The sequence below is a fragment of the Chryseobacterium sediminis genome (genome assembly GCF_008386505.1).
In the GTDB taxonomy this organism is placed as follows: Bacteria; Bacteroidota; Bacteroidia; order Flavobacteriales; family Weeksellaceae; genus Chryseobacterium; species Chryseobacterium sediminis.
In genome coordinates, this window is record NZ_VUNZ01000001.1 from 2,511,369 (window position 1) to 2,569,039 (window position 57,671).

The 57,671-nt window shown below is 35.1% G+C and carries 59 protein-coding genes and 1 tRNA gene (2 of these 60 cut by a window edge); 23 read left to right on the forward strand and 37 right to left on the reverse strand.

The window, feature by feature from the left end; translation table 11 throughout:
• From rlmD to lpxB, 8 genes are all read right to left on the reverse strand, one after another.
• Positions 1-237: the start of a 23S rRNA (uracil(1939)-C(5))-methyltransferase RlmD gene (gene rlmD, locus FW780_RS11375; protein WP_149833669.1), read on the reverse strand. It extends 1,176 nt beyond the left edge of the window; the window shows 237 of its 1,413 coding nt (coding positions 1-237); it begins with the start codon at positions 235-237; its stop codon lies beyond the left edge, outside the window.
• A 106-nt stretch (positions 238-343) separates the two neighbouring features.
• Positions 344-1,885 (reverse strand): TlpA family protein disulfide reductase, encoded by a 1,542-nt coding sequence (locus FW780_RS11380; RefSeq protein WP_149833670.1) that lies wholly within the window; start codon positions 1,883-1,885, stop codon positions 344-346.
• A 308-nt stretch (positions 1,886-2,193) separates the two neighbouring features.
• Positions 2,194-2,961 carry a succinate dehydrogenase/fumarate reductase iron-sulfur subunit gene (locus FW780_RS11385; RefSeq protein WP_002976316.1) on the reverse strand — a complete coding sequence of 256 codons (768 nt, stop codon included), beginning with the start codon at positions 2,959-2,961 and terminating at the stop codon, positions 2,194-2,196.
• 23 nt (positions 2,962-2,984) lie between these two features.
• Positions 2,985-4,997: a fumarate reductase/succinate dehydrogenase flavoprotein subunit gene (locus FW780_RS11390; RefSeq protein ID WP_149833671.1), complete on the reverse strand. Its 2,013-nt coding sequence runs from the start codon at positions 4,995-4,997 to the stop codon at positions 2,985-2,987.
• A gap of 15 nt (positions 4,998-5,012) precedes the next feature.
• Positions 5,013-5,675 carry a succinate dehydrogenase cytochrome b subunit gene (locus FW780_RS11395; protein WP_047386045.1) on the reverse strand — a complete coding sequence of 221 codons (663 nt, stop codon included), beginning with the start codon at positions 5,673-5,675 and terminating at the stop codon, positions 5,013-5,015.
• Positions 5,676-5,819: 144 nt separating this feature from the next.
• Positions 5,820-7,562: a ComEC/Rec2 family competence protein gene (locus FW780_RS11400; RefSeq protein ID WP_241676901.1), complete on the reverse strand. Its 1,743-nt coding sequence runs from the start codon at positions 7,560-7,562 to the stop codon at positions 5,820-5,822.
• A gap of 169 nt (positions 7,563-7,731) precedes the next feature.
• Positions 7,732-8,823: a glycoside hydrolase family 99 protein gene (locus tag FW780_RS11405; protein ID WP_149833673.1), complete on the reverse strand. Its 1,092-nt coding sequence runs from the start codon at positions 8,821-8,823 to the stop codon at positions 7,732-7,734.
• Between the two features lie 41 nt (positions 8,824-8,864).
• Positions 8,865-9,968: a lipid-A-disaccharide synthase gene (gene lpxB / locus FW780_RS11410; RefSeq protein ID WP_149833674.1), complete on the reverse strand. Its 1,104-nt coding sequence runs from the start codon at positions 9,966-9,968 to the stop codon at positions 8,865-8,867.
• Between the two features lie 78 nt (positions 9,969-10,046).
• Between lpxB and FW780_RS11415 the strand changes: the two genes are divergently transcribed.
• The 3 genes from FW780_RS11415 to FW780_RS11425 all read left to right on the forward strand — a co-directional run bounded on the left by FW780_RS11415 (position 10,047) and on the right by FW780_RS11425 (position 12,555).
• The gene (locus tag FW780_RS11415; protein WP_149833675.1) at positions 10,047-10,556 is read left to right on the forward strand and encodes a DUF2480 family protein; all 510 of its coding nucleotides are present in this window, start codon (positions 10,047-10,049) and stop codon (positions 10,554-10,556) included.
• A gap of 1 nt (position 10,557) precedes the next feature.
• Complete coding sequence (locus FW780_RS11420) at positions 10,558-11,817, forward strand: protein O-mannosyl-transferase family (RefSeq protein ID WP_149833676.1); 1,260 nt, start codon at positions 10,558-10,560, stop codon at positions 11,815-11,817.
• Positions 11,818-11,898: 81 nt separating this feature from the next.
• Positions 11,899-12,555: a DUF937 domain-containing protein gene (locus tag FW780_RS11425; protein WP_149833677.1), complete on the forward strand. Its 657-nt coding sequence runs from the start codon at positions 11,899-11,901 to the stop codon at positions 12,553-12,555.
• Positions 12,556-12,614: 59 nt separating this feature from the next.
• Here FW780_RS11425 and FW780_RS11430 read toward each other — a convergent pair whose 3' ends face one another.
• Complete coding sequence (locus FW780_RS11430) at positions 12,615-12,734, reverse strand: 30S ribosomal protein THX (RefSeq protein ID WP_076594948.1); 120 nt, start codon at positions 12,732-12,734, stop codon at positions 12,615-12,617.
• 231 nt (positions 12,735-12,965) lie between these two features.
• Positions 12,966-14,360, reverse strand: a complete 1,395-nt coding sequence (locus FW780_RS11435) for an MATE family efflux transporter (protein ID WP_149833678.1) — start codon at positions 14,358-14,360, stop codon at positions 12,966-12,968.
• A 201-nt stretch (positions 14,361-14,561) separates the two neighbouring features.
• On the opposite strand from FW780_RS11435, the gene FW780_RS11440 reads away from it, so the two are divergent.
• The 6 genes from FW780_RS11440 to FW780_RS11465 all read left to right on the forward strand — a co-directional run bounded on the left by FW780_RS11440 (position 14,562) and on the right by FW780_RS11465 (position 20,043).
• Positions 14,562-15,146 carry a DUF2975 domain-containing protein gene (locus FW780_RS11440; protein WP_149833679.1) on the forward strand — a complete coding sequence of 195 codons (585 nt, stop codon included), beginning with the start codon at positions 14,562-14,564 and terminating at the stop codon, positions 15,144-15,146.
• Positions 15,147-15,148: 2 nt separating this feature from the next.
• Positions 15,149-15,352 (forward strand): helix-turn-helix domain-containing protein, encoded by a 204-nt coding sequence (locus tag FW780_RS11445; protein WP_077418859.1) that lies wholly within the window; start codon positions 15,149-15,151, stop codon positions 15,350-15,352.
• Between the two features lie 10 nt (positions 15,353-15,362).
• A complete protein-coding gene (locus FW780_RS11450; protein WP_149833680.1) occupies positions 15,363-15,803 on the forward strand; it encodes an ankyrin repeat domain-containing protein in 441 nt (146 codons plus the stop codon).
• Between the two features lie 150 nt (positions 15,804-15,953).
• Positions 15,954-16,316 carry an ankyrin repeat domain-containing protein gene (locus tag FW780_RS11455; RefSeq protein ID WP_149833681.1) on the forward strand — a complete coding sequence of 121 codons (363 nt, stop codon included), beginning with the start codon at positions 15,954-15,956 and terminating at the stop codon, positions 16,314-16,316.
• A gap of 137 nt (positions 16,317-16,453) precedes the next feature.
• The gene (aspS, locus tag FW780_RS11460; RefSeq protein ID WP_149833682.1) at positions 16,454-18,208 is read left to right on the forward strand and encodes an aspartate--tRNA ligase; all 1,755 of its coding nucleotides are present in this window, start codon (positions 16,454-16,456) and stop codon (positions 18,206-18,208) included.
• A gap of 503 nt (positions 18,209-18,711) precedes the next feature.
• Positions 18,712-20,043 (forward strand): M12 family metallopeptidase, encoded by a 1,332-nt coding sequence (locus FW780_RS11465; RefSeq protein WP_149833683.1) that lies wholly within the window; start codon positions 18,712-18,714, stop codon positions 20,041-20,043.
• Positions 20,044-20,118: 75 nt separating this feature from the next.
• On the opposite strand, the gene FW780_RS11470 is transcribed toward FW780_RS11465, so the two are convergent.
• Complete coding sequence (locus tag FW780_RS11470) at positions 20,119-21,393, reverse strand: adenylosuccinate synthase (RefSeq protein ID WP_149833684.1); 1,275 nt, start codon at positions 21,391-21,393, stop codon at positions 20,119-20,121.
• A gap of 158 nt (positions 21,394-21,551) precedes the next feature.
• Positions 21,552-22,121 (reverse strand): Crp/Fnr family transcriptional regulator, encoded by a 570-nt coding sequence (locus FW780_RS11475; RefSeq protein ID WP_149833685.1) that lies wholly within the window; start codon positions 22,119-22,121, stop codon positions 21,552-21,554.
• 145 nt (positions 22,122-22,266) lie between these two features.
• On the opposite strand from FW780_RS11475, the gene ku reads away from it, so the two are divergent.
• The 4 genes from ku to FW780_RS11495 all read left to right on the forward strand — a co-directional run bounded on the left by ku (position 22,267) and on the right by FW780_RS11495 (position 26,163).
• Positions 22,267-23,052, forward strand: a complete 786-nt coding sequence (gene ku, locus FW780_RS11480; protein ID WP_149833686.1) for a non-homologous end joining protein Ku — start codon at positions 22,267-22,269, stop codon at positions 23,050-23,052.
• The gene (locus FW780_RS11485; RefSeq protein ID WP_149833687.1) at positions 23,052-23,657 is read left to right on the forward strand and encodes a DNA polymerase ligase N-terminal domain-containing protein; all 606 of its coding nucleotides are present in this window, start codon (positions 23,052-23,054) and stop codon (positions 23,655-23,657) included. Before ku ends, FW780_RS11485 begins: the two co-directional genes overlap by 1 nt.
• A gap of 71 nt (positions 23,658-23,728) precedes the next feature.
• Positions 23,729-25,600: a DNA ligase D gene (ligD, locus tag FW780_RS11490; RefSeq protein WP_149833688.1), complete on the forward strand. Its 1,872-nt coding sequence runs from the start codon at positions 23,729-23,731 to the stop codon at positions 25,598-25,600.
• Positions 25,601-25,629: 29 nt separating this feature from the next.
• Positions 25,630-26,163: a hypothetical protein gene (locus FW780_RS11495; RefSeq protein ID WP_149833689.1), complete on the forward strand. Its 534-nt coding sequence runs from the start codon at positions 25,630-25,632 to the stop codon at positions 26,161-26,163.
• A 72-nt stretch (positions 26,164-26,235) separates the two neighbouring features.
• Here FW780_RS11495 and FW780_RS11500 read toward each other — a convergent pair whose 3' ends face one another.
• The 5 genes from FW780_RS11500 to FW780_RS11520 all read right to left on the reverse strand — a co-directional run bounded on the left by FW780_RS11500 (position 26,236) and on the right by FW780_RS11520 (position 30,077).
• Positions 26,236-27,081, reverse strand: coding sequence for a mechanosensitive ion channel family protein (locus FW780_RS11500; RefSeq protein ID WP_149833690.1), 846 nt, complete (start codon positions 27,079-27,081; stop codon positions 26,236-26,238).
• Between the two features lie 320 nt (positions 27,082-27,401).
• Positions 27,402-28,136 carry an SDR family NAD(P)-dependent oxidoreductase gene (locus tag FW780_RS11505; RefSeq protein ID WP_149833691.1) on the reverse strand — a complete coding sequence of 245 codons (735 nt, stop codon included), beginning with the start codon at positions 28,134-28,136 and terminating at the stop codon, positions 27,402-27,404.
• Positions 28,137-28,290: 154 nt separating this feature from the next.
• On the reverse strand, positions 28,291-28,653 hold the full coding sequence (yajC, locus tag FW780_RS11510) for a preprotein translocase subunit YajC (protein WP_149833692.1): 363 nt from the start codon (positions 28,651-28,653) through the stop codon (positions 28,291-28,293).
• A gap of 10 nt (positions 28,654-28,663) precedes the next feature.
• Positions 28,664-29,170 (reverse strand): DUF1573 domain-containing protein, encoded by a 507-nt coding sequence (locus FW780_RS11515; protein WP_149833693.1) that lies wholly within the window; start codon positions 29,168-29,170, stop codon positions 28,664-28,666.
• A 1-nt stretch (position 29,171) separates the two neighbouring features.
• The gene (locus FW780_RS11520) at positions 29,172-30,077 is read right to left on the reverse strand and encodes a transcription antitermination protein NusB (protein ID WP_149833694.1); all 906 of its coding nucleotides are present in this window, start codon (positions 30,075-30,077) and stop codon (positions 29,172-29,174) included.
• A gap of 91 nt (positions 30,078-30,168) precedes the next feature.
• On the opposite strand from FW780_RS11520, the gene FW780_RS11525 reads away from it, so the two are divergent.
• On the forward strand, positions 30,169-31,830 hold the full coding sequence (locus FW780_RS11525; protein WP_149833695.1) for an ABC transporter ATP-binding protein: 1,662 nt from the start codon (positions 30,169-30,171) through the stop codon (positions 31,828-31,830).
• A 99-nt stretch (positions 31,831-31,929) separates the two neighbouring features.
• On the forward strand, positions 31,930-32,265 hold the full coding sequence (locus FW780_RS11530) for a DUF3276 family protein (protein ID WP_034701927.1): 336 nt from the start codon (positions 31,930-31,932) through the stop codon (positions 32,263-32,265).
• A 197-nt stretch (positions 32,266-32,462) separates the two neighbouring features.
• Here the strand turns inward: FW780_RS11530 and FW780_RS11535 are convergent, their stop codons facing one another.
• The 12 genes from FW780_RS11535 to FW780_RS11590 form a co-directional block, all read right to left on the reverse strand.
• Entirely contained in the window at positions 32,463-34,757 is a 2,295-nt protein-coding gene (locus FW780_RS11535) for a VCBS repeat-containing protein (protein ID WP_149833696.1), read from the reverse strand.
• Between the two features lie 245 nt (positions 34,758-35,002).
• Positions 35,003-35,078 (reverse strand) — tRNA-His (locus tag FW780_RS11540).
• Positions 35,079-35,113: 35 nt separating this feature from the next.
• Complete coding sequence (gene bshB1, locus FW780_RS11545) at positions 35,114-35,833, reverse strand: bacillithiol biosynthesis deacetylase BshB1 (protein WP_149833697.1); 720 nt, start codon at positions 35,831-35,833, stop codon at positions 35,114-35,116.
• A gap of 81 nt (positions 35,834-35,914) precedes the next feature.
• Positions 35,915-37,567, reverse strand: a complete 1,653-nt coding sequence (locus FW780_RS11550; protein WP_149833698.1) for a tetratricopeptide repeat protein — start codon at positions 37,565-37,567, stop codon at positions 35,915-35,917.
• 91 nt (positions 37,568-37,658) lie between these two features.
• On the reverse strand, positions 37,659-38,531 hold the full coding sequence (locus FW780_RS11555; protein WP_149833699.1) for a PstS family phosphate ABC transporter substrate-binding protein: 873 nt from the start codon (positions 38,529-38,531) through the stop codon (positions 37,659-37,661).
• Positions 38,521-38,718 (reverse strand): DUF308 domain-containing protein, encoded by a 198-nt coding sequence (locus tag FW780_RS11560; RefSeq protein ID WP_172617109.1) that lies wholly within the window; start codon positions 38,716-38,718, stop codon positions 38,521-38,523. The genes FW780_RS11555 and FW780_RS11560 overlap by 11 nt, the downstream gene beginning before the upstream one ends.
• Positions 38,719-38,793: 75 nt before the next feature.
• On the reverse strand, positions 38,794-39,633 hold the full coding sequence (locus tag FW780_RS11565; RefSeq protein ID WP_149833700.1) for an energy transducer TonB: 840 nt from the start codon (positions 39,631-39,633) through the stop codon (positions 38,794-38,796).
• A 29-nt stretch (positions 39,634-39,662) separates the two neighbouring features.
• Entirely contained in the window at positions 39,663-40,232 is a 570-nt protein-coding gene (locus FW780_RS11570; protein ID WP_149833701.1) for an ExbD/TolR family protein, read from the reverse strand.
• Between the two features lie 11 nt (positions 40,233-40,243).
• Positions 40,244-40,852 carry an ExbD/TolR family protein gene (locus FW780_RS11575; RefSeq protein ID WP_149833702.1) on the reverse strand — a complete coding sequence of 203 codons (609 nt, stop codon included), beginning with the start codon at positions 40,850-40,852 and terminating at the stop codon, positions 40,244-40,246.
• A gap of 61 nt (positions 40,853-40,913) precedes the next feature.
• Positions 40,914-41,777, reverse strand: coding sequence for a MotA/TolQ/ExbB proton channel family protein (locus tag FW780_RS11580; RefSeq protein ID WP_047373530.1), 864 nt, complete (start codon positions 41,775-41,777; stop codon positions 40,914-40,916).
• Between the two features lie 240 nt (positions 41,778-42,017).
• Positions 42,018-44,831 (reverse strand): leucine--tRNA ligase, encoded by a 2,814-nt coding sequence (leuS, locus tag FW780_RS11585; RefSeq protein ID WP_149833703.1) that lies wholly within the window; start codon positions 44,829-44,831, stop codon positions 42,018-42,020.
• A gap of 181 nt (positions 44,832-45,012) precedes the next feature.
• Positions 45,013-45,486 carry a lipocalin-like domain-containing protein gene (locus FW780_RS11590; RefSeq protein ID WP_149833704.1) on the reverse strand — a complete coding sequence of 158 codons (474 nt, stop codon included), beginning with the start codon at positions 45,484-45,486 and terminating at the stop codon, positions 45,013-45,015.
• Between the two features lie 198 nt (positions 45,487-45,684).
• Here FW780_RS11590 and FW780_RS11595 point away from each other — a divergent pair, with 198 nt between their 5' ends.
• Genes FW780_RS11595 through FW780_RS11605 form a run of 3 tightly spaced genes read left to right on the forward strand, consistent with a single transcriptional unit; the run spans position 45,685 to position 48,070 of the window.
• Positions 45,685-46,662 (forward strand): acyltransferase family protein, encoded by a 978-nt coding sequence (locus tag FW780_RS11595; protein WP_149833705.1) that lies wholly within the window; start codon positions 45,685-45,687, stop codon positions 46,660-46,662.
• Between the two features lie 23 nt (positions 46,663-46,685).
• Positions 46,686-47,444 carry a glycosyltransferase family 2 protein gene (locus tag FW780_RS11600; protein ID WP_149833706.1) on the forward strand — a complete coding sequence of 253 codons (759 nt, stop codon included), beginning with the start codon at positions 46,686-46,688 and terminating at the stop codon, positions 47,442-47,444.
• A complete protein-coding gene (locus FW780_RS11605) occupies positions 47,444-48,070 on the forward strand; it encodes a deoxyuridine 5'-triphosphate nucleotidohydrolase (protein ID WP_149833707.1) in 627 nt (208 codons plus the stop codon). Before FW780_RS11600 ends, FW780_RS11605 begins: the two co-directional genes overlap by 1 nt.
• Here the strand turns inward: FW780_RS11605 and FW780_RS11610 are convergent.
• From FW780_RS11610 to FW780_RS22410, 7 genes are all read right to left on the reverse strand, one after another.
• Positions 48,062-49,300: a 3-deoxy-D-manno-octulosonic acid transferase gene (locus FW780_RS11610; protein ID WP_149833708.1), complete on the reverse strand. Its 1,239-nt coding sequence runs from the start codon at positions 49,298-49,300 to the stop codon at positions 48,062-48,064. The two genes, FW780_RS11605 and FW780_RS11610, sit on opposite strands and share 9 nt — an antisense overlap.
• Positions 49,301-49,305: 5 nt before the next feature.
• Positions 49,306-49,650: a cupin domain-containing protein gene (locus FW780_RS11615; protein ID WP_149833709.1), complete on the reverse strand. Its 345-nt coding sequence runs from the start codon at positions 49,648-49,650 to the stop codon at positions 49,306-49,308.
• A complete protein-coding gene (locus FW780_RS11620) occupies positions 49,647-50,114 on the reverse strand; it encodes a DUF1648 domain-containing protein (protein ID WP_149833710.1) in 468 nt (155 codons plus the stop codon). The genes FW780_RS11615 and FW780_RS11620 overlap by 4 nt, the downstream gene beginning before the upstream one ends.
• 21 nt (positions 50,115-50,135) lie before the next feature.
• Complete coding sequence (locus tag FW780_RS11625) at positions 50,136-50,852, reverse strand: C40 family peptidase (RefSeq protein WP_149833711.1); 717 nt, start codon at positions 50,850-50,852, stop codon at positions 50,136-50,138.
• Positions 50,853-50,941: 89 nt separating this feature from the next.
• Positions 50,942-51,589: an O-methyltransferase gene (locus FW780_RS11630; protein WP_149833712.1), complete on the reverse strand. Its 648-nt coding sequence runs from the start codon at positions 51,587-51,589 to the stop codon at positions 50,942-50,944.
• A gap of 130 nt (positions 51,590-51,719) precedes the next feature.
• Positions 51,720-51,875, reverse strand: a complete 156-nt coding sequence (locus FW780_RS22780) for a CCPGW family putative bacteriocin (RefSeq protein WP_407643675.1) — start codon at positions 51,873-51,875, stop codon at positions 51,720-51,722.
• Between the two features lie 297 nt (positions 51,876-52,172).
• Positions 52,173-52,346, reverse strand: coding sequence for a hypothetical protein (locus FW780_RS22410; RefSeq protein WP_167510679.1), 174 nt, complete (start codon positions 52,344-52,346; stop codon positions 52,173-52,175).
• A gap of 369 nt (positions 52,347-52,715) precedes the next feature.
• On the opposite strand from FW780_RS22410, the gene FW780_RS11635 reads away from it, so the two are divergent.
• Genes FW780_RS11635 through FW780_RS11645 form a run of 3 tightly spaced genes read left to right on the forward strand, consistent with a single transcriptional unit; the run spans position 52,716 to position 54,901 of the window.
• The gene (locus FW780_RS11635; protein WP_149833713.1) at positions 52,716-53,309 is read left to right on the forward strand and encodes a hypothetical protein; all 594 of its coding nucleotides are present in this window, start codon (positions 52,716-52,718) and stop codon (positions 53,307-53,309) included.
• A gap of 52 nt (positions 53,310-53,361) precedes the next feature.
• On the forward strand, positions 53,362-53,934 hold the full coding sequence (locus FW780_RS11640) for a hypothetical protein (protein ID WP_149833714.1): 573 nt from the start codon (positions 53,362-53,364) through the stop codon (positions 53,932-53,934).
• A complete protein-coding gene (locus FW780_RS11645; RefSeq protein WP_241676892.1) occupies positions 53,918-54,901 on the forward strand; it encodes an HTTM domain-containing protein in 984 nt (327 codons plus the stop codon). Before FW780_RS11640 ends, FW780_RS11645 begins: the two co-directional genes overlap by 17 nt.
• A 52-nt stretch (positions 54,902-54,953) precedes the next feature.
• Here the strand turns inward: FW780_RS11645 and FW780_RS11650 are convergent, their stop codons facing one another.
• Positions 54,954-55,787, reverse strand: coding sequence for an OmpA family protein (locus tag FW780_RS11650; RefSeq protein WP_149833715.1), 834 nt, complete (start codon positions 55,785-55,787; stop codon positions 54,954-54,956).
• An 87-nt stretch (positions 55,788-55,874) separates the two neighbouring features.
• Here FW780_RS11650 and tilS point away from each other — a divergent pair, with 87 nt between their 5' ends.
• Together tilS and FW780_RS11660 are read left to right on the forward strand one after the other, a co-directional pair.
• On the forward strand, positions 55,875-57,224 hold the full coding sequence (tilS, locus tag FW780_RS11655; RefSeq protein WP_149833716.1) for a tRNA lysidine(34) synthetase TilS: 1,350 nt from the start codon (positions 55,875-55,877) through the stop codon (positions 57,222-57,224).
• Positions 57,214-57,671, forward strand: the 5' end (the start) of a protein-coding gene (locus FW780_RS11660; RefSeq protein ID WP_149833717.1) for a protein-disulfide reductase DsbD family protein. It continues 1,612 nt past the right edge of the window; only the first 458 of its 2,070 coding nucleotides appear in the window; its start codon is at positions 57,214-57,216; the stop codon falls past the right edge of the window. The genes tilS and FW780_RS11660 overlap by 11 nt, the downstream gene beginning before the upstream one ends.

Consider the following 57,671-nt stretch of genomic DNA (forward strand, 5'->3'; position numbering starts at 1 on the left):
GTGAATACATTTAGGATCAACTCTGTAAGGTGATTTTTCAAGAACTTCAACTGCTTCGCCTTCATAATATTTTGACTTTGCTTTCTTCACCCTTACATTCACAATATCTCCCGGAATTGCTCCTGAAACCATCACAGCTTTTCCTTCTTCTGTTCTTCCTATTGCCACGCCTTTTGCTCCGGCAGTCAATAACTTTATATTTTCAAGAATTAAATCTCTTTTTTTCTTCCTACTCATTCTAAAATTTTCTATTTTCTAATTGAAACTTTACGTTCCAGTTTGCAAAAATACAATAAAAAAAACCTTATCCGAAGATAAGGTTTCTATACTGTGTTAAAGTTTATTATTTTGTTGGAGCCGGCTGTGGATTTGCTGGCTGTGGAGCTTGCTGCTGAGCGGCAGAAGGATCAAGCTGTAATTGTGGCTGCATCTGCATTGGTTCTGCTTTTGGAGCTGAAAGACCTGTCTGCTTATCCAGGATAGTTACCAGTTCCTGCTCACCAAGGTTTACAAATGATCTGCTGGCAATTTTACCATCTTTATCGATGATTACAAAACAAGGTAATTTGAATCCGTATACACCATATTTTTTAGCAATATCAGAGTTCAGACCTCCGTCTCCGTAAACATTCACTCCCTGCACTCCTTTTAGAAGAGAATTGCTGGTTTTAATAAACTGGTCTTTTGTATCGTCTACATTTACAAATACAAAATTCATTTTAGATTTATAGAAGTTTACTACTTCTTTTAATACAGGTACTGTAGCTTCGCTGATGTAAGGGTTCCATGAAGCATAGAAGAATAACATATAAGGTTTCCCTTTGTTTTCAAAAAGCTTATAAGCCTTTCCATCTTGTTTTGCTAAAGCTGCGTCAGGAGCAACATCTCCTATTTTAAGACCTGTAATAGCTACCTGCATCTTTAAAAGGTCACTTTTAATGGTAGCATCTTTAATATCTGAATCAATGATCTTTTTGATTTTGTCAATGTTTGCAGCCGGTGTCGTAGGATGAATATCCGCCTGAGCCATTACAAATGCCAAAAGGTAGTCTTTAGCTGTCTGAGATAAATCTTTCTTTGTTTTTAAATACTGAGCAAACATCTCAGAAGTTGTAATTCCTGTTTTTCCTTTGCTGTTTGCTTCTGCATACTTCTGGAAATCCGGAGTCATTTTTACAAGAAGATATTGTCTGTAAAGAGGGATTGTTTTCACCATCGCTTCTTTATCTGTTTCCAACTGAGTTTCGTAATCTTTCAATGCTTTAGAGGCTTTGTAAGATGGGTTTCCAGACATTGGTCCGTGAGACATTTCATAGTTGGCGATCAAATTAAGAATAGTAACTTTTACATCATTTTTCTTCCACTCCAAAAGCGCTTTACTAGGGTTATTTTTCTTTGCAAGATCATCTACATTTTTATTAATATCTGCTTCAATTTTATGCATACCTTTCAAAAACGCAGCTTCATCTCCGCCCATTAAAGCAGCTATATTAACTTTAGTACCATAGTCAGCTAAGAACTTTTGACTTGCTGTAAGAAAATCATTATTCTTCTTAGCATCTCCGGTAATCACAAATTCATTGGGGAAAGTAGTTCCGTTTCCTGAAATATTCACTTTTTGTCCTCCTTCAAGATAGATCAGGTTTTGTCTGCCCGCATAGTTGATTACGTACATACCGTCTTTAGGAGCATCAAAGCTTCCTGAAAAGTTTCCGTCTTTATCTAAACCTATATTAATCAAAGGCAGGGTTCCTACTCCTGAAGCCTCTACAAATTCAATTCTTTCTAATGATGAGCTTCCAGTAATTTTTCCTTTTACTTCTACTTTTTTTGAACAAGACATCACAAAAGCTGTGATGATAAACAATAAAAGATATTTTTTCATTTCAATTTTTAATATTACACAAAAATACGCTTTTTAGGGCTTGTTAATTCACACTAATTATTTTTTTTGAAAATTTTATTACTGCCATTCAAAGGGGACATTTTTATTATTTTATCTATCTGTTTTTGAATAGCAAGCTGTATTTGAAAGTTTAGAAAAAACTATTCAACTACCCTCCAAATATATACTTATTAAATAAAGAATGACTAAAACTCATCAATAAGTTAACAAACTTTAACAGGGTAACGTCATACATAAAAAAATCGCCTCCAAAAATGAAGGCGATTTTTTATGTATTTGAATCAATTCTATCCTTGATCTACAAGAGCAGCCATGTATTCTCTGTTCATTCTTGCAATGTTTTCAAGAGAAATACCTTTTGGACATTCTACTTCACATGCTCCTGTGTTTGAACAGTTCCCGAATCCTTCCTCATCCATAGCTTTCACCATGTTCAGAACTCTTCTCTTAGCTTCTACTCTACCTTGAGGAAGTAATGCATACTGAGATACTTTAGCTCCAACAAATAGCATAGCAGATCCGTTTTTACATGTAGCTACACAAGCTCCACATCCAATACAAGCAGCTGCATCCATTGCTCTGTCTGCATCTTCTTTTGGAACCGGAATCGCGTTAGCATCTAATGTATTACCAGAAGTATTCACAGAGATGAAACCTCCTGCTGCCATTACTCTGTCAAATGCGCTTCTGTCTACCATCAAGTCTTTGATAACAGGGAAAGCGGCACTTCTCCAAGGTTCAATAACAATAGTTTCTCCATCTTTGAACATTCTCATGTGAAGTTGGCAGGTTGTGATACCTGTATCCGGCCCGTGAGCTCTACCATTGATGTAAAGTGAACACATACCGCAGATTCCTTCACGACAGTCGTGGTCAAAAGCGATAGGTTCTTTTCCTTCGTTAATTAAATTTTCGTTCAGGATATCCAGCATCTCCAAAAATGAAGAGTCTGTAGATACATCTGATATTTTGTAGGTCTCAAACTGACCTTTAGTTTTACTATTTTTTTGTCTCCAAATTTTCAGCGTAAGATGTAAGCCTTTTTTTGCACTCATAATGTTATATTTTAGGTTGGAGATTATTTATAACTTCTAGTTTTAACCTCGATGTTGTCATATATCAGTTCTTCTTTATGCAACACTTCCGCGTTGATATCGTTACCCTGATATTCCCAAGCTCCGACGTATTTGTAGTTTACGTCATCTCTTTCCGCTTCCCCATCCGGAGTTGAATGGTCTTCACGGAAATGTCCACCACAAGATTCATTTCTGTGTAGTGCATCGATAGCCATTAATTGTCCAAGTTCAAGGAAGTCTGCTACTCTGAATGCTTTTTCAAGTTCAGTGTTCATTCCTTCTCCTTCACCAGGTACTTTTACATTTTTCCAGAAATCGTTTCTTACTTCTTCAATTTCCTTGATTGCTTCTCTCAATCCTTCAGGAGTTCTTCCCATTCCTACTTTATTCCACATAATGTTCCCTAATTGCTTATGGAAGTGGTCTACAGAATGAGTTCCTTTATTGTTTAAGAAGAAGTCAATTTTTTCTTTAATTCCTTTTTCAGCTTCGTCAAACGCTCCAGAATTGGTAGGAATAGCTCCTGTTCTGATATCTGCAGAAAGGTAATCTGCAATCGTGTAAGGAAGTACGAAATATCCGTCAGCAAGACCCTGCATCAATGCAGAAGCACCCAATCTGTTTGCACCGTGATCTGAGAAGTTAGCTTCTCCAATTACGAAACATCCAGGGATCGTAGACTGAAGGTTATAATCAACCCATACACCACCCATTGTATAGTGAACTGCAGGATAGATCTTCATTGGAGTTTTGTAAGGATCATCAGCAGTAATTTTTTCGTACATTACGAATAAGTTACCGTATTTCTCCTCAACCCAGCTCTTACCTAAGTCATAGATCTGCTGATCTGTTGGATTATGAATATGTTTTTCGATAGCGGATTCTTTACCTTTTTTCATGATCTCTGTAGAGAAATCAAGGTAAACTCCTTCCTGTGTATCATTATTTTCGATTCCGAATCCGGCGTCACATCTTTCCTTAGCTGCTCTTGAAGCAACGTCTCTAGGTACAAGGTTACCGAACGCAGGGTATCTTCTTTCTAAATAATAATCTCTATCTTCTTCTTTAATATTTTCAGGTCTTAATTTACCTTCTCTGATTGCTACTGAATCTTCAATTTTCTTAGGAACCCAGATTCTTCCGGAGTTTCTTAATGATTCAGACATCAAAGTCAGTTTAGACTGCTGTGTTCCGTGAACAGGAATACAAGTTGGGTGAATCTGTACATAGCAAGGGTTTGCGAAGTAAGCTCCTTTCTTGTGAATTTTCCATGCTGCAGAAACGTTTGATCCCATTGCATTGGTTGAAAGGAAATATACGTTTCCATATCCTCCTGAAGCAATTACTACAGCGTGGGCAGAATGTCTTTCGATCTCACCTGTGACAAGGTTTCTTGCGATAATTCCTCTTGCTTTTCCGTCAACAATTACAAGGTCAAGCATTTCATGACGGTTGTACATCTTGATTCTTCCTTTACCGATCTGACGGCTCATTGAAGAGTATGCTCCTAATAATAACTGCTGTCCTGTTTGTCCTTTTGCGTAGAAAGTTCTTTTTACCTGAACCCCACCAAATGAACGGTTATCTAACTGACCGCCGTAATCTCTACCGAAAGGAACCCCTTGGGAAACACACTGGTCAATAATATTTGCAGAAACTTCAGCTAATCTGTAAACGTTGGCCTCTCTTGCTCTATAGTCACCACCTTTAATGGTATCATAGAATAATCTGTAAGTAGAGTCACCGTCTCCCTGATAATTCTTAGCTGCGTTGATTCCCCCTTGAGCAGCAATAGAGTGCGCTCTTCTTGGAGAATCCTGGTAGCAGAACGCTTTCACGTTGTATCCTTGCTCAGCCAATGTAGCAGCAGCAGAACCTCCTGCCAAACCTGTACCTACAACAATAATATCAATCTTATCTCTGTTGTTTGGTGCAACAAGGTTCATATGGTCTTTATGATTTTTCCATTTGTCCTTTAGAGGACCTCCCGGAATTCTTGAATCTAATTTACTCATATTAGTATATTGATATTATTGAGTTATAAAATGAAAAACTGCAACGATGATAAATCCTGCAGGAATAAGGATTGAATACCATTTCCCGAAAGCTTTGATCACCGGCGTATATTTTGGATGTCTTGCTCCGATAGACTGGAAAGAAGACTGAAATCCGTGAGCTAAGTGTAATCCTAATAAAACAAAAGAGATCACATACAAAGCCACTCTCCAAAGATCAGCAAACTTCTCATGAAGTTCCGGCCAGAAACGTTCTGCATCAGGAGTCAATCCTTCTACATACTTGTAATTGATTTCATGCAGCCAGAAATCATATAAGTGAAGCGCTAAGAAAGCTAAAATAACAGCTCCTGAAATAATCATATTTCTGGACATCCATGAAGAATTCACAGATGCATTGTTTGCTGCATACTTTACCGGACGCGCTTTATTATTCTTGATCTCAAGCACAAATCCCATAATGAAATGGAAAATTACTGCAAAACCAAGAATAGGCTGCATTAAGAACTGCACAAAAGGATTATAGCCCATAAAATCAGATGCCGTATTGAATGCATCCTTATTCAGAACTGATAACAAATTGGTCGTCAAATGCAGTATAAGAAAAATCAGCAAAAATAGAGCTGATAATGCCATAGCATATTTTCTACCTATCGTAGAACTCGTTAAACCTGCCATATAAGTTTAAATTTGAATTTCTACAAAATTAAGAAAGTTTAACAATATCGAAAAGTGAGAAATCTCACAAATAGACAGTTTGTAATCTTTCTAAATAAGAATTTCATGTATTATAAATGCAGGAAAACGCATAAATTATAACCATTATTTCAAATCATAAATCCTACTTCTGAAAACTACTTTTTGAACTGAATTTGAAAAGGTTTTAAGCTGAAAATGATCTATTCTTCTTGAAGAGCAGTAAGGCTTCACCACAAACTGTAAAACCTTGGCCTTATTTTCCATATCCGGAATCCAGAAACAGACCTTATCTCCACTTTTTATTGAAATAATATTGTTTTTGCCAAATGTATGAATCAGCACCTCTTCGCTCTGATTTTCAAATATATTACTTCCCGTTCTTATGATCAGAAATACAATAACAGCCATCATCAATCTTCTAGTCTCATCACTAAATTTTAAAATGACTGATCTTAATAAATAAACAATCACAAACATTGAGAACACTTCCAATCCGTTCATTGGAATGTTGTCAAAGAATAATACGTCAACCTCAGCAAACCAATGGATCATTTTTAACAAAATCTGAATAATAAAATCATATATCCCGTTTATAAGTTCAAAGTCAATTCCACAAGAAATAAGAGCCGTCATCAGGAATGAAAAAACAATAATTATTTCTGAAAACGGAACAATAACAAAGTTTGCAATGATTGATATAAATGAAAACTGATGAAAATAGTACAACACCAAAGGAAGTGTTGCCAATTGGGCAGATAATGATATTGTAATGGTATTAAACAGGAGTTTTTTAAGGTAATTATCCTGTTTTGGAAAATATTTCAAAAGAGGCTGATTCAACCAAAAAATCCCCAGGACAGCCAAAAAACTAAGCTGAAATCCTACATCAAAAAACTGCTGTGTATCTCCAATCAAAATAAAAAAAGCAGATAAAGCCAATGAATGAAGCAGGTCAGGTTTCCGCTGAAGCAATACAAAAATAAAATAGACACTCAGCATGATACAGGATCGCAGTACTGAATTTCCAAATCCAATAAAAGCAGCAAACAGCCAAATAAACACCAAACTTAGAATGACTGCATATTTTCTGAATTGTAAAGGAATAAAACGAATCAGCAAAAAGTAAAACATTCCGAAAATAACGACAATATGAGTTCCGGAAATAGCAAGAAAGTGAATCAATCCCGATTTATTAAAATCCTTTACAGTACCTGCATCAATTTCTGTACGGTCTGCCAGAATAATTCCTTTTAAAAACTCTCTGGTCTTTCCTGACATTCCGGTTTCATCAATATTTCTCAGAACCATAAGTCTATATTGATGCAGCTTGTCTGCAGGAGTTAAATCGTCACGTTCTGCAGATTTAATTTCTTTTGAAAGATAAGCCTGATAGTCAATATGTTTTCTCTTCAGATATTTTCTATACTCAAACTGAAAATCATACTGAGAAGCTTTAGGTTGTGTTACATAAGCATCAGCCTTATAATAATGAATAAAATCCAGCTCTTTACTATCCTTGGGAACATAAAACACAGCATTAAAGCTTATATTTTCTATCTGTCCTGTTCCTTCGTATTTCTTATATTTTTCGGTAGTATTTAATTTTTGAGATATTTTAAAAGTAACTGTTTCTTTTTTCTTTACAAATGAGGAAACATCCTCTGAAAAAGTATTATAAAAATAAAGGATTATCCCTGTTCCAAAGAACAAAAGTCCCAGCAAAAAAGTTTTGATCTTATGTAAAAAATAAGAATGAAAGCATATTGCAGCCAGTATTATCAAACAAATTACAATAACCAGATACAATGTAATGCCCGTCAACAACATTTTCTCCTGAAAAAGAATTCCAAGAATAAAACATATCACCAGAATAAGAAGAGGCTGCCTGTTCAATTTCAATTAATTATCCTTGTAAAATAGATAATTAATCCATGAGGTATTATCTCTTGAATAACTAAATAAGTGCTTTGTGACTGATCAAAGAGATCAACAGAACACTTGATTTTTTGCTCTGGAATTAAAGTTTGAAAGTATGTTATTTCTTTTTAAGAAATTTATCCGTTAAACGCTTCGTTTCTTTGATATAAAACAAGGGATCTCTCCCATAATCTTCATATTTGAAATCTCCCACTTTTTTAGGAATTGCAGGTTCTATTTGTGTTCCTTCATGCCATTCATTGAAGGATGTGATTCCTATGAAGTCCGGATTTACTTTGATGGCAGCATCAAACATGTTTTCGTAATACTTTCCATTTTTTCTGCTTTTGAAGTTGACTTCATTCCATGGTCGGATTCTGGTATCTGAATAACCCGGACCAACACAAGGGATGAAGATCATATGATGATCTTTAGCGTATTGGGCCATAAAATCCCAATTAGCCGTTGTACTTCCATATACAAAACCTTCGCTGGCAAAGTAGGTGTAAAAACCATCAAATCCAGATGATTCAAAAAATTTCGCATCATCCTTTTCAACCCATAATCCAATGTAAAGAGCATCTAACTCTGTATTTCTAACCGTTTTTTCTCCATCTTTGGCTAACATTTTAGCCCACTCTTCTTTAGGAATTTTATAACTGTCGTAGACATAAAATAACGGCTTCCCTTCTTTTTTATAGAAAGCGTGATGACGGGAATAGGTTTTTACAAGATAAGAAAGCTGTTCTTTTAATTCTGAAGTATTTTTATAGAAAGGCTCTATGTGAAATGCAATTTTTAAATCAAATCGATCTGCAATATCCAGATATTTAATAAGACTTTTATCTGTGAATGAATCTTTTCCCAACCAGCTGACTACAACCACTCCTACTCCGGATTCTTTAATCATTTTCATATGTTTTTCAATGATCTTTGTGTCATTGGAACTGTAATTTCCAAGTGCGGGATAAAAATTAGCACCAATATCATCTCCACCTTTGTGATGTCCCAGATTGTTCCATTTCGGATTACTCCAGTGAGGGAGGATTTCATGGTTCCAATGCTGATAACTTCCGTCCGTTTCAGGATTTCCATACCAGCCATAGTAGAATATCTGAACTTTGTCTCTTGGGCTGCTCTGCTGAGCTTCACTTTTTGAGAAAAACAATGTAAATACCAACAATATCAGAAAACGTTTACAATAATTCATAGTTAAAAAAGTAGATTAAATTCTCAAAAATTTCGGCAAAACTATACTTTTAATATCACCTCAGCAGCATGGTCACTGGCACCTTTCCCTCCCAATTTTTCTCTCAGAAGGCTATAATCATTCAGAACCTGCGTTCTTTTGTCTCCTTCTATAATTTTACTGAGTTCTTCTACCAAATTTTTGGTATTCAAATCATTCTGTATCAATTCTTTCACAACCTCTCTGTCCATAATCAGGTTTACCAAAGAAATGTAATTGATATTTTTCACTAATCTTTTTGCAATAGCATAGGAAATTTTGCTTCCACGGTAGCAAACCACTTCAGGAATATTTAACAAAGCGGTTTCTAATGTAGCGGTTCCGGAAGTTACAAGAGCTGCTTTGGAACACCTCAGCAAATCATAAGTTTTATTGGATACAAAATGTACATTGTCATCCACATATTTCTGATAAAATTCTTTAGGAAGACTTGGCGCCCCGGCAATTACAAACTGATAGTTTTTAAAATGCGGTCTTACAGAAAGCATTATTTCAAGCATTTTTTCTACTTCCTGTTCTCTGGATCCCGGTAACAGCGCAATAATTTCTTTTTCGTTCAGACCGTTATCCGATTTGAATTTTTCAATGCTGATTTCCTGCAGATCCGAAATAGCATCCAGCAAAGGATGACCTACAAAATGGGAATGAACTCCATGTTTTCTGTAAAAATCTTCTTCAAAAGGGAGAATCACCATCATTTCATCCACATATTTTTTGATAGTTTCTACCCGTCCTTCTTTCCATGCCCAAAGCTGTGGAGAAATATAATACACGACTTTAATACCAAGTTCTTTAGCAAATCTGGCAATCCTCAGGTTAAAGCCTGGATAATCAACCAAAATCAAAACGTCCGGTCTGTTTTTTTGAATATCTTCTTTACAGAATTTTATATTATTCAGGATGGTCCGTAAGTTCATCACTACTTCCAAAAATCCCATAAAAGCAAGGTCACGGTAATGTTTTACCAGTGTTCCGCCCTGAGCTTTCATCAGATCGCCACCCCAAAACCTGAACTCCGCATTCGGATCCTTTTGTTTTAAGGCTTTCATCAAATTACTTCCGTGCAAATCACCGGAAGCTTCTCCTGCAATAATGTAATACTTCATTTCTATAGTAAGGATAGAGAACAAATTAAAATAGATATGATCTTAATTCGTAAATTTGTTCAAAGATAATGATAAAAAATGTCAGAAGAATTTGAAATCCGGAATAAAGTTGCCGAAAGCGGCCTTATCAATTTTGACCTTGCCACTTTGCTTCCGAAAGGAGAAAGAAAGGGAATTGATCTTAAAGATTTTCTTTTTCAGGAAATGATCCTGAAAGAAAAAGATTTTCGTGAAAAGGTGGAAGCTATAGATACTGAGCTATATAAAGACTCATACATATATATTTATAATTCGGTAGATACAATTATCCCGCTTTGGGCTTATTTTGTATTGACGGCAAAACTTACTGATGTTGCAAAAAAAATAGTCTTCGGAAGCCGTGAGGATCTTGATGTTATTTTAATGCACAATGCTATCCAGACTCATGATTTTGAGGAAATGAGAGGCAAAAGAGTTCTGGTAAAAGGCTGTTCGGATAAAGATATTCCTGAAAATGCATATATAGAACTGGTAGAACAGTTAAAACCCATTGTAAAATCTCTGATGTTCGGAGAAGCGTGTTCTAATGTTCCTATCGTAAAGAATTAATATGAACAAATATTTATCAGCAGTATTTTTGTTTATTATTTTCTTTGGTATCTATTATTTCGGAAGTTTTTCAAAAATTCCTTTTGCCGACTGTATAGGGTTTGTGTTCAGTGCAGAAAAGGGTGTATTGGAAACGACTGCTACGGCAATAAATCATTTTATATATATCAACACTGTTATTTTAATCAAAAATCTGGTGGGCATTAATGCCATTGAAGCAAGCAGGTTTGTGGTTATTTCTTCGGGTGCAGCTACGGTTTCTGTTATTTATCTCACTGTAAAAAGTATTTCAAAAACTGAATGGGCATCCCTTACAGCTGCTCTTGTTTTTGGTTTTAGCTTTACCTTTTGGAGAAATGCGGAGATCATAGAAGTATATACTTATAATTCTCTTTGGGTAAGTCTTTTCTTCTTTTCAATGATCAAAAGCTTTACTGAAAAGAAAAAAATCTACATTCTTTTGAGCAGCTTATTTTTAGGAATCAGTTTATGGCTGCATATTCAGAATATTCTCCTAATCCCTGCTTTGGCTGTCTTCTTATTTTATTTCAGAAATGAAAAAAAATATGCAGTGGTTTCACTATTAATTTTTATTGTATTATTCAGTTCTTTATTCATTCTGAATATTTCCCAGGGACTTCCTTTTAAATCGGCTTATAGTTCTGAACGGGGAACCTGGGTAGAAGATTCTTTTAAAAAAGATACCCTTCAATATGTAAAAGATTTTTTTCAATCTTTGGGATATCTTTTATATAATTTCAATCTGTTTACTTATTTTGGAATAGCCGGAATCCTCATGTTGTACAAGAAAAATAGAGAAATGTTTTTTGTTTTTACGGCAGGAGCAGTATGTGTATATGGGTTTTCAACCTTTTATGCTGTATCAGATAATTACGTATTTTTTCTACCATTCAATATAATTTTTGCGTTGTCAATCGGTTACGGTCTTTCCTCAACAAAATATGCCGGTCTAAGAAAATTTTCATGGGTATGTTTATTGATTCCTGTGGGATATCTTCTTGTCTATAAAGTCCTGTTATTAACCGAAAAAGGAAAAGAATTTCATGCATTTAAAGCGTATAAAGGTGGCCTAAATTATTATGTACTTCCATGGATGAATGACAATATCGGCATTCTGGAGTTCACCATTGATAAGAAGCAGGCTCCTGAAACCATTGAATGGATGACCAGCAGTTCAATAGAATATATAGAGCTGTTAAAAAGCAAAGGTTATACAGAGGAGCAGATCAAAAAACTTTAACAATAATTATGAAAGGTGGTCATTTTATGAGGCATATTTTTTGATAACTTTGGTTTACTTAATACTAAATAAACACAAAAAATGAGTTTAATTGACCTACTTACAGGGAACACAGGCAACCAGGTTGCTGAACAGGCTGAAAACAAATTCGGAATCGGCAAAAATCAGGTTATTGCCCTATTAGCAGTGGCTACACCTCTTATTATTTCTTACCTTAGAAATAAATCTCAGGACGCTAAAGAAGCAGAAGCTTTAAATAATGCTTTAGATAAAGACCATAATGGAAGTATCTTAAATGACGCTTCCCAGATTGAAGCAAGACAGGCTGAAGGCGGATCTATTCTGGATCATATCTTTGGTGGGCAAAAAAGTACTGTTGAAAACCAGTTGTCTCAAAACACAGGAATTTCTATAGACAAAATAGGTCCTATCCTGGCGATGCTGGCACCTGTAATAATGGGATACATCGGACAGCAGAAACAGCAGAGTAATGTAGGGGCAGGTGGTCTCGGAGATCTTTTGGGAGGAATTCTCGGGAATGCTTCCAACCAGGCTCAGGCTCAGCAGTCTAATCCTTTAAATGACATTCTTGGAAGTGTTTTAGGAGGAGGTACACAGTCTCAGTCATCGGGAAATCCTTTGAACGATATACTGGGAAGTGTATTGGGAGGCGGAAACCAACAACAAGGCGGCGGCGGTCTAGGCAGCATCCTTGGCAATATTCTTGGAGGTAAATAATTAATTTAATTTTCATAAAAAAAGACCGGAGAAATAATCTTCGGTCTTTTTTATTTTAATTATTTTTTAGATTTTTCTTCTGAAGCTGTAAAAGATTTTGAGGCTTTTCTAGGTCTTCTTTTACCATAACTTCCGGAATTGATTTTTCCTCTTCTTGATTTTTTGTCTCCTTTTCCCATAGTAATTATGTATTTGTTAATCACGAATTTAGAAAATACTGTTCTAAAATCCAATTAATAAACCTGTTAAAGTTTTATAAATTAAGGAAATAAGTCTGAGGAAGGATGATGGAAGTTACTTTCAGATTACCATTTTCTATTCTCTGCTTGCAGATCAAAATCTATCTCTACTTTAATACTTGTCGATAAGATTATCTTAAATATTTCAAGCGCCAGTACTCCCAATGCTTTCTACACTTTTATCGTTTTCCACTTTCCTTTTTTAAACAAGATAAAAGCAACTATGGTAATCAGGGTTTCTGCGGCAGGGATTGAAATAAAAACTCCTTTTGGGCCCATACCAAGATATTTTGACAGAAAATACGCCATAGGAATCTGAAACAGCCAGAACCCAAAAAGATTTACCCAGGTAGGTGTCCAGGTATCTCCTGCTCCATTGAACGCATTGATCATAACCATTCCTATTCCATAGAAAATAAACCCCGTACTCATAATCTGAAGGGCATTTTTAGCAAAGTCTTTAATAGCCATTTCCTGAGTGAAAAAACCAACTAAAAAATTTCCCATAAAAATAAATATCAGGCTTACGATTAACATAAAAATGACATTATATTTCACGGTCTTCATTACCGATTGTTCTGCTCTCAGCATTTCATTTGCTCCCATATTCTGCCCTACCAGTGTAGATGCCGCATTGCTGAGTCCCCAGGCCGGAAGCATAAAGAACATCATCAGCCTTAAAGCTGTCTGATAGCCGGCTGATGCATTTTCGCCTCCTGTAGTCGCTACCAGTTCTGCGAGGAAAATCCAGCTACACGAAGCGATTACAAACTGAAAGATTCCAGGGGTTGCGATCTTTATAATGGATTTTATTAATTCATAATTCGGCTTAAAATAAGGAATCTTTATGCGGATTTGAGTATCGGCTACTAAAAGATGATATAATTGGTAAATCACCCCAATACTACGACCTATAGTTGTTGCCAGAGCTGCTCCGGTTAGTCCCAAAGCAGGAACAGGACCTAATCCTTTTATCAGAATTGGACATAGAATAATATTGGCAATATTAGCTATCCATAAGCTTTTCATAGCAATCATAGCATTTCCCGCACCTCTGAAAATCCCATTAATTAGGAATAACAGCATAATGATTGTACTGCTGCTCATCATAATTCTGGTAAAATTCTTCCCATAAGCCGCTGCTTCCGGCTTTGAACCCATCAAAATCAGGATTTCCTCAGCATAGATCACTCCCAGTAAACTCAAAACAAAAGTAATAGCAAATGAAACCAATAATACCTGTGCTGCACTTCTGGATGCCTGCTCCGGATTCTTCTCTCCAATTCGTCTTGCCACCAAAGCTGTTGCCGCCATACTCATCCCAATCGCAATAGAATACATCACCGAAAGTACAGATTCGGTAAGTCCTACTGTCTGAATAGCAAAACCACTTTCTTTCAGGTGTCCGACAAAATACAGATCAACAAGGGCAAATACTGATTCCATAGCCATTTCCAACATCATGGGGATGGCTAAAAGCAATACAGCACTTCTGATATTCACCTTCGTAAAATCAGTTTCTTCGCCACTGAACGCTTTTTTTAAAAACTCAACATATTTTGTCATGATTTCTTTAGTTTACTTAGCAAAAGTATTCATTCAAAAGCAATTAAAAGTTGGCATATGAAAAGTTTTTAATACCTCTTGAATACTGATTACTCTTGTAAAAAAATTGAATCAAAATATTTAAAAACAAAATTAACAATAAATATTTATCGTTTTACGATAAATATTTATACATTTACAACAAATAAAAATAATAATTACATGAAATTAATTGGTGAAAAGTCTCTCTCCACAATTTTAAATAAAATTCTGTTGGCTACCTCAATAGCTCAGCTTTTGTATTTAGGTTATTTAATTTTTGGATTCATTATAGTGTATCTCAACATACATCAAGGGACACAGTATTTCTCAGATACTTTTAAGACCGGAGATTTCAATAATGAAGTCACAAAAACAACTGCTGATTCTTCAGCCTTTCAATTCAACTTGCCCTTAACCGGTTCTGTAATCAAAGGAAGTTATACGCTTTATACTTTCATTTCAATTATATTTTTCATTGGATTTTACAGTCTGTTTACTTTTTATCTGTTCAGAATTTTTAAAGGAATGAGCAAGGAAATTATTTTTGATATAAAAGTGATCCGGGACCTCAAACTATTTGCCATTCTCAATATCATTTTCATTCCGGTTTATTGTGTCGTTTTATATTTCATGGACAAGTCTGTATACAGTATAGATCCAATGTTTATATTACTTCACCTTACCTTAGGAATCATTATCCTTTTTATTATAGAATTTTTTAAAAAAGGATATGAATTACAAACAGAAAATGACTTAACAATATAATTATGCCGATCATTATCAACATTGATGTAATGCTTGCAAAACGAAAAATGCAGTCTCAGGAACTGGCTGAAAAAATAGGAATTACACAAGCCAATCTTTCAATTTTAAAAAACGGAAAAGCCAAAGCCTTAAAAATTTCAACCTTAGAAGCAATCTGTACAGCACTGGATTGTCAGCCTGGCGATATATTAGAATTTAAACCTTAAAATAAATAATATGAAACTCAATTTAACCTTAAAAACAATCATTTTGACATGGGTTGTATTTTCAGCATTTGCCAACGCTCAAGAGCTGACTAATGAACACAAACAAATGCTGAAGTATGATAATACAGCTTATTTTAATACTCTGATCAATAAAAACAACATCAATACCTGTTATCAGATTGAAAATAACACCTATACTTTATTAGGCTTAGCCATTAAAATGAATAGTAAAGAGATATTCCAAAAACTGATTGATGAAAAAGCTGATTTGGACAAAGTATGTGACGGAAAAACCCCGTTGATGTTTGCTGCAAAATATGGAAATACAGAGTTCACAAAGAAACTGCTGGCCAATGGAGCAAAAAAAGAGACCAAAACATCGGCAGGTTATACCGCTCTGGACTATGCCCGGAAATATGAGAAGCCTGAGGTCATTAAGCTTTTGGAGTAATTTTCAATTTATAACATTCAAAACAGCAGTTTTGTAATTCTATAATGAATACGAGAATAATCTGATTAATAGAACGATAATTATTATCAAAACTTAGCAATTGGTAATAAAATTTAATTTAGATTTGTATATTCTTAAAAAAGTATTCTTATGAAAAAAATAATCTCTACTACCTTTCTATTTGGAATGTTACTATCCGGCAGCATGTTCTCTGCTCAGAAGATGACTCAGGAAAAGATGAAAGCCATCTATTCTGATGATGTGGCAACATTTAAAAAGCAGTTTGCCCCGGGAGATTACAACAAATGCTTCCTTGTTGGAAATATAGCTTACTCACCTCTTGGGTTTAGTGTAATGTCTGATAGAAAGAATATTATAAACTTCCTTTTGGACAACAAGGCTAATGTTAATAAAAAATGTCAGAATAAAACACCTCTTGAAGTAGCTGATGATACAAAAGGGACTGAAGAAATAAAGAAAATTCTGACAGAAAAAGGTGGTAATAGAAATTAAAAAACCTTAAAACAATATACGAAACTTCCGAAAGGAAGTTTTTTTTATTTATAAAACCTGCAAAAATCTTATCTTTGCCAACGAAAAATTCAAGGTTCGGAATTGAACCTTAAACATTGAACTTTAAACAAATAATTATGTTTCGATCACACACCAACGGAGAGCTATCTCTGAAAAATCTGAATGAAGAAGTTACACTATCAGGATGGGTACAAACTATCCGTGATAAAGGATTTATGATTTGGGTAGATCTTCGAGATCGTTACGGAATTACCCAGCTGGTTTTTGACCAGGAGCGTTCTTCTGCGCAACTGATGGAAGAAGCTAAAAAACTGGGCCGTGAATTTGTGATTCAGGCTACCGGAAAAGTTATTGAAAGAGTAAGCAAAAACCCTAATATTCCAACAGGGGAAATTGAAATTCTGGTAGAAAAACTGACTATTCTGAATGATTCTCAGCTTCCTCCTTTCACTATTGAGGATGAAACGGACGGCGGTGAAGAATTAAGAATGAAATACCGTTATCTGGATATCAGAAGAAATCCGGTAAAAGATAAACTGATCTTCCGTCACAAGATGGCACAGAAAGTAAGAAATTACTTATCAGAGGAAGGTTTCATTGAAGTGGAAACACCTGTTTTAATCAAGTCTACTCCGGAAGGGGCAAGAGACTTCGTGGTACCAAGCAGAATGAATCCGGGACAGTTTTATGCATTGCCACAATCTCCACAAACTTTCAAACAGCTTTTGATGGTAGGTGGAATGGATAAGTATTTCCAGATTGTAAAATGTTTCCGTGATGAGGATTTAAGAGCAGACAGACAGCCGGAATTTACACAGATCGACTGTGAAATGGCGTTTGTGGAGCAGGAGGATGTCATGAACGTTTTTGAAGGAATGACTAAAACTCTTATCAAAGATATTACAGGTCAGGAATTCGGAGATTTCCCAAGAATGACTTTCGCAGATGCAATGAGAAAATATGGAAATGACAAACCGGATATCCGTTTCGGAATGGAGTTCGTAGAGCTGAACGAACTGGTAAAAGGAAAAGACTTTAAAATATTTGATGACGCAGAATTAGTTGTCGGAATCAATGTAGAAGGATGCGCAGAATATACGAGAAAACAGATAGATGAACTTGTTGATTGGGTAAAGCGTCCTCAGGTTGGAGCTTCAGGAATGGTTTGGGCTAAATTCCAGAATGACGGAGTGAAAACCTCATCAGTGAACAAATTCTACAACGAAGAGGATTTAGCAAAAATCATTGAAAAATTCGGGGCTAAAGAAGGAGACTTAATGTTGATTCTTTCCGGAAACGAAAATAAAGTAAGAGCCCAGCTTTCTGCTTTAAGAATGGAGCTTGGAAACCGTTTGGGATTAAGAAAAGGAAATGTATTTGCACCACTTTGGGTTGTTGACTTTCCGCTATTGGAATTTGATGAAGAAAGTGGACGTTACCATGCAATGCACCACCCGTTTACTTCTCCAAAACCGGAAGATATCCACTTATTAGAAACAGACCCAGGAAAAGCAAGAGCTAATGCTTATGACATGGTTCTGAACGGAAACGAAATCGGAGGAGGATCAATCAGAATTTTTGACAGAGATCTTCAATCCAGAATGTTTGATTTATTAGGATTTACCAAAGAAGAAGCAGAGGCCCAGTTTGGATTCCTTATGAATGCCTTCAAATACGGGGCACCGCCACACGGAGGTTTAGCATTCGGGTTTGACCGTTTGGTAGCAATCCTTGACGGAAATGAAGTTATCAGAGATTATATCGCATTCCCTAAGAACAATTCAGGACGAGATGTAATGATTGACGCACCTGCCTCAATTGCTGATGCACAGCTCGATGAACTGGAATTACAACTAAACTTAAAAGCATAAAAGTAAAGCGGGGTATTTGCCCCGCTTTTTTTATTATAAGTTACAGGAATCTTCTATTTACCAACGTTCTATATCGGCTATATTATATGAAAAAATAATTTACATAGTGTAACATTATTGGGATTCTACAACATTACAAATTTTAGTATAATTTATTAATTTGTTGATAGAATTAGCTTTATGTCACTATAAAAGACAGTTTTCGTCACTATATCAAATATTCGTGAAATAATTAAATTTGAAAATAAATAGTAAAAATTAAATCAAAATAAATTATTTAGAGAAACAAATACATTTTTTAAATAAAAACCCAACAAAACAATCATTATATTATGTTATGTTTAAATAATAACTTTTATTAATATATTTGTCACACATAGCTGAATTATAATGAAGACTTACTCAAAACTCAGGATTTGATTAATTTTAATAATCTTTTGCGTATGATAATAATTTAGCTGTTCATATTTAAAAACCTGATCACCAAACCAATATTAAATAATATGAAAAGCAAACTATTACTCTTATCAGGATGCCTAGTTTTGGCACTGAATTCATGTAGGTCTGATATTGAAAACGCACAGGCAGATTCAATGGACCCAACAACAACGAAGCTAGACAACGCAAAGATTCACAAATTATTAATTAACGGAAACTACACGTATGTTAATGAAGTAAATGGAGAATATTTTTATGCAGATGATATTACTATCAGCTCCGAACAGTTTGACAAATTAAAGATGCAGGCCAATTCTGAAATGTCAACAGCTGGAAAAAGCACCATTGTAAGTTCTTTTATTAAGACATGGCCGAATGCAACCGTCTATTATACATTACCCAGCCAGGGAAGTATGAGTACTCAGAATTACAATACATTCCTTACCAATATCAACAAAGCGTTTGATATGATTTCTTCTCAAACCAATGTTCAGTTTGTTGAACGTACCAATCAGACAGAGTATATCACCTTTACGTATACAACGTCCAACAGTTCTCCACTTGGATGGCAAAAAAACAGAGTTAACGGGATTAAAATTTACAATATTACTTATCCTGCAATTATTGCTCACGAAATCATGCACTCCATGGGAATCATGCATGAGCAGTGCCGTCCGGACAGAGATCAGTATATTATCGTAGATGTAAACAAAGCTGTAGAAGGAAGCCGCCATAACTTCAACCTTTACAATGATTACGCAGGACATGGTGCATTTGATTTCGGATCAGTAATGATGTATCAGTCTACAGACTTTGCTATAGACCCAAGTCAGCCCGTAATGACAAAATTGGACGGATCTACTTTCACTAAGCAAAGAACAGGACTATCTGCCGGTGATTATGCCGGAATTAATCACTTGTATGGACCTGTAAATGCCACTTCTGCAGTCAACGGGACTTATACAATGACAACAGCTTTAGCTAATGATAAAAATTTAGATATTTCCGGAAGCTCCACTACAGACGGTACCAGCGTAATTCTGTACTCAGCTTCTACTGGAAATAACCAGAGATTTACATTTAGCAAATCAGATCATGGTTATTATATCATCAAATCTATATTGGATCCTGCAAAGGTGTTAACCGTAAAAGCTAACGGAACAACGAATGGAACGGCTGTTGAATTAAGAACCAATTCTAATACAGATTCTCAGAAATGGTTATTATTCAATTTGGGAAATAATGGTTTTGGATTCGCTCCTAAGAATGCACCATCATTGAGATTAGAAGTAAAAAATGGCTTAACAACTAATCTTACCCCAATTGTAATTGGTACTACAGATCAAACGGTTCAGCCTTCAACAAAGCAACGCTTTATACTTACAAAAGTTAACTAAGCTTTTTCACCCAAATAAAGAGGTTAGGAACAAAATTCCTAACCTCTTCTTTTTATTATAATTTCTGTCCAATAACTATTTATCGGTTAATTTCAACATTTCATTTCTGCCCGGCCCTGTGGAAAGATAAGCCACCGGAATTCCTAATTCTGTTTCCAGAAATGCAAGAAACTCGTTAACTTCTGCTGGCAGTTCCGAAGGACTTTTCATAGCAGAAAAATCAGCATCCCATCCCTTCATCCATTTCAGTATAGGTTTTCCATTTTCAGGAAGTAAACCTGATACATCTATTGTTTTTCCATCTTCAAGTTCATAATGGGTACACACTGCTACCGATTTCAATCCGCTTAAAACATCTGCCTTCGTCAGAACCAACTGAGTAACTCCATTGATCATCACCGCATACTTTAAAGCAGGTAAATCTAACCAGCCAGTTCTTCTTGGACGTCCGGTATTGGAACCAAATTCATTTCCTTTTGTTCTTATCTCGTCGCCCAATTCATCAAATAATTCTGTCGGAAATACTCCATTTCCTACTCTAGTACAGTATGCCTTTGCAATTCCAAATATTTCACCGATCTTTTTCGGTGAAACACCAAGTCCACTGCTCGCTCCTGAAGCAGTAGTTGAAGAAGAAGTAACATAAGGATATGTTCCATGGTCAATATCAAGCATTGCGGCCTGAGATCCTTCAGCTAATATTGTTTTTCCTTCTGCCAGAGCATTGTTTAAATATATTTCTGTTTCAATACATTTGAACCTCTTAAGAAAGTCTACCGCTTCAAAAAACTCATTGCTTATTTCCTCCAAAGAAGGAAGCTCCATACCTCCTGCTGTCAGCATTTTATAATCTCTTTCTAAAATATGCTGCACTCTACTTCTAAAGTCAGGAGCAAACATATCTCCCACTCTTACATTCTGTCTTAAAATTTTATTTGAATACGCCTGTGCAATCCCGTTTTTCGTTGTCCCGATGGTTGTATAATCAGAACTTTCTTCCATAAAAACATCCAGAAGCTTGTGGGTTGGCAGTACAAAGTGAGCTTTAAGAGAAATAATCACATTGTTTTCCGGCTGAACGGTGTTATCAAATACCTGAAGATTTGCAATTTCTTTTTTAAAACTTACAGGATCCAAAACAGTTCCCGTGCCGATCACATTCTGCACCCCTTTCATGAAGATCCCCGAAGGAATCATTTTAAGCGTTATTCTACGTCCGTTTCTTTCAATGCTGTGCCCAGCATTAGATCCGCCATTAAAACGTGCTGTAATGTCGTAATTTTCACTGATAAGATCAATAAACTTTCCTTTACCTTCATCTCCCCATTGTAATCCTAATACAATATCCATATTCGTACTTTAATTTTTATGAGGCAAAGCTATGACAGTCAACGAGAAAGGCCATTGCCATTTGACAAAAAGAGATTTAATAAGTTTAATGGTAGAAACTAAAAACAGTTCATAAACTCTCAAACACTCTTACTCTCCAACTCCTAAGTATTGATAATCTAAATGATATTTCTCCTTATTCTGCTCAGCGAAGAAGGAGTGACCCCAAGATAAGATGCCAGCATAGACTGAGGAACTCTGTTGGCAAGACCGGGATAATGATTTAAAAAGTGAATGTACCGTGATTTTGCATCCTGATTCAGCATGATACTCGCTACCTTCAGCTTATTCTCCACAACAAAAGCATGGATTCTTGCAAATAAAACCGGCCACACTGTTATCTTCTCTTCCAGTATTTTAAAATGCTTAAGATCTATCACCAGCAATACAGCATCGGTAATCGCTTCAATATCTTCGTGAGCAGGCAGTTGATCAGTAAAACCCTGAAAATCTCCGATAAACCTTCCTTCGTAAATAAAATAGCGGGTAAAATCATCCCCTTGTTTATTATAATACAAAGACCGGAAGACTCCTTCTTTCACAAAAGCAATTCTTTGGCTCACCTTACCTGCTTCTATAAAAGGATCTCCTTTCTTTACAGTGATTTCCTGAATTCCTTCAGCAATCAAAAGTTCATCCTGAGGATTCAGTGTCCCGAATTTTTTGATATAATTAAAAAGTTCTTCCATATTTTTTTGTAACCACGGATTACGGAAAGATAAAGGTATAAAAGTAGAAGCTAAAAACAATTGTCATTTGACAAAAAGCCTACTAAAGGTACCACACAAGCCTCCAACGGCATGTTAATTGCTTGATTTTTAAAAACGTAAGACAATGAAAGCAATTTGGAATGGCGCCATTGGCTTCGGTTTAGTCAACATTCCTGTTAAAATTTATTCCGCAACTGAAACTACAAAATTGGATCTCGATATGCTCGACAAATCTGATTTTTCCAATATCCGGTTCAAAAGAGTAAATGAAAATACGGGAAAAGAAGTTAAATGGGAAAATATCGTCAAAGGTTATCTCGTGGACGACAAATATATTGTTCTCGATGAGGAAGATTACGAAGCAGCAAGTCCCGAAAAGTCAAAAATACTCTCTATTGACCAGTTTGTAAAGGAAGTAGAAGTAGATAGTGTCTATTTTGAAAACCCTTACTATCTGGAGCCTCAGAAAAATGGAGAAAATGCCTACAGACTTTTACTGAAAGCTCTTGAAAAAACAGCTATGGTAGGAATCGGAACATTTGTACTCCGGGAAACAGAAGCTATTGGAATGATCCGTCCATACAAAGATGACATCCTCGTTCTCAACCGTTTGAGATTTGATCAGGAAATAAGAGATTATAAAGATTTAAAAATTCCCGTTCAAAAAGCTCCCAAGCCGGCAGAACTTAAAATGGCTGTTAATCTTATTGAGCAGCTTTCTCAGGATTTTGATCCCACAATGTACAAAGACACCTATTCTGATGAACTGATGAAGATCATCAAACAGAAAGCAAAAGGTAAAAATATAAAAGCTAAAAAAGCACAGCCTGCAAAAGAAGGTAAAGTAATTGACCTCATGGCTCAGTTAAAAGCCAGCCTGAATACCTCTAAATCCAAATCCGCATCGTAATGGCTCTCAAAGATTATCATGATAAAAGAAAGTTCGATGAAACCAGCGAACCTAAAGGAAAAACAAAAAAAAGCAAAGACAAACTGATTTTTGTGATTCAAAGGCATGCCGCTTCCAGACTGCATTATGATTTTCGGCTTGAAATGGAAGGTGTACTGAAAAGCTGGGCCGTTCCTAAAGGCCCGTCTTTAGATCCAAAAGATAAAAGGCTTGCCATGATGGTGGAAGATCATCCTTATGATTATAAAGATTTCGAAGGAAATATCCCCGAAGGAAATTATGGTGCAGGACAAGTGGAAGTATGGGACAGCGGAACTTATGAGCCTTTGGAAAAAAACACCAAACTTTCCCATGAAAAAGAGCTGCTGAAAGAATTGCATGCCGGTTCACTAAAATTCATTTTACACGGTAAGAAACTGAAAGGTGAATTTGCCTTGGTTAAAATGAAAAATACCGATGACAACGCATGGCTGCTCATCAAACACAAAGACGAATTTGCCGAAAGTCCCTATGATGCTGAAGAAAACACTTCACCAAAATCTTTGGTTACCCAATTTTTAGAGGAAAAAAAAAGCCTAAAAATAAAAGAAAAAAAGAAGTCATAACCTCTGAGAAACCCTTCAGAAGTTTTAATTCTTTAACGAATGAAAAAAAAATAAAGTCTTTCATAAAACCTATGTTGGCTAAGCTTTCCGAAGAAGCTTTCAATGATAAAGACTGGATTTTTGAAATAAAATGGGATGGCTACAGAGCCGTTGCTGACTTAAGCCATGACATCCCTCTTTTCTATTCCCGGAACGGAATTTCATTTTTATCCAAATTTGAAAAAATAGCACTGGAATTTGAACAACAGAAACACCACGTGATTCTGGATGGTGAAGTGGTAGCCTATGATGAACAAGGAAAACCTAATTTTCAGCTTTTGCAGCAAATCGGGGATCATCCAGATGCAGCTCTTGTGTATCATGTTTTTGATCTGCTCTGGCTGAATGGCCATTCTACAGAAGATCTCCCCCTTATTCAGCGAAAAGAACTTTTAAAAGAGGCCCTGACCGAAACTGATCGTATTAAATATTGTGATCATATTCCGGAAAAAGGTGTTGAGTTTTTTGCACAAATGAAAAAAATGCAATTGGAAGGGATGATTGCAAAACGTTCACAAAGCCAATATATCGAAAATCACAGAACCAGTGACTGGCTTAAAATCAAATTTTCCAATACAGAAGAGGTTATTATTTGTGGTTTCACAGAACCCAGAGGTTCACGGAAAAGTTTCGGTGCCTTAATTTTAGGGAAATATCTGAATGGAAAGCTTACTTACTGCGGACATACCGGAACGGGTTTCAATAATGCTTCTTTAAAAGAGCTTTACCGGAAACTTCAGAAACTCGTTGTGAAATCATCACCATTCGAGGCTATTCCCAAGACCAATATGCCGGTAACCTGGACAAAGCCTGAACTCATCTGTGAAATCAAATATTCTGAAATTACACGAGATGGAATCTTCAGACATCCCGTTTTTATAGGGATACGAGAAGACAAAGATAGTAAAGACATCAAAGATTCATCCTTCACCGAAAAACCTAAAGAAATGAAAACGAAAGCATCGTCAAAAAAAACTGAAATTTCTGAGAAAGAAAAAGAGATTACTTTAGACAAACATATCGTAAAGCTTACGAATCAGGATAAAATCTATTTCCCAAAAGACGGCATTACCAAAGGAGATGTCATTGACTACTATCAATCAGTGGCCAGTTATATTCTTCCTCATTTAAAAAACCGTCCGCTTTCTCTTAACCGCTTTCCAAATGGAATTGAAGAACAGAGTTTTTATCAGAAAGATGCCGGAGATCATATTCCGGACTGGATAAAAACTACACAGGTATATTCTGAATCCAATGATAAATACATAGACTATATATATTGCAATGACAAAGCAACTTTAGCCTATCTGAATAATTTAGGCTGTATTGACCTCAACCCATGGAACAGTTCTTTACCGGATCTGGAGCATCCTGATTATTTGGTTTTAGACCTGGATCCATCTTCCAAAAATACATTTGATGAGGTGATTGAAACAGCACTTCAGGTGAATGAGGTTTTAAAAGCTATTAAAGTAAAAGGGTACTGCAAAACTTCAGGAAGTACAGGAATTCATATCTATATTCCCATGGGATCTCATTATGATTTTGACCAGGTAAAAGATTTCGCCCATATTCTTATGAAACAGGTTAATGAAAAATTACTTGAGATTACGACTTTGGAAAGAAGTCTTCAAAAAAGAGATAATAAAAAAATCTACCTCGATTACCTTCAAAACAGGACAGGACAAACTCTGGCAAGCGCGTACAGTCTGAGGCCTAAACAGGGAGCTTCAGTTTCCATGCCTCTGGATTGGGATGAATTGAAGCCCGGACTGAAACCTACAGATTTTAATATTAATAATGCCCTGGACAGGATTAAGAAGAAAGGAGATTTGTTCAAACCGGTTTTGGGTAAGGGAATTGATATGATGAAAGCTTTGGAGCTGCTGCAAAATATTGATTAATTTCTATACTTTTGCCGGAAATTATAATAATGGAAAACACATTGAATGTTCCGATAACTTTTAATGAAAATATTGTACGCAAGCAATTGTGGAAATATTTTTATTATTCATGGAAAAAGAAACTCCCAACTATTCTTAGAAATTTATGTTACACCCTTCTTATTCTCTTTATTTTTGATAGCCTTATCGGTAATAAGAGCAGGTATGACTTTTTACGATTTGCATTCATATTTTCCGGAGTAGTCTGCATATTTTATCTTATCTACTTTTTTTATCAGAAAGCCAATCATTCCATTAAATTAGATAAACATATTGATGAATTAAAAGGCTACCATCCTATAACAGAATTATATTTTGATGAAGACAGCATCCTTATCAAAAGTGAACAGTTTGATGTAAGAAGTATTTGGAAAAAAGTAACCTATGAAGTTTACAATAAAATCATATTGATACATATTGAATTGGGCACAGTCTTTACTTTCCTTGTCAGTGAGGAAGAAACTAATCAATATACGGAAATACTTGAATTTTTAAAAAGTAAAACAAAATCAAAAGATAAATAATTTTCATTTGAATTGTAAAGAATAAAAAAGCTCCTGCATTAAACAAATACAGGAGCTTTTTATATCAATGAATTACTTGTTGTAAACATGCATATCTCTTTGTGGAAAAGGAATTCCAATTTCTGCTTTATCGAGAGCTTCTTTACAACCGATGATTAGTTCTTCGTTCATCGCCCAGAAATTTTCTGTAGAAGTACTTACTCTTATTGATAAATTGACCGCACTTTCTCCAAGCTCAGTCACCACTACTTGTGGTGCAGGTGTTTCAAGAGCATACTGATTACTTTTAATGACATTCATTAAAATATCTTTGGTCTGTCTTAAATCTGCATCATATGCAACTCCGATATCCAATGAAGTTCTTCTTGTTCCCAGCTGGGTAAAATTGGTAATACTGTTATTTGAAACCACCCCGTTAGGAATAACGATCAATTGGTTTTGTGGCGTAACCAGTTTCGTATGAAAAATATCTATTGCCAGCACCGTCCCTGAAACTCCGGAATTGGTAGAAATAAAGTCACCAATTTTAAACGGTTTTAATAATAAAATTAAGATTCCTCCTGCAAAATTCGTTAAGGATCCCTGTAAAGCTAAACCTACCGCCAGACCTGCGGCACCAATCATGGCAACAAATGCAGATGTCTGTACTCCCAGCTGAGTTACAACTACAATGAATAGCAGAATATTAAGTCCCCAATTGATAATATTCAACAGGAAATGCTGCAATGAAGCTTCCATATTACGTTTTTTGAAACCCTTCTCAGCCAGTTTCTTGATCATTCTTATCATCCATGATCCAATCAGATAAATTAATAATGCAGAAATAACTGCAGTAAAAACCCTCGGTGCCCATGAAATTGCTGAAGAAATTAATGTGTCCCAGTGTTGTTGAATCTTGTTCAGTTCTAAATCGTCCATTGTATGCTATGTGTTTACTATTATATCATGAGATATTAAGTTCCGCAGGATTTAAAAATGATTAAATAATACTATCCAAAAAAGAAATTTACCTTACACTTCAAAAGTGAAAGTAAATGATATTATAGATTAAAATAGATTGGCAGCAGAACAGATTGTTTCAGCTTTACTCAATAATCATTCAGAAATTGAATCTTGCAGGAAGAAATAATTTTCGGGTCATAGAATTACAAAAACGATACCGAAGTATGATGATCATCAAAATTAACTTCTTTAAAAACTAAAATTATCAACAAAACAGCGCTTGCCGGCGAATATTTTTATGGCAATTTTGCAGCCAGACTTTCCGGCAAAAGTCTAAGAATATGGTAGATCATTTTCCACTTAAAATTCGGAACAATCGTAAAGGAATTTCCTGCATTGACAATATATTTCGCCACATAATCGGGTTCCATGATCAAGGATTCATTCAATTCCAATCCTTCATTGATTTTCGTTCTGATATAGCCAATGACTAATGCATTGACAATAATTTTTCGGGAAGCTAATTCCTGTCTCAATCCAGCCAGAAACTGAGTAAATGCAGCTTTGGTACTTCCGTAAACAAAATTACTTTTTCTTCCTCTCACTCCGGACAATGAAGAGAGTCCAATTATTCTTTCAAGGTTTTTGTTGTCTTCATCCATTGCAATAATGCTCAGGATAGAGACTCCGCCCATATAATTGACTTCCATCATTTGTTTTGCACCTTTAAAATCAGTCAGTGCCTTTTGGTTATCAACTAAAAACCCCGCTGCATATACCACAATATGAGGTTTTACAGGAAGTTCGGAATAAAATTTATGATGTGAATCAAAATCTGCTGCATCAAAATACAAAACAGAAACTTTTGAAGAGTCCAGATGATTTGAATTAATAAAATCTTCCAGAGATGTGGTATTTCTGGAAGCAGCGATCACTGCAAATCCTTTTTCAATATATTGCTTAATACATTGTTTTGCTACATCTGAATTAGCTCCCAGAATAAGAACCGTTTTGTTTGTGTTTTGATTCATAGAACAAAGATAATTTTATTAATCACTATTCCCAAATGAAGTCTGAGACTACTTAATCATCTTTATTAAATTTTGTTCCGGTTGGTAAGCTATATAAAAGACTGCGGCGGGTGAACTTTGTTCACCCGCCGCAGCTAAATATTTTCAGACTGAATTATTTCTTTTCTTCAGTTGCTGTTTCTTTTTTGTCATCTGCTTTATCTGCAGATTTTGTTTTATCTCCAAAACGAGATTCTGTCATTTCTCTGGAAACCGCAGCTTTTTCAAATTTCAGTTTCCCTGATAATGTTTCAATAACAAAACCATCATCCTGAACCTGAGCAATTCTTCCGTGAAGACCTGAAGTAAGGACTACTCTTGTTCCTACTTTAAGGTTTTCCTGAAAGTTTTTCTCTTGCTTTTGTTTTTTCATCTGAGGTCTTATCATCAGGAAATAAAATCCTACAAACATTACCCCCATCATAATCAGCATCATAGGTGAAGACCCACCTGCTGCCTGTAAAAATAGTGTCAACATATTGTAATTATTATGGTTGAATGTTCGCTGTAAATGTCAATCTGATTGGAGCTTTTTCTACGTTTGCAAAAACATCTGCATATTTCTGAACGTTTCCGTCAAAGCTTGAAGAATCAAAGTGTAATGTCACTTTTCCTTTTTTACCTGGCATAATCGGCTCTTTTGTGAAATCAGGAGCTGTACATCCGCATCCTGGCTTAACTTCAGAAATGATTAAAGGGTTTTTCCCGGTATTGGTAATTTCATATACGTGTTCCACTTTATCTCCTTTTTTGATTTTTCCAAAATCGAAGCTGTTTTCGGATAAAGCAACAGAAGTAGATGGTTCCTTAGAAACCGGAGCTGCTGCTTCACCAGTTACAGGTGCTGCCGCAGAATCAGTGGTTACCGGAGCCGCAACAGCTGCAGAATCAGTAGTTGCAGTTTCAGTACTTTGAGTTTCTTTGTTTTCTTTTTTACATGAAACTAACCCAAAGCCTATAATAGACAAGGCGATAATTGATAACGTCTTTTTCATTTTATATTCTATTTTGATCTTTACAATATTTATCTAAAATACCATTGATGAAGATATTGGAACGGTCAGTAGCGAATACTTTTGCAATTTCAATATATTCATTAATAACAACTCTTGAAGGTGTGAAAGCAAAATTATCAAGTTCCGCAATCGCTGTAGATAAAATAACTTTATCCATTAAAGAAACTCTTTCCAAATCCCAGTTTTCTAGTCTTTCTCCCAGTTTCTTTTCATTGTTTTCCCAGTTGTTCAGAGTATCTTTCAACAGTTTGGCAGCGAAAGTCTTATCTTCTTCATCTTTAATCATTTTAATTAAAGTTCTGCTTTCTTCATCTTCTCTCAGGAAACCGATTGTTTTTTGTACCATGGAGTTGGCAATGTGAATGTCATCATACCATGAAAGTTCTTTATCTCCCAGATAATCATGAAAATCTTCATTTTCAGCAATATATCTTAAAAATAATTTTCCAATAAATTTCTGATCATCTTCAAAAGAGTATCCATCTTCTTTCATGAAATCCTGATAACGCTTTCCAGCAGTAATTCTTTGGAAAGTTTTTACCAATAAGTCATCATGCATATCCCATTTCAACTGCTTATGCTGGCCTGTAAAAAATAATCTTTCAGGATTTTCTTCCAGTTTAAGCAATACTTGGTTGTTGATGAATTTTTGGTTAGGATTAATGTCAGAATCAGTTTTAAGATATTTGTTCTTACCAATTTCGATCTGATGTTCTGCTAATTCTTTCAGAGCCACCAAAAAATTAAGTTGGTAGATGTATAGATAATAGATTTTCTCTATCCCAGCGAACATGTTTTTCTCTAAAACATCAAACTTTACAGGATTTTGGTAGTATGAATACACTGTCTGTACTACTTTTTCACGGATTTGTCGTCTTCCTAACATTCAAAGAGCTTTTTTATGGGTGCAAAGATACAAAATTTAAAATTGATGAAATTCGTAGTGTGATGACATTTTTGTAATTTTGTCAAACTATATGAAAGCGCTAAAAACCTTAAACCCCTATTTTTGGAAACACAAAATACTTTTGTTTTGGGGGGTACTATTTATCATTGCCAGTAATTTCTTTAATATATATAAGGTTCAGTTTGTAGGAAAATCTGTAGATGAGCTTACAAAAAATGGAAACCTTGGCTTCAATCAACAGGTTTTGATCTATGTTGGAATCATTGTTGGATGTTCTCTTTTGACCGGATTTTTCACCTTCATGATGAGACAGACCATCATTGTAGCTTCCAGAAGGATAGAATATGAGCTTAAAAATAAAATCTACAGGCATTACCAGGATTTATCTTTAACAGATTATAAACAGACCACCATCGGAGACTTAATGAACAGATTGAGTGAAGATGTGGTTGCGGTGAGAATGTATCTTGGTCCGGGAGTCATGTATGTGGCTAATTTGATTGTCCTTGTACTGATCACAGCTATTTATATGGTAAAGACGGATGCTTCAATGACTATGTGGACTTTACTTCCGCTTCCAATTTTATCTTTTGCTATTTATAAGGTAAGTTCAATTATTAATAAGAAATCGAAGATCATGCAGAAAAGCCAGTCTGCGATTTCAACTTTTGTTCAGGACAGTTTTTCGGGAATCCGCGTGGTAAAATTCTTCGCAAGAGAAAAATATATTGAAAAAAACTACGGAATTAAGGTAACGGATTATCAGAATAAAGCATTGGATCTGGCAAAAACAGAAGCTTATTTTTTCACTATTATTCTTTTTGTAATCGGCCTTCTGAATGTGGCTATCATTTGGATTGGAGGTACCAAATATATTGCTGGAGAATTAAGCATCGGTAAAATTGCAGATTTCTTCATGTATATCAACACCCTGATCTTCCCCTTCTCTATGGTTGGATGGGTAACTTCGGTGAACCAGAGAGCAGAAGCATCCATGCAAAGAATCAATGAATTCATGGATAAGAAATCGGAAATCATTAATACTAATTTTGAAACCTACCCTATCAAAGGAGATATAGAATTCAGAAACGTTTCTTATGTATATCCTAATACAGGAATTAAAGCACTGGATAATTTAAGCTTTAAAATAAAAGCCGGAGAATCTTTGGCTATCATGGGTAAAACAGGAAGCGGAAAATCAACAATCGCCCTGCTCTTATGTAGGTTGATAGACCCCAGCGAAGGAGAGATTCTGATTGACGGTAAAAATCTTAAAGATCATAATCTTACCAACTACAGAAACTTTATTGGATATATTCCTCAGGAGAGTTATTTATTCTCTGATTCTATAGAAAATAATATAGGTTTTGCCATTGATCATCCTTCTCATGAGAAAGTGGTAGAATATTCAAATATTGCAGATGTTCACAAAAATATTATAGAGTTTAAAGAGCAATATAAAACACTTGTAGGTGAACGCGGGGTAATGCTTTCGGGGGGACAAAAACAAAGAATTTGCATTGCAAGAGCCTTAATTAAAGACCCGAATATTATCATTTTTGATGATTCACTGTCAGCTTTAGACACTGAAACGGAGCAGAATATTCTGGAAAATATCGATAAAAAAATAAGTAACGCCACTTCCATAATCATCACACACAGAGAGTCTAGCGCTCAAAAAGCCGATCAAATTATCAACCTTACGGAAATTGCCAATTCTGTAACCGCTTAGCCATTTCGTTCTCAATTGTTAAATAAATCATAAAAAAAATTTTGTGATTAAAAGAATTCTTTTATATTTGTTCTTAACAAGATTAAAAAATATCTAACAATGAGTGAATACAAGGAACGCCATGAAAATGAGATTTTCACGAAGGTGTTAAAAGCAGGGAGAAGAACTTATTTCTTTGATGTGCGTGAGACGAAAGCAGGAGATTATTATCTTACAATCACTGAGAGTAAGAAAAATTTCGGAGAGAATGGGGAAGCTACATTCGAGAAGCATAAAATTTACCTTTACAAGGAAGATTTTAAGAGTTTCCAGGAGATGTTTAATGAGTCCACAGATTTCATCATTAATGAAAAGGGTGAGGATGTAATTTCAGAAAAACATGATAAAGACTTCAAAAGCAAATCATTCACAATTGATTCTGACGACGAAGTTTAAAAAAGAATATCTAAAAACACAAGCATCTGAAAAAGATGCTTTTTTTATGCTTTAAAGTCAGACAATTCATCGACAATCTTGTTTTAGAATAGATATAATAAAGCCGTTAGGCTACCCACAAAAAAACGGGCTAAAGCCCGTTTCTATAAATATATCATGAATAATTTATAGTATAAAATTCTTTATTATTGATTTTCTTATTTTACAGATACTATTTCTTTAAAATCCTTTTTACTAAAAGATGAAGATTTTATAAAACTGAATAGCTCATTCGGAATCTCATCTTGACAAGGATCTGATCGTTTATTAGTGTTAGGAGGAGTTTTGACAACTTTTGCAGCAGAAAACATTACAATACCTCCATCTTTTCTAAGAGTAACAAGTTCATCATTTTGTGAGCTTAAATCAAAGTTCCCAAAACACATTACATTATCTTGAGTTTGTACTACAGGAAAGCTTTCTGATCCAATACCATCTAAAATACTCCCATTTAATTTGTATACATTATACTCTCCATCATAGTTTCTATGAGCAATAATTTCATCTATCCCATTTGCATCAATATCTCCTATAGCTAATCCTCTCCATTCTGAAGCAGCCCCCCAACCTGTACGCTCAGCAATCTTTGTCATTACACCATTATCATCTATATCGTAAACATGTATTCCATTATATGCCGTATTAGGAGAATTAACAAGTAATGCGATTTCATCTTTATTATCACTATCCAAATTGCCTGACGCTATTGCTGCAATTTTAGAATTTGCAGGAAAATTAAGAGCATTACTATAAAAGGGTTGTGGAGTGGTTCCATTAAATTTATATACAATTACTTCTGTATTATAGTTTCTGGCTACAATAAAATCATCTTTTCCTCCACTAATAAAGTTTCCTGCAGCTACACCTGCCCAATCAGAATCCGCACCCCAGCCTGTAATTTTACCACTTTCAATGATATCATTATTTTCAATTTTTAAAACGTAAATACCATTATCTGCACTATTAGCATGATTACTCAATGCGATCATTTCACTTTTACTATCCCCAAAAAAATCACCAGCGGCTATCCCTCTCCAATCATATAAATTTCCGTAAACCTTACTATTGGGAAACTTATAAAATTTTCTCCCTTGGGGTTTCATAATACTTATCATACCATCAAAATTTCTGATTACGGCAAATTCATCTTTATTCGTTCCAAAAAAGCTTCCATTTGCAACTCCTCTCCAATCAGAACCAGTTCCCCATTCATGATTTGTGTTGGTAGGCACTATTAACTTTTCATGGGCTGCTAAAAGTGCAATTGTAAGAGAAGAGAAATAGGATAAATTATCTATTTGTATTTTAGTATAATAATTTTCAGCCGCATATAAATCAGCTATTAACTGATATATTTCCGGACTATATTCTGATAAAGCTAACCATCTATAAGCAATATAACTATCATACCCTGCAGTTCCATTTTTAACATCAGTCTTAACATTCCAATTTTTTTGATTGTCACTTACAGCACCATTAACAAATAATGGAGATTGGTAAATATTTTTTGTTAAAGTTTTGGCATATGCTAGTATATCCGAGTTTGTATAAATATTGGGGATATTATATTTATAACACTCATAAGGAAAGCTTACCGTCAAACCGGCATGGGAAATATCATCTGTTATATATATAGGATTTTTCCAATATTCCCAAGTATTTGCACCAAGGTTTGTATCAAGAAGTGTATTTGCTTTTATAAAATTAGCAATTTGATTAAGCTGTGTAAGATAATCCGGATTATGTGTTGCTCTATACATCTGTACCAATACTCTTCCCATTGCACTTTGCATATTAAAAGGTAAAATTGCTCCACCATATTTTATTGGCGGATTATCATTTCGCTCTTTATAATAACCTATATTACCAGATTCAGTAAACCATTGACCTTCATGATAATGAAGCGTTTCGATTACTTTTTGTATAAGGTCATCAGCAATGGCGATAAAAGTCATATTATGATAGCGCCCTCCTGATTGATACGATGTATTTTGAATTGTACTATCATCTTTAATAATAGCTGCGAACTTAGCCATTGGATAAGTGATATTAGCACTATGTACCACATGAGCATAAGTTTTTCCATCACCTTGCGTTATATTATAATGATCAGTTGACCATGCAGCACCAGAAACTCCTCGGTAATCATATATATTACTTACGCCTGCTTGTGGCGGTTGCAGCTGATCTCTAAGATCATCTCTCCTATCAATAACATTCCCCATACATTGTATTAAAGTATTAGCATATTTAGGATCATGTGTTTTTTCATACATCAATACTAATGCTTCCATGTGAGCAGATGCTGCCCATGAAAAATCAGTCTGATTTCCACTGTTAGAATAACCTAAATCTGTATCATAATGCATGCTATCAAACAAATTTTTATAGTAAGATTGAGCATAAGATTTCAGTACAAATAGCAGGGTGAGGATTGTAAAGATTTTTTTCATGTTAAGAGTTTTGTTTTGAGATAATTTAAAAGAAAATTATTTCTATTAATTCAGTTAATCAAATATAAAAGATTTTATCTCTACTCTAAGAATATTTTTCAAAGAACCATTTTAATATCCTGATATGAAAAATATGAGTAAATAATTAAAAAGATTTCAAGAGAAAATACAAAAAGAATCTTCCTGTCAAGTTCAAAACAGACATAAAATAAAAAAGTACACTTTTAAAAAAGTGTACTTTCTTTGGGTGAATGAGGGGTCTCGAACCCCCGACCTTCGGAACCACAATCCGACGCTCTAACCAACTGAGCTACAATCACCGTTTTGTGAGTGCAAATATAGGACATTTTCCTCAACTACCAAACAATTCCATCAAAATTTTTCAAAGAAATTAACTTCTCAGACGTAAAGCCCTCAGCATAAGCAACTCCCGATAAACGCCCTAAATCCTGCGCACGGTAAGTTAAGCTCTCATAAAAGTCTTTTGTTGTAATCGGAGTCTCTGGTTCTTTAGAAGCTGGATCGTAAAATTGAGTTTTATAAGCCATACATGATGCAATTTTTGTATCCAGAAATTCTGAAATGTCAATAACAAACTCCGGCTTGATATCTTTCCACTGAATATAATGAAAAACATGCTTCGGTCTCCACACCTCCTGATTCTCCCCTTCTTCTACAGTCTCTATTTTTCTCAGTCCGGACAAAAAGCACGCATCCGATACTAATTTCGCTCCTTTTGCATGATCAGGATGTCTATCATCAATTGCATTGGCTAACACGATTTCCGGGCGGTATTTGCGAATCATTTTCACGATCCTCATTTGGTATTCTTCAGAATTTACCAGAAAGCCATCTTTCATTCCAAGATTTTCTCTTGCTGAAAGTCCTAAAATTTTAGCAGCATCCGCTGCTTCAGCCTTTCTTGTTTCATCTGTGCCTCTTGTACCGAGTTCGCCCCTTGTAAGGTCCACAACTACACATTTTTTACCCTCCGAAACCATTTTAGCAATAGTTCCGCCACATCCCAGTTCTACATCATCAGGATGCGCTCCAAAAGCAAGTATATCTGTTTTCATATAATCAAAGATAAGTTTAAAATAAAAACTTCCCAAACATTACGAATGGGAAGTTTTAATATCTGTAATTTACATTTTAAATTACTTATTAATCTCTGCATTTAATTTTACAGCATCCTGATAAGTAGGATCTAACTGTAAAGACTTAGCTACATAATCTTTAGCTTTTGCAGGATCAGAATCTTTATTCATGTAAGCTACTGCAAAGTAAGCGTAAGCAAGAGTCTGCTTGTTTGCTTCCTGGTCAGCAGGTTTTACAGTACTGATGAATTTTTCATAAGCCATTTTTGCTGCATCATTGTTTCCTGCCTGCTGATAAGAATATCCCTGGCTGTAATAAGCAGGTGCCCAATCAGGAAGTAATGCTGACATTTTTTGCCATGTAAGGATTGCTCCATTCCAGTTTTTAATATCCTGGTAAGCCGTTGCTAATTTAAATAATGAATCAGAATCCTGACTGTTGGCGGCAACTTTCTGTTTCAATGCTTCAATTTCAGGATTAGTAGGTCCTTTGTCAACTTCTGACTGAGAAACACCTCCGCCTCCAGCGATGTTAGCTAATTCAAGATCCCACTTCATTGTTTCATCTTTTGCAGCTTTTGCGATAGCAACTTTCTGCTGAGATTCAGCCATTAAAGCTGATTTTTTAGCAGCATCTTTTTCATCTTTTGCTAAACCTGCAGCAATAAGTCCTTGTAAACCTTGGTCAGCAGGCTGTATTCTTGTTTTCTCAGCCTGAGAAACGAAAGTATCCATGTTTTGCTTAGCATCAGCATAGTTTTTATCTGCATATGCATTGTAAGCTCTTAATTTGAATTTAATAGGATCTTCAATTTTATCAAAAATCTTATCTAATACCGTTTTAGAGTTTACATAATCTTCGTTTGTGAAGTATAATTTTGCAATTTCTAATTGAGTATATGGATCTTCATCAGCATATTTTGTATAGTTGATAAGGTCTTGTGTAGCTTTCGCATTCTGTTGATATCTGATATCATAACCAGCTAATGCTTTATATGCAGGAGCATAAGTAGGATCTACAGCAATTGCTTTATCAATACTTTCTTTTGCATTTTTCCAAACCTGTGCAGCCATCCATAAAGTGGCCATTCTTGTATAAACGGACGCTTTATTTTTAGCTGTAGGCAATGCTTTATCATAAGCAGACATAGCCTCTCCCGGCATTCTTTTTAGTCTGTAAGCATCTCCCAGTGTATAATAATAATGTGCAGGAACACCTTTTTTCTCAGCTTTCTCAATTGCTTTAGTCAAAAACTGAATCGCAAGATCAGGTGAACTGTTCTTTTCAAATAAAGTTAAAGCTTCTGCAGCTCTGAACAGAACTTCAGCATCTTTTTCTCTTGAATCAGTCACTACTTTCTGAATTTCAGCTACAGCACTTTTATCACCTTTACCTAATTTAACAGCAGCTAAACCGATTTTATTAAGATAGCTTTTTGAATCAGCAGCTAATCCTTTATTGAAGCTTTCAGTTGCTTTAGCATAATCTGGTTCTCCCTGTCTTAAGAAAGTATTTCCCAAATAGAAGTAGTTTTCAGCGGTAGGCTCTTTAGCGATCATTTCAGTGAAATTCGTTTTTGCCTGAGCAAATTTATCACTGTCTATACTGTTGATACCATCCTGCAGTGTTTGTGCAGAGGCAAAACCGGTAAAAAATACCACGGCTGCTCCAAAAGCAATCTTCTTTACATTCATATTCATTATATCTTTCATTTTATATTTTCTAATAATTGAGTTATATTCTACACAATTTTCAGACCAAATTTATATTTTTAACAAGGTTAAATTGTGAATTTAATATTTTTTAACGCATCTGAACTTCTCTCTTATAGATGTTATAAGGTTGCAGACCTTCTTTCTGAACAATTTTTTGACCTAAATGAGTACATGAAAATCTAATAAATCCATTGGCAATATTAAAATTACCTTCGTTTATTAAGAAATAAAGAACTCTTGTAAATGGATACTCCATTGTACGAAGCCCTTCAAAATCTGCATTGTAAAGTTTCCCTTTTTCTACAACAGGAAGAATTTTAACCATACTTCTTAGTTTTTCAGAATTCTTATCATAAGGACGGCTAAAAGTATTAAGCCCTACAACCCCTATTTTATTGGGATATTTTCCTAATTCCTCTATGATCTTCTGATTTCCCGGAATAATGGAAAATTGAAGGTCTTTTGGCTGTTTTTTTAATTTTTCAGCGACAAAATTCAGATTACTTGAGTTAGTTCCATCGAAGATAAATTCTTTTTTATCAGACATCAATCCGCTATTGATTTCCTCCATTGAAATACTTTCTTTTGGAGAATCTTTAGGAACTACAAAGACTACCGCATCGGCAGCAAATTTAGCAGGAAGAAACTTTAAGTCTGTTCTTTCTTCGTATGTTTTTATTTCTTCAGGAGTAAGATTTCTGGACATTACCACTACTTTAGCACTTCCTTTCAAAAGATCCAGAAGTCCTAAATCTTCTTTTTTGGTTTCTACTTTTATGTGGGTTTCAGGGTAGTTGATCATATAGCCCTCAGCCAATGCTTCTGTGACACTTTGAAAGGACTCGTCAGTAAAAATTGTAAGATCACCTTTGTGATAAGAAGGAGCATTTTTCTCCTTTTTGCAGCCTGCTAGCATTATGCTTAAAACAAAAATTACTGCAAGCTTAAAACTATTCTTCATTTCTCGATTTTTTAATTCTTGAGATCGCCCTGTAAATTCTGAAAATACCATAGATAACCAGTACTACACCTAATGCATAGGCAACAGCTGGTTCTAAAATAGTAAAAAAGAATTTGTAGACAATCACTACAATTCCTAAAACGATATAAAACAATCCCGTAACCAGGGATAACCAATTGAACATCATGTAACAAAAATACCAAAAAAAATAAAAAGAGAAGCATATGCTTCTCTTTTTATTTATATATTGAATAAATAAGTCTTATTCAAAGTTCATAGTAAATGGTACACTATAGTAAGATCTAACGCTCTCCCCGTTTCTCTTCGCAGGAGTCCATTTTTTAAGTTTCTTAACTACACGTACAGCTTCACTGTTAAAGTCGCCATTTGGAGATTTCTCTTCAATAGTAACTGCAGAAACAGTTCCATCTTTTTCTACAACGAACTTAAGCTTAGCTTTAAGCGTTCCTTCACCTCCTTCCATCAAAGAAGTATCGAAGTTATCTCCCAAGAACTTTCTTAATGCTCCCATACCTCCAGGATATTCTGCAGACTGGTCAACATCTTTATAGATCTCGTTAGGGTTGTTCGCTTTTACTTCTACAGTACTAGCTTTAGTACCTGTAGATGGTGGTGGCGGTGGTGGTGTATAAGCCGGTGCTTTTACCCCCTCCTGATTCTGTAAACCAGTTGTAGTTTCCAACTGCTTAGAGATCGGTGGTGGTGGAGTTTCAATTTTCGGAGCTTTTACAGGCTCAGGAACTACGTTCTGAATCACCTCAATTTTCTCTTCTTCTTTTGGAGGAGGAGGTGGTGGTGGTTCTTCTTCCTTAGGCTGCTCGATAATCGGATCTTCTTCGATAATATCTACTAGATCTGCCTTTACTTCTTGCTTAGGTGGAGCTGTAAGATTTTTAATCGTAAGATAGATGAACGGAGACAAAGCGGCCAAAAGGAATAATGCTGTTCCGATGATAAAAGACTTTGTTAAAAGTCTCGGATACTGATGTCTAAGATCATAGGCACCATATTCCTTGTTTCTATTTTCAAATACGATCTCATCTAAAGTAAGATTCTGACCGTATACATTTTCATCTGCCATAGATTAGATATAACAATTTTATGGTTAAATTACTTTGTAGCAGCAGCCGGTGCAGCAGCACCTCCTACTTTTTTCTCATAAATAGCTTTTTCCCAAGGCTTGATATCAGTAACACCGTACTGCTCACTTTTGGTAATTGCCATTTCGTCAAGAATATCAACAAAGTTCTTATATATAGCATCGTCGGTTGGCTTAATGATCACGGTAAATTTCGTTTGATCTGCAGCTCTAGATTTTGCCTGCTGAATTACTTTTCTAATTCCTTCTCTATCAAGAGTAGTTTCCATAAGAGTCTGGTCATTCAAGGAAGTTGCATCCTGCTGGTGCCAAAATACTCTGTTGTCTTTTCCTAATAAAATAGAAATTGAGTTAGAAAGTTTAATTTCTGTTGGAGGTGGTTTTTGTTTTTCATCTTTCGGTTTAGCCGGAAGACCCAAATCCATAACATTCGGTTTACTGAATGTAGTTGTGAACATAAAGAAGGTAATCAATAGAAAACCCAAGTCCACCATCGGAGTCATATCGACTCTGGTACTCTGCTTCTTGGAACGGACCTTGCCGCCCTTGCCGCCTTTTTCTTGTACTTGTACTTCTGCCATTTCTATCGATATTATTCGTTAGGTTTACCTTCTTGTGATGTAATCAACCAAAATTTAAGAAAATCAATATCTCTTAAACCCTCAAATAGACTTTTAACTTTAGGATATTGAGTAGTAACGTCACCTTTAATAGCTAACTTGTAGTCAGGGTTAACGCTCAAACTTTCTTTTACCCAATCAATTAATTGTTTATTTGTACTGTCCATAGGAATACCTGTAGGACTCTTATAATTTTTCTGCTCATCTGCAGGCATATCCAAGTAACCTTTAAGCTGGTTCATTGGAACTCCAATTGCCTGAATTTTCTGGAAAGCTGCTTTTTGGTTGTTATCAAAAGTAATCCCATACTTTTGTCCCATTTTATCCAAAAGGGCAAGTCTTTCTGATGCATTTTCTACTGGCTGGAAATAGAATTTTCCGTCCGGAGTAGCGTTGATAGTCATTAAACTAGCATCAGGAAGTAATTTTTCCGAAATTGAAGATGGCGGTTTGATCTGCTCCACGTCAGGTTTTTTAAACTGAGTGGTCAATATAAAGAACGTAAGGAGTAGGAACGCAACGTCACACATTGCCGTCATGTCCGTAATAACTCCATGTCTTTTTGGTTTGACTCTCGCCATTATTATAAAATATTTTTAATTAAACTTCTTTTAATTGCTAATGCAAATACCTTGCTAATTCTTAGTTGAATTCAGCGAAAGATTGTTGGATACTCATAGAGATCTCATCGATCTTGTAAGTTAATCCGTCAATTTTAGAAGTAAAGAAGTTATAAAGGATAATAGCGATTGCTGAAGTACCAATACCTAATGCCGTGTTGATCAAGGCTTCAGAGATACCTGTAGATAGAGCAGCAGCATCCGGAGTACCACCTCCTGAACCTAATGCGAAGAACGCCTTGATCATCCCGATTACCGTTCCAAGTAGTGCTACTAACGTTGCAACAGTACCTAAAGTAGAAAGGATCATCATGTTTTTCTCAAGCATTGGCATCTCAAGAGTAGTAGCTTCTTCGATAGCTTTGTTAAGCGCTACCATTTTCTGCTCCTTATTTAATGTAGTATCGTGAGAAAGTGCTTTGTAAGTAGTAAGACCTTCTTTTACTACGTTACCTACAGAACCTTGTTGTCTGTCACACTCTTCGATAGCTTCGTCAATTTTGTTTTGGTTTAGTAAGCTTCTTACTTGTACAACGAAGTTGTCTAAGTTTCCTTTTCCAGCAGCTTTACCAAGAACGAAATATCTTTCAAAAGAGAAAACGATTACAGTAATCATGAAAGTAATCAAGATTGGTACGATAACCCCTCCTTTGTAGATAATACCTAAAAACGATTCTGGGTGAATGTCTTTTCCTTCAACACTTGAAAAGGCTACAGATCCACTTCCTAGTTTATCTGCGTCTTTAAAGTTTCCTGGGCTACCAAGAACGAATAAATAAATACATACTCCTATAATAAATAGAATAGGAATAATAACAGCTGGATTTAAACCTCCTGCCTTTCTAGCAACTACTTGCTCATCATTTTTTGAAACATTCATTTCCATATTTAACTAAATTATATTGTTTTAAAATTTTACAGGGTGTAAATTAAAGGCAAAATTAATTAAAATGCAAGAGTCTTAATTAAACATTTTGCTTTTTTTTGATAAAGAAATTTTAATACGATTTCGATATAATAATTATTTTTAAATATTTTATTTATTTTCCCCAAATTTAACATTTGAGTTAAAAAATCAAAAAAATAAGACACCCATTTTTTTTAATTTCCCAATGTTAAATTTTATTTAAATTACGATATTCACAATACGGTGAGGGACTACAATGATTTTTTTAGGGGTTTTGCCCTCCAAAATCTGTTGCATTTTCTCACTCGAAATCACCAAATCTTCCACTTCCTTGGCAGATAATTGAGCTGAAAGTGAAATTTTGAACTTCATTTTACCATTTACACTTACCGGATACTGAATTTCATCTTCTACCAGATAATCTTCATTTAATACCGGGAACTGTTCAAATTCAATAGACGTATCGTGTCCTAATAAACTCCATAGTTCTTCACAGATGTGAGGAGCATACGGAGAAATGATAACGGCCAGCGGCTCTAAAATATTGCGCTTGTTGCATTTTATTTTCTGAAGCTCGTTCACAGCAATCATAAAGGAGGATACAGAAGTATTGAAAGAGAAATTTTCAATATCATATACGACCTTCTTTATTAAGGTATGTAAAACTTTATATTCTTCTTTTGTAGGCTCTTCGTCTGAAACTTCAAATGTATCTTCATTGAAATAGAGATTCCAGAATTTTTTAAGGAAACCATATACTCCACTTAATCCCTGAGTATTCCAAGGCTTGGATTGCTCCAATGGTCCTAAGAACATTTCATACAGTCTTAAACCATCTGCTCCGTATTCTTCACAGATATCATCAGGATTTACTACGTTGTATTTTGACTTGGACATTTTCTCTACTTCACGGCCTGTGATGTATTTTCCATCTTCCAGGATAAATTCTGCATTGGCATAATCAGGTCTCCAAGCTTTGAAGGCTTCAGTATCCAATTCGTCAGAAGTTCCTTTTAATAAGGATACGTCAACGTGGATCTGCTGAGTCTGATAATCTTTTGCTAAATTTTTAGAGACATATTGATTAGTTCCATCAATTCTATATACATATGCACTCATTCCTAAGATCATCCCCTGGTTGATCAATTTTTGGAATGGTTCATCGTGATTGATATATCCTCTGTCTTTTAAGAACATGTTCCAGAAACGCGAATATAATAAGTGTCCTGTAGCATGCTCACTTCCTCCAATATATAAGTCTACCTGTCCCCAATAGTCTGAAAGATCTTTTGCGCAAAACTCTCCGTCATTTTGCGGATCCATATATCTAAGGAAATACCATGAGCTTCCAGCCCAACCCGGCATGGTAGATAATTCTAAAGGGAAAATAGTTTTATCATCAACAAGATCTGTTGCAACTACTTTTTGGTTAGCTTCATCCCAGGCAAATTCTTTTGCATTTCCTAATGGCGGATCTCCGTCTTCTGTTGGTAAATATTTTTCAACTTCAGGAAGTTCCAATGGTAAAGCGGAAGTTGGTAACGTGTATGGCATTCCATCCTTATAATATATAGGAACAGGTTCTCCCCAATAACGCTGTCTTGAGAAAATAGCATCACGCTGTCTATAGTTCGTTGTTCCATGACCGATTTCTTTAGTTTCGATCTCAGAAATTATTTTTGATTTCGCCTCATTATAATTCAATCCGTTTAAGAAATCAGAGTTTACGCAAACTGAGTCTTTGGAATCAAAAGATTTTTCCTGAACGTCTTCTTCAGTTTCTACAACTTTTTTAATTTCAAGATTGAATTTCTTTGCAAATCTGTGGTCACGTTCATCATGTGCCGGAACAGCCATCACTGCTCCAGTTCCATATCCCATCAACACATAGTCTGAAATATAGATCGGCATTTTTTCGTTGCTGAACGGATTGATTGCATAACTTCCTGTGAAAGCTCCACTCACGTTTTTCACGTCAGACATTCTGTCCCTTTCCGTTTTTTTGGAAGTTTCTTCAATATAAGTATCTACTTCTACTTTTTGAGCATCGGTAGTAATAGTTTCTACTAATGGATTTTCCGGAGCTAATACCATAAAAGTTGCTCCAAATATTGTATCAGGTCTTGTAGTAAATACCTCAACGATCTCATCATGACCTTCTACCTGAAACTGAACCTGCGCTCCCTGAGATTTCCCAATCCAATATTCCTGAGAATCTTTCAAAGGCTGCGGCCAGTCTAAAGTATTTAATCCTTGTAATAATCTTTCAGAGTAAGCAGAAATTCTCATACTCCACTGCATCATTTTCTTTTGGAAAACTGGGAATCCTCCTCTTTCGGATTTACCATCTTTCACCTCATCATTTGCCAATACTGTTCCTAATGCAGGACACCAGTTTACAGTGGTTTCTGCTCTGTAAGCAAGACGATAGTTTAACAGGATATCTTCTTTATCAAGATCAGAAGCAACTTTCCATTCTTCTGCTGTGAAATTTAATTCGTCGTTTTGATTAGCGTTTAATCCTTCTGTTCCTTTTTCTTCAAAATGCTGGATTAATGAATCAATAGATTCTGCCTTGTCGGTGTTTTTATTATACCAAGAGTGATACAGCTGGATAAAGATCCACTGTGTCCATTTATAGTAAGAGGCATCTGAAGTTCTTACTTCTCTGCTCCAGTCAAATGAAAATCCGATTTTTCTTAACTGCTCTTCGTATCTGTTGATATTTTGTTCTGTAGTAATAGCCGGATGCTGTCCTGTCTGGATAGCATATTGCTCAGCAGGAAGTCCAAAACTGTCATATCCTACCGGGTGAAGAACATTAAATCCCTGATGTCTTTTGTATCTTGCATAGATATCCGATGCTATATATCCCAGCGGGTGACCTACGTGAAGACCTGCTCCGGATGGATACGGAAACATATCGAGTACATAAAATTTGGGTTTATCTGTGTTATTAGAGGTTTTATAGGTTTGATTTTCCTCCCAGTATTTCTGCCACTTTTTTTCTATCTGCTGATGATCGTAAAACACTTTATATATATGTTATATGTTAGACTTTAAAATATTGAATTATTTTTCTTTTTAACAAGATTCACAAAAATAATGATTTTAAAGTAAATGAAAATTTAATTTATGATGAATTGCAATTCTGTCCCAACAAAAAAATCTCATCCGGAGATGAGATCTGTTTTATATCCTGAAGTATATACTATTATTGAGTAACTCTTTTGAAGGTATATGTTCTTGTCTGGAATATCGTAGGATCCTGAGTCTCCTCTCTTACAGCAAGATTGAGCGTTGTATCATCCAAAGTAATAACTTTTGCATTTTGCGGCTCTACAATCCCCTGAATTTTCATTTGAACGTCTTTCCCTTCCTTATTATAAGTGTAATTGAATTTTATATCAGAAAGAATAGCACACTGCCCAGGTGTAGCGGTATCTCCCCAGTTCGTCTTACCTCCTTTGGAGTCAGCGCTGAAAAACCATCTGGTCTGCTTCTGACAGTCAGTATAAGTAATCGTGTTAGAAACCGGGTCTTCACCAGTCTCTACAGTGGTAACTACTTCTTTTAGCGGTTGCCATGTCCCAACCAGAGGAGCTTCCAGAACTGTATCATTGTTATCACTACATCCTGTAGCGGCAAACAAAGACAAACCTGCAAATAGTAATGCTAATTTCTTCATAGATCAATTTTTTCAAGCGCTAAAATTATAATTTTTTTGATTTATATTACTATTTTTTATGAAAAATTATTTCATCGACCTTTATTTATATATATTTTAAAACACTCAGACCTCATTTTCCCTTTATTTAACAAATATTGGATACATGGGTTCATTCATTTTATTAAAAAAGTTATTTTTGCAAGAAAGAAAATACAAATGCAGGATATTACGAAAAACAATTTTGATTTTATACGCGTTCTCCTTGCCTTTATTGTCTTCCTCGGACATCTAGGCACTCTCAGTAATTCTCCTGATCTTAAAATTTTTGAACACAGTCCTATAGAAATTGCTGTTTTCGGCTTCTTTGCAGTCAGTGGATTTCTTATCGCAAGGAGTTATGAAAGGTCTTCAAGCCTGAAAAGTTATTTAAAAAAGAGAATCAAAAGAATTGTTCCCGCTTACTTATTGGTTATTTTTTTATGTGCAATTTTATTAAGTTTGGTAAGTACCTATTCTTTCACCGAATATTTTAGCAATACACAGGTTTACAAATATCTTTTCTGGAATTCATTATTTTTAAATTTCAAAGCCCCATGGCTTCCTGGAGTTTTTGGGAATCAGGCAGTAAATGGCGCTCTCTGGACACTGAAAATAGAAATGTGTTATTATTTCGCTGTCCCCTTACTGTTTTTACTGTTCGGAAAGAAGAATAAATACAGAAATATAAGTTTGATTATTTTATACTTTCTGTCACTTATTTATCTTAATTATTTTGAATCATTAAATAAAATTTCACTTGCCAAACAGCTTCCAGGAACATTATCCTATTTTATCCCAGGAATGCTGATTTACTTTAATTTTGATAAATTCATCAGACATAAAAATATATTTTTCATCATCGCTCTCGCTACGGTTTGGATTGATTTATACTTAAAAATTCAGCTTTTTTCCCCAATGATGATTGGTGTTATCGTAATGTACATTGCCTATTCATTCAAATTCTTAAATAATTTCGGAAAATATGGTGATTTCACATATGGAATCTACATTTTCCACTTCCCAATTATCAGAACTTTCCAGACTTTAGGATTATTTGAAGATTATAATCCGTTTGTAATGGCTCTGGTATGCATGTTGGTGGTCATTGCTGTAGGGGTAAGCTCCTGGCATTTTTATGAAAAAAGATTTTTATAATTTTACAGTCTCAAAAAGCATAAATGAAAGATCTTGTCTCCATTATCACTCCCAGTTATAATTCTGCAGAATTTATCGAGGAAACCATACAGTCTGTTCTTAACCAAACCTACGAAAACTGGGAATGGCTGATTACTGACGACCTTTCCAAGGATAATACCGTTGAGATCATCAGAAAATACAATGATCCCAGAATAAAACTGCAGGTACTGGAAAAAAACGGCGGAGCAGGAAATGCCAGAAATAATAGTCTGGAAAGAGCTAATGGAAGATATATTGCGTTTCTCGATTCCGATGATCTGTGGTATCCCGAATACCTGGAAACGATGATTACTTTTCTTCAGCAAAATAACGCAGAACTGGCGTACTGCAACTATTCAAGATGTGATGAACACACAATGGAACCGATTTTAAAAGATTTTGAAGCTGATAAAATTGTTACTTTTTCTAATTTACTTAAAACCTGCAGACTAGCACCCGTTTCCACCATTTACGATACCAAAAGAGTCGGAAAATTTTTCTTTCCGGTAAAAAGCAAACGTGAAGATCACGTCATGTGGCTGAATTTGTTGAAAGTAATTCCTAAAGGTTATCCTGTACAAAAAACACTGGCAAAATACAGAATGCGCGAAAACAGTGTTTCCAGAAAGAAAAAAAATATCATCAAAGATCAATATCTTGTCTATAAAGATTTCATGGGATTTTCAACATTAAAATCATTGTACTATACGGCCAACTGGGCGCTGAACGGATTCCTGAAATATTCTAAAATTTTCAATTAATGGAGTATTCAAAAGAGTTCAAAGCCGCTCTGAGCGCTTTTTCCGGTACCGAGAAAGACAAACTTATTTTCAGACTTCTGAGAAAGGATAAATTATTGTCTAAAAAGCTTTATTTCGAGCTTATTGATCCGGAAACTACCGATGATAAGAGAAATGCAATGGAAGAAATTGTTGCAGAAAAAGTTCTTCTAGCCTCAAAATATACCGGAAATGTACCCTATTTCCTGACTATCATTAGAAAGATAAGCGCAGAAATCACTGAACACATTAAAATTACCACAGATAAATTCGGGGAAGTTTCACTGAATCTTCTTCTCGTTAATAAAATCCTGGAAAACAACAGTGACCTCAGCAGACAAAGGTTTGATAATGTTTACAAACTTTATATTTACATTATTAACAAAGTATTCAAATCTTTGACTCTTATTAAAAAGCTGGACGAGGATTACTGGATGGAAATTGATGAATATTTGCGTGACACTCAAGAGAAAATATTGGAGAACCACTATCTTCAAAAACTCTGTGTTAATAATGGTCTTGACATCAGCTGGCTGGAATGCGACAGAATTCCGGAAAACATAGATCAGATCATGAAGGAAATGAAAAGCCAGGGATATTTACGATAAAATTTTCTGCAGAATCATTTTGGAAGAATCAGGTTTTCCATTTACAAATTTCGCTGCATTTTGAGACATTTCTGTAAGCTCTTCCTGATTGTCTTCATTCATAAGGAATAAAACAAATTCTGCGGCTGTATATTCGTCTGGAAATGATTTTCCGCCATTTGCAGCATTCAGATCGTCAGCTTCCGGATTCTTTTTGTAATGATTTCCAAAAATTACGGGAACGCCAAAGGTTGCCGCTTCCAGAATATTATGAAGTCCTGCATCATGAAAACCACCTCCTACAACAGCTGCATCTGCATAAGAATATAGTTTTGAAAGTAAACCAATGCTGTCTATAATCAGAATTTGAGCGTTGTTGATTGGTTGTTGAGGGTTTTGGATTTCGCTGTATAGTAACGCATCCGGAAACATATTTTTCAAATGCTCTACTCTTTTCAGCTCGTGCGGGGCGATAATGAGTTTCACCCTATTATTTTTGCGGGAAACTACTTCTGCTATTTTTTCTTCAGCCTGCCATGAACTCCCAAAAACTACTGCTTTATGATCTCCTTTGAAGTCTGCAATAAAGTCTACATGATTGTTCCGGTCACGAAGTTGTTTTACTCTGTCAAATCTTGTATCTCCCGTTACAGAAGACTTTATCAATCCAACACTTTTGGCCAGGGCTAAGGAAAACTGAGTCTGATGAAAAAACCAATCTACATCTTTCTTCAGCTGCTTTACAAACCATTTCCCGTAGGAAGTAAAGAAGGATTGTCTTTCATAAAACAGGGCGGAAATAACATAGATCTTTGTCCCTTTATTTTTCAGTTCAGCAAGCAGATTATACCAATAATCATATTTAACCGTAAAAAATAGTTCAGTATTAAACTGTGATATAAATTCCTTTACAGTACTTTTTTTATCGAACGGCAAGTAACAAATAACGTCTGCAATGTGTTTTTTCTTAACGACATTTTCATATCCTGATGGAGAAAAAAAAGTTACTAAAACTTTATGTTGGGGAAAATTCTCTTTAAGCTTTTCCAAAACGGGCAGTCCCTGCTCATATTCTCCCAAACTGGCAGCATGCATCCAGATGACTTTATCTGTTTTTGTAAATACCGATTTTACTTTATCTAAAGACTGCTTTCTTCCTTCAACGCCTTTTTTAGTTTTGTCATTAATCAATGCAAAAACCTTCATCCCAAAAGTAAGGAGACCGATAAATATATTGTATAGAAAAGCCATTTTAATTATTCTTTTATTTCAATTCTATCCTGATCCGCAGGTGGATTGGATATGACTAAAAACTCAATTTCTTCGACAGATTCATTGGAGATAAAATGTTTTGATCCTGGTGCAATGGAAATAGACTCTCCTTGCTTAACCGAAAATTTTTCTTCATTGATATAGAATACAGCTTCTCCTTTCAGAATATAAAAAAATTGCTCAGCCACTTTGTGAAAGTGTAGTTTTTCTGAAGTTCCTGCAGGCATCTTTTCCTGCTTTACGGATAAGCTTTTTGTATTTTTCAGAATCCAGCTGTCACAGTGGTTTCCCCAGGTATAATGTTCTGAATTATCTTTAGAATGTATCATTTAAATAGATGAGAAATAAAAAGTAGTGCAGGAGTAAATAACACAACGGATAAAAATATAGTGGCAAATGAAATTCTAGGCTTAGCTTTATCATCTACAGCATATCTGAACATATAGTCCTGAATATTTGTAAAAATGACTGCCAGCACTACAAAAAGAATTCTTAACCCTATTTTCATAATTAAAAACTGAGCATTCATATTCTGATCTGTAATTTCCACAGGAAAATTAGTGTCTTCAGGATGTCTTAATCCATAGACGAACAGGGCATATAGTCCAAGAGCTAATACAGGCATCAGAAATGCATATATTTTCCCTCCAAATCCATCAGCCTTTCCTTCCATATCAAAATGTACAGGAATTCTCTCTGGTAATGCGCTATAGTTTTTCAGGGTAAACCACCACAGAAAAGCGACCCATCCAAAATTAAAAATATCAAAAATTGTAAAAAGAATATTTTCCATTTCAGATGTGATTAATTTGGATTAAATTACACTTTTCAGTACTCTCAGTTTGTGAGTATGTTTGTTCATTTCTTTATTGAAAATCCCTGTAGAATCCAATGTGTCAATTCTTACTTTTCCGGAAGCATGAATGATTTTTTGATTATCCAGCATAATGCCTACATGAATAATTTTTCCTTCTGCATTTTCAAAGAAAGCAAGATCTCCCGGCTGTGTTTCTTCTATGAAAGTAAGCGGTTCTCCTACCTCAGCCTGTTGAGAAGCATCTCTCGGAATTTTTATATTGTGAATTTTATATACCAATTGAGTAAATCCTGAACAGTCTACAGCAAAAAAACTTTTACCTCCCCAAAGGTAAGGTACATTAAGGAATTCTTTTGCCGTCAGGGCAATACTTTCACGTACATCATGACTTCTCCTTGAAGCAACCACCGGAAACTCCACTTCTGACCCCATAGAAAGTAAGGTCTTTCCATCATTCATTAACACGGAAGAAAAATCTTCAGTAACAACAGTCACTTTTCTGCCTGCAAGCTCTTCATCTGTTACCGGTTTCAGCTGTTTGGTATCCATCCATCCTTCATAGCCGTCGTAGTGCATTTTTATTTTGGTCCAGTTTTTATCTACTTCCAAAATATCTGCACTTTCTCCAAACAATATTTCCGTAACAATTTCAGCTCTGTCAGAATTTTCTGCACGAACCGGCGCTACTGTAACAATACAAATTCCTTTATTCATTAACTCTCAATTTAAAGATTGAATAATTTAAAGATAGACAAAATACAATCTGCATCCTCTTTAAATGCTCTCATCTTTGGATATTTTAATTACTTTCTGCGAAGAAAGTTCACTCCATCACGCAAAGGTAAAATAAGATTTTCAAAATCTTCATCTTTTGCTGCCAAATCATTTAACTCCTGGATAGACTGGGTAGATTTTAGCTTTGGGTTTTCTTCCAGCACTTTTCCATACCATAAAACATTATCAAACAGGATTACGGTTCCGGATTTAGTGTGTGGTTTGATCAATCTAAAATATTCCGCATAATTTTCCTTGTCAGCATCCACAAAAATCAGATCAAAAAACTCTTCTGTTTCTTTTAAAAATTCTTTGGCATCCTGAAGTTTAAAATCTATCTGACTGGCATATTCACTTGACTCAAAATACTTTTTCGGCAGATAAGCAAGATCTTCGTTTACATCCAGCGTAGTAATTTTCCCGTCTTTCGCTAATCCTGATGCAAGGCATAGTGTAGCATATCCTGTGAATGTTCCTATTTCCAAAATACTTTTCGGCTGCAGCATTTGGGAAATAATAGTAAGTAACCTTCCCTGCTGGTATCCGGAAATCATGTGAGGCTGTGTTGTTTTCTGGTAAGTCTCTCTTCTCAGTTTTTTCAGAATTTCGGATTCCGAAGAAGCGTGTGCTTCCAAATATCTGTCCATTTCAGGATTCTTTTCTTCAAAAAAACTCATACCATTTTAATTTAAAACAAATTTAAGGATTTTAAAGCTAGTTTTTAAATTCAACAAGAAGATACAAAAAAAGAGAGAAATTAATCCCTCTCTTTTTCTTAGCCAGATCTAAATTTTATGTGAAAAATCATTATACTGCTATACAATATTGTCTTATACCAGCACAAACCCATCCTGGGCAACATTTTGTTTGTGGGCTAGTACAAAATATCTGTGGATTACACCCTCTAATAGCACCTTGTACAGTTTTCATTTCTGCTCTTGAAAGTTTTTTTGAATTTTTCATAATTATTTTGTTTAGTATTAATTTCCTACTCTTTAAGATTTTCGGACACCTCTCTATTTATTTCCTTTTAAAGGGATTTAAATATACACATTCTTTTGTTAACCAAAGAATTACAACGCATATAATTGATTGGAAATTAAAAATTTACATTATACCGGGAAAAACCCCATATAAAATACCGTGAAAATACGGATGGTATTTTTGTGGTATTCGTTATAAGTTTGCAATAAGAATAAGGGGTAAAAACACTAAGAGAAACAAGATGATTGCAGGAGAGACACAAACTAACCATGAGAATCACAAAAAAGTTATGCTGAAAAGCAGAACTGATTCTTCTGCAGCAAAAACTAAGAAAGAAATATCCACTTCATTTTTGCTACGAATTATTTCGCTCCTGAAAAAGGAAGAATTAATTTGATTAAAAAATAAATCCCGGCCACCTTCGGGATTTATTTTTGCTTTAAAGCCCATACTATTTCTTTTTTAAGCTCATCAGCTATTCTATCGGATCAACAGTCTAATCCCATTCCGGGAACAAATTTTTTCCAATTTTAATTCAAAAGAACTTTTCTGAGTTCATCCGAAAAATCTTTATTCCAAGCATCAACAAAACAATCTGAATTACCCTCAGACAGCCCGTTATTTCGGGGTTCCAATCTTTACATTCTTTACATTTCAGTATTAACAGGGTAAAGTCCTCTCAAAAAAACAGGATAAACACTTATTCTTAAGCACCTACATAATTCTACATTTGATCTAAGTTTCTCAACCATGAAACACTCACACCGAGGAGGCCCCCGAAAATCCTAAAACAGAGTAGGGATATTTTAAAACAACCACATGAAAACAAAGACTTTATTTTTAATTGGAGCAATAGTGGGACTTGTTATGATATTTTCCCAGCTAAAGCCTCAGGAAATGTCTTTTTATAAAGAAAAAGGCAATTACATTGTAGACAACAACTACATCCTTAAAGATGTGAAAAAAATTTCTGATGAAGACATGAAGAGTTTATTGAAACTGCAAAAACTCCATCAGAATAGTTTGGGTACCAATTTTATTATTTACAAAATCAACAGACAGTATATTATCCGGGGATGTTTAATGAAAGCTAATATCGACTGGAAAAAATATGGTGATTTAAGAGCTAAAGTAGACGGCATCCTGAAAAAATACGGAGCCAAAGAACTTGGAACAGATTATTATGCTATTCAAAACAATCAGGTTGCAACCAATGCTGCCCTGCTGAGTCAGAAAGATATTGCTTCTTTAGGTAAACTTACCGTAAGAGGTGCTGAAGAATATACGATCTGTCCGCCAACTATGGGAAGAAAAAATCTTACGAATGTGATCATAAAATCTTACAAAGTCAATACAGCTATTGATCCAAGAATCAATGTAAAACTTAATAATGTATTGGTTAACTACAAATAACAGTTAAAGGCTGTTTTTGTTCTGAAGACAGCCTTTTCTTAAAACTTTTGTCATGAAAAAAAAGCTTCAGTTATCCGGAATTTTCATTATTCTATTGATTGTATTCACAATTGGTATGAAGGGAACATTTGATGGCTACTACGGTTTTTATTATGAAAACAAAAACTATGATAAGCCTTTGGCATATGTAATATCAGAGAATATTGCTCAATCAAAACCTGTCAATATGTTTACGGCTTATACCGGATTTGATACAGGATATGGCTTTTATGCACCGAATGTTGCCAGTGATTTTGTGATGAGCTTTGAACTGAAAGACAAGAATGGAAATATTCTGGAACAAAAGACCATGCCTTATTTCAAAAGCAAGGAGAGCAGAGTGAGATACACTACTGTCTTTAATATGTTTCTGGATAAGATTTCCGACAAAAATACATACGACAAAAAATATTATCAGTATCTGGACATTATTATCAGACAAATTGCAGCACACGTGATGAAAGAAAATCCTAAAGCATCAAGTGTTACAACAAAACTTTATCTGTACGACTACCCTTCTATTGCAGATTTCAGACAGGGAAAAACGAATGAAAATCTTATTCTTATTGATGAATTCAAACATTAAAGTGATGAAAAAGCTGAATGTACTTTATACCAAAATTGAAAACTTCTTTTTCAAAAAGGACAGTCAAACGGAATTCTTAAGCTTCTTCCGCGTTGCTATAGGAACTGTTATCCTCTTACAATTTCTTGCAGTGATACCGGATTTTGATAAATTATTTTCAAGCAACAGTATCATTCCACAGGATATTATGAGTGTTTTCACGCCTGACTGGTTGATTACTTTCTCAAAAATTGTCACCTTTTTACAGGGCTTCGGTATTGAAGAAAGTACAACAATTGTGATGACTAAAATATCATTTATCACATTGTGTATTTTGATCATTACCGGATTTTATTCCAGAATTTCTGCCTTTTTGCTATTACTACTGCAGATTGCGTTACTCAAAGGAAGCTCTTTCTTTGCGTATGGTGCAGACTTTTTCACAAGTATGTCTTTATTTTATCTGATACTTTTTCCTTCTGATCAACATTTTTCGTTGAGAAATTTCATTTTCCGTAGAAAACCTGAAGATATTAATTTCACTCCGGTCAAAAGATTATTTCAGATTCATATTTCTATTGCTTATTTCTTTTCCGGACTGGATAAAGCATTAGGTTTCAACTGGTGGAATGGTGAATCTATCTGGAAAGCCATTCATCTGCCCTATTCCAACAGAGATCTGAATATTGATTTCAGCTGGCTTATAGAACATTCTTATCTCTTAAGTTTCATGGGATGGAGTACGATTATCATCGAGATGTGCTACCCGTTTTTCATCTGGTATAAACCAACACAAAAAACATGGCTTTTCCTCACTGTTTCTATGCATATAGGAATTGCACTCGTTCTTAATTTATACTATTTTTCAGCCATTATGATTGTATGGAATATAACCAATTTTTATTTTGAGCAAACCGCTAAAAAACCAGTTCTTTCTTCAAAGAAAGAAATATCAGCTCATTATATTCCGAAACAGATTAACTCATAAAAAAACAAATCCCGAATTGCTTCGGGATTTATTTTTATGTAGGGTTGAGTGATTATTTCTTAGGAGCGATATCCATCAGTTTCATGAACTCATCTAGCTTAGGCATAATGATGATTTCCGTTCTTCTGTTTTCTCCTCTGCCCGAAACGCTCATGTTTGTCGCTTTAGGGTTGTATTCAGAACGACCACCAGCTGTAATTCTTGCAGGATCTACTCCAAACTGAGTCTGAAGAACTTTAGCCACGGAAGTACCTCTTAATGCAGAAAGATCCCAGTTGTCTCTTGGAAGATTAGGAGAATTCAACGGAGCATTATCCGTATTACCTTCAATCAATACTGAATATTTATCATAATCATTGATTACTTTAGCTACTTTGCCTAACACTTCCTGAGCAGCAGGCAGAATGTTGTAATCTCCTGTTTTATATAACATATTGTCTGAAAGAGAGATCATTACCACTCCTTTCAATACCTTCACCTGTACATCCTGATCAGATACATTATCTAAAGATCTTTTCAGTTTGTTAGACAATGCCAGGTTCAAGCTGTCATTCTTAGCGTTGTTAGAGATCAATTGCTTGATATAAGAATTGGAAGCATTGATTTCTCCTACCAGTTTATCAATATTTGCAGAGCTTTTCCCGGTGTTGGAAAGACATGCATCAAGTGATGATTTTAAAGCATCATGTTGGCTTTTCAGTAAGTTGTTTTCGCCGGCCAATGCAGAGTTCTGAGATTTCAAATCCTGAATTTCTCTCTGTCTTTCTCCGATATTTTCAATACACTGCTTATAGTTTGTGCTTAAAGCATCATACTGCTTCTTGCTGACACAAGATGTCATTCCCAGCGCCATTGCAGAAACTGCTACAATTTTTAAAATCTTCATAAATAATCTTTTTTAGACTACTCAAAGTTAGGAAAATTCAATTGAATTATATCGGTTATCTTTGCATAAAAGAAATTCTCAACATATATGTTGGAAAAATCAAGCTTTATCAGTCAATTAAAAAACCTTGTTCACGAACCGGAAAACCATACGTATCTTCTGGCAGTAAGCGGAGGTGCAGACTCTATGGTTCTTGCCTCTTTATTCAGGGATTTAGGGAACGAAATCAAAGGTTCAAAATTTCAGTTTCAGGTTGCTCATATCAATTATAAACTCCGTGGTAATGATTCTGATCTGGATCAAAACACGGTTCAGAATTTTTGTGAGAAAAATCATATAAAATTTCATTTGTATGAAGTTTCAGAAAAGGATAGAAAACCTGATAATTCTATTCAGCTCTGGGCAAGGGAACTTCGATATACTTTTTTTAAAGAAATTCAGGAAAAAGAAAAACTGGAATTTCTTGTTACCGCTCATCATCTGAATGACCAACTGGAAACATTCATCATCAACCTTTCCAAAGCTTCCGGCATCAATGGACTCAGTGGAATTCCATCGAATGACAATTATATTCTCAGACCTCTTTTACATTTTTCAAAAAAAGAAATTTATCAGTTTGCTGAGGAGAATACGATTGAATTCCGGGAAGATTTGTCTAATAAAAAAAATGATTATCTGAGGAATAAGATTAGAAATGAGATTGTTCCGGCACTGATGGAAACCAACGATCATTTTCTGGAAAACTTCAAAAAAAGCTCTTTGTATCTGAATCAAACTAAAGATTTTGTCCGAAAACAGATTCAGGAAATAGAAAATAGTCTTACGGTATTTAACCAAAACAATAAAATCTTATCAAAGGAAAAGCTGGATCAGGAAAGCGATTTCGTAAAATTTGAAATTTTAAAAAAATACGGATTCAACCAGGAGGAAGAAATCCCTAAAATTTTTAAAGCCGAAAATAACAGTTCATTTTTTTCAAAAGAATATCAGTTGATTGTCAACCGTGATGAGCTGATTTTTATTGATAAAAGAAACGAAAAGGAAATTGAAGAGGAAATAATCCTGATTGATCATTTTGATTTTTCCAAAAACCAGATCAGCATCAATCTCGTAGATTACATTGAAAGCATTGATGGAATCAATAAAGCGTTTGAATGGGATTTTGATGCAGACAAACTTCATTTCCCGCTACGTTTGAGAAAACAAAAAGAGGGCGATGAGTTGTATCCAACCGGTTTTTCCGGGAAAAAGAAAGTTTCTAAGTTTTTTAGGGACGAAAAATTATCTATTTTAGCGAGGCAAAAAATCTGGATACTGACTGACAGTAATGATTCTGTACTTGGGATCATCCCTTTCAGGCAGGACAGAAGATATGTAACGAATGAGAAGACAAAATGGAGTCTCAAAATTTTTAATGAAATGAACAATGAAATTTAGAAATTGGTTTTTATTAATTCTATTATTTTTAGCGACAGGGATTAATGCGCAGATAAAAAATCCCGTAAAGTTTAAATTCACTATCAACGATCTTGGAAATAATCAGTACGAAGCGGTATTGAATGCTACCATGGAAAGCGGATGGCACATTTACTCAAAGGATTTACCGGAAGACACCGGAATTCCCACTGAATATAAAGTTACAGGAAAGAATATCGAGCTAATCGGCAAGTTTACCGAAGTAGGTAAAAAACATGAAGAATTTTCTGAAGCTTTTGGGGGAACAATTGTTTTTTACTCCAATTCAGCCGGGTTTAAGCAGAAATTTAAATTAAAAGACCCTGCCAAACCTGCGGATGTTACTTCTGAGATTACATACCAGACCTGTGACGACAGAGTTTGTCTGGCTCCCAATACATTAGAATTCAACCAAAAAGTTACTCCAAA

Coding starts and splice junctions, on each gene's coding strand:
- FW780_RS11380 (WP_149833670.1), bottom strand. CDS start 1,885: ATGAAAAAATATCTTTTATTGTTTATCATCACAGCTTTTGTGATGTCT.
- FW780_RS11385 (WP_002976316.1), bottom strand. CDS start 2,961: ATGAGTGCAAAAAAAGGCTTACATCTTACGCTGAAAATTTGGAGACAA.
- FW780_RS11390 (WP_149833671.1), bottom strand. CDS start 4,997: ATGAGTAAATTAGATTCAAGAATTCCGGGAGGTCCTCTAAAGGACAAA.
- FW780_RS11395 (WP_047386045.1), bottom strand. CDS start 5,675: ATGGCAGGTTTAACGAGTTCTACGATAGGTAGAAAATATGCTATGGCA.
- FW780_RS11405 (WP_149833673.1), bottom strand. CDS start 8,823: ATGAATTATTGTAAACGTTTTCTGATATTGTTGGTATTTACATTGTTT.
- lpxB (WP_149833674.1), bottom strand. CDS start 9,968: ATGAAGTATTACATTATTGCAGGAGAAGCTTCCGGTGATTTGCACGGA.
- FW780_RS11415 (WP_149833675.1), top strand. CDS start 10,047: ATGTCAGAAGAATTTGAAATCCGGAATAAAGTTGCCGAAAGCGGCCTT.
- FW780_RS11420 (WP_149833676.1), top strand. CDS start 10,558: ATGAACAAATATTTATCAGCAGTATTTTTGTTTATTATTTTCTTTGGT.
- FW780_RS11425 (WP_149833677.1), top strand. CDS start 11,899: ATGAGTTTAATTGACCTACTTACAGGGAACACAGGCAACCAGGTTGCT.
- FW780_RS11430 (WP_076594948.1), bottom strand. CDS start 12,734: ATGGGAAAAGGAGACAAAAAATCAAGAAGAGGAAAAATCAATTCCGGA.
- FW780_RS11435 (WP_149833678.1), bottom strand. CDS start 14,360: ATGACAAAATATGTTGAGTTTTTAAAAAAAGCGTTCAGTGGCGAAGAA.
- FW780_RS11440 (WP_149833679.1), top strand. CDS start 14,562: ATGAAATTAATTGGTGAAAAGTCTCTCTCCACAATTTTAAATAAAATT.
- FW780_RS11445 (WP_077418859.1), top strand. CDS start 15,149: ATGCCGATCATTATCAACATTGATGTAATGCTTGCAAAACGAAAAATG.
- FW780_RS11450 (WP_149833680.1), top strand. CDS start 15,363: ATGAAACTCAATTTAACCTTAAAAACAATCATTTTGACATGGGTTGTA.
- FW780_RS11455 (WP_149833681.1), top strand. CDS start 15,954: ATGAAAAAAATAATCTCTACTACCTTTCTATTTGGAATGTTACTATCC.
- aspS (WP_149833682.1), top strand. CDS start 16,454: ATGTTTCGATCACACACCAACGGAGAGCTATCTCTGAAAAATCTGAAT.
- FW780_RS11465 (WP_149833683.1), top strand. CDS start 18,712: ATGAAAAGCAAACTATTACTCTTATCAGGATGCCTAGTTTTGGCACTG.
- FW780_RS11470 (WP_149833684.1), bottom strand. CDS start 21,393: ATGGATATTGTATTAGGATTACAATGGGGAGATGAAGGTAAAGGAAAG.
- FW780_RS11475 (WP_149833685.1), bottom strand. CDS start 22,121: ATGGAAGAACTTTTTAATTATATCAAAAAATTCGGGACACTGAATCCT.
- ku (WP_149833686.1), top strand. CDS start 22,267: ATGAAAGCAATTTGGAATGGCGCCATTGGCTTCGGTTTAGTCAACATT.
- FW780_RS11485 (WP_149833687.1), top strand. CDS start 23,052: ATGGCTCTCAAAGATTATCATGATAAAAGAAAGTTCGATGAAACCAGC.
- ligD (WP_149833688.1), top strand. CDS start 23,729: ATGTTGGCTAAGCTTTCCGAAGAAGCTTTCAATGATAAAGACTGGATT.
- FW780_RS11495 (WP_149833689.1), top strand. CDS start 25,630: ATGGAAAACACATTGAATGTTCCGATAACTTTTAATGAAAATATTGTA.
- FW780_RS11500 (WP_149833690.1), bottom strand. CDS start 27,081: ATGGACGATTTAGAACTGAACAAGATTCAACAACACTGGGACACATTA.
- FW780_RS11505 (WP_149833691.1), bottom strand. CDS start 28,136: ATGAATCAAAACACAAACAAAACGGTTCTTATTCTGGGAGCTAATTCA.
- yajC (WP_149833692.1), bottom strand. CDS start 28,653: ATGTTGACACTATTTTTACAGGCAGCAGGTGGGTCTTCACCTATGATG.
- FW780_RS11515 (WP_149833693.1), bottom strand. CDS start 29,170: ATGAAAAAGACGTTATCAATTATCGCCTTGTCTATTATAGGCTTTGGG.
- FW780_RS11520 (WP_149833694.1), bottom strand. CDS start 30,077: ATGTTAGGAAGACGACAAATCCGTGAAAAAGTAGTACAGACAGTGTAT.
- FW780_RS11525 (WP_149833695.1), top strand. CDS start 30,169: ATGAAAGCGCTAAAAACCTTAAACCCCTATTTTTGGAAACACAAAATA.
- FW780_RS11530 (WP_034701927.1), top strand. CDS start 31,930: ATGAGTGAATACAAGGAACGCCATGAAAATGAGATTTTCACGAAGGTG.
- FW780_RS11535 (WP_149833696.1), bottom strand. CDS start 34,757: ATGAAAAAAATCTTTACAATCCTCACCCTGCTATTTGTACTGAAATCT.
- bshB1 (WP_149833697.1), bottom strand. CDS start 35,833: ATGAAAACAGATATACTTGCTTTTGGAGCGCATCCTGATGATGTAGAA.
- FW780_RS11550 (WP_149833698.1), bottom strand. CDS start 37,567: ATGAAAGATATAATGAATATGAATGTAAAGAAGATTGCTTTTGGAGCA.
- FW780_RS11555 (WP_149833699.1), bottom strand. CDS start 38,531: ATGAAGAATAGTTTTAAGCTTGCAGTAATTTTTGTTTTAAGCATAATG.
- FW780_RS11560 (WP_172617109.1), bottom strand. CDS start 38,718: ATGATGTTCAATTGGTTATCCCTGGTTACGGGATTGTTTTATATCGTT.
- FW780_RS11565 (WP_149833700.1), bottom strand. CDS start 39,633: ATGGCAGATGAAAATGTATACGGTCAGAATCTTACTTTAGATGAGATC.
- FW780_RS11570 (WP_149833701.1), bottom strand. CDS start 40,232: ATGGCAGAAGTACAAGTACAAGAAAAAGGCGGCAAGGGCGGCAAGGTC.
- FW780_RS11575 (WP_149833702.1), bottom strand. CDS start 40,852: ATGGCGAGAGTCAAACCAAAAAGACATGGAGTTATTACGGACATGACG.
- FW780_RS11580 (WP_047373530.1), bottom strand. CDS start 41,777: ATGGAAATGAATGTTTCAAAAAATGATGAGCAAGTAGTTGCTAGAAAG.
- FW780_RS11590 (WP_149833704.1), bottom strand. CDS start 45,486: ATGAAGAAATTAGCATTACTATTTGCAGGTTTGTCTTTGTTTGCCGCT.
- FW780_RS11595 (WP_149833705.1), top strand. CDS start 45,685: ATGCAGGATATTACGAAAAACAATTTTGATTTTATACGCGTTCTCCTT.
- FW780_RS11600 (WP_149833706.1), top strand. CDS start 46,686: ATGAAAGATCTTGTCTCCATTATCACTCCCAGTTATAATTCTGCAGAA.
- FW780_RS11605 (WP_149833707.1), top strand. CDS start 47,444: ATGGAGTATTCAAAAGAGTTCAAAGCCGCTCTGAGCGCTTTTTCCGGT.
- FW780_RS11610 (WP_149833708.1), bottom strand. CDS start 49,300: ATGGCTTTTCTATACAATATATTTATCGGTCTCCTTACTTTTGGGATG.
- FW780_RS11615 (WP_149833709.1), bottom strand. CDS start 49,650: ATGATACATTCTAAAGATAATTCAGAACATTATACCTGGGGAAACCAC.
- FW780_RS11620 (WP_149833710.1), bottom strand. CDS start 50,114: ATGGAAAATATTCTTTTTACAATTTTTGATATTTTTAATTTTGGATGG.
- FW780_RS11625 (WP_149833711.1), bottom strand. CDS start 50,852: ATGAATAAAGGAATTTGTATTGTTACAGTAGCGCCGGTTCGTGCAGAA.
- FW780_RS11630 (WP_149833712.1), bottom strand. CDS start 51,589: ATGAGTTTTTTTGAAGAAAAGAATCCTGAAATGGACAGATATTTGGAA.
- FW780_RS22780 (WP_407643675.1), bottom strand. CDS start 51,875: ATGAAAAATTCAAAAAAACTTTCAAGAGCAGAAATGAAAACTGTACAA.
- FW780_RS22410 (WP_167510679.1), bottom strand. CDS start 52,346: ATGGGCTTTAAAGCAAAAATAAATCCCGAAGGTGGCCGGGATTTATTT.
- FW780_RS11635 (WP_149833713.1), top strand. CDS start 52,716: ATGAAAACAAAGACTTTATTTTTAATTGGAGCAATAGTGGGACTTGTT.
- FW780_RS11640 (WP_149833714.1), top strand. CDS start 53,362: ATGAAAAAAAAGCTTCAGTTATCCGGAATTTTCATTATTCTATTGATT.
- FW780_RS11645 (WP_241676892.1), top strand. CDS start 53,918: ATGAATTCAAACATTAAAGTGATGAAAAAGCTGAATGTACTTTATACC.
- FW780_RS11650 (WP_149833715.1), bottom strand. CDS start 55,787: ATGAAGATTTTAAAAATTGTAGCAGTTTCTGCAATGGCGCTGGGAATG.
- tilS (WP_149833716.1), top strand. CDS start 55,875: ATGTTGGAAAAATCAAGCTTTATCAGTCAATTAAAAAACCTTGTTCAC.